Raw genomic sequence first — 57,671 nt, 5'->3', positions numbered from 1 at the left:
GACGAACATTAATTGTAGAACAGGTTTTGCTTTTCAAATTATTAAAATGTTGATGTAAAATCATAACTCAAACAATACAATTTTAAAGGTTTTAACTTTCTAAATAATATTACATTTGCAATATGAATACTGGCTTACAGCTTTACAATACGCTTACTCGTAAAAAAGAACTTTTTCAACCTTTAAATGCACCCAATGTTGGGATGTATGTTTGTGGTCCGACTGTTTACAGCGATGTGCATTTAGGGAATTGCCGCACATTTATGTCGTTCGATTTAATTTTCAGGTATTTAAAATACGCTGGATATAAAGTTCGTTATGTGCGAAACATTACAGATGCAGGCCACTTAGAAGGTGATAGAGACGAGGGCGATGATAAATTTGCAAAAAGAGCAAAGTTAGAGCAACTAGAGCCGATGGAAATTGTGCAGAAATACACTTTAGGTTTCCACGATGTAATGCGCATGTTTAATACTTTGCCACCTAGTATAGAGCCAACGGCTACAGGTCATATTATTGAGCAAATTGAGATGATAAAAGTAATCATCGAAAATGGCTATGCATACGAAATAGGTGGTAATGTTTATTTCGATGTAGAAAAATACAGCAAAGAATATAACTATACCATTTTAACCAATCGCAACCTTGAAGACATGCTGAATAACACCCGCGAATTGGGTGGTCAGGATGATAAAAAAGGACGTTTAGATTTTGCGCTGTGGATTAAGGCTAAACCCGAAACATTAATGCAATGGCAATCGCCCTGGGGAATGGGTTTTCCGGGTTGGCATATAGAATGTTCTGCAATGAGTGCAAAATATTTAGGTGCAGAATTCGATATTCATGGCGGAGGAATGGATTTAGCTGCAACGCACCATACTAACGAAATTGCACAGTCTGAAGCATGCAGTCACCACCAACCAGCCCGTTTTTGGATGCATACCAATATGTTAACCGTAAACGGAACACGGATGTCGAAATCGGCAGGTAATGGGTTTCTGCCTTTACAGTTATTTACAGGCGATCATCCTCTTTTGAAAAAAGGCTATAGCCCAATGACAGTTAAGTTTTTCATGATGCAAGCACATTATCGCAGCACTTTAGATTTTTCTAATGATGCGCTTGATGCATCTGAAAAAGGTTTCCGACGTTTAATGGCTGCAGTGAGTTTATTAGATAAATTATCGGTTTCTGAGCAAAATGAATTTGATATTGATGCTTTAAAACAAAATTGCATTAACGCAATGAACGATGATTTTAATAGTCCGGTTTTAATAGCAGAATTATTCGAAGCTGTAAGAATTATCAATACGGTTTACGATGGAAAAGGAAAAATTTCTGCTACCGAACTAGAAAAATTAAAGACATTAATTAAAGATTTCGTTTTTGATATTTTAGGTTTGAAGGATGAAGAATCGGATAATTTGGAGTTAAATAGCGTTTTAGACATGGTTATCGAATTGCGCAAAGAAGCCAAAGAAAATAAAGATTACGCTACATCTGATAAAATTAGAATCGGTTTACAAGAATTGGGAATTCAGCTTAAAGATGGTAAAGAAGGCACAACCTGGAGTAAGGCATAGTTAGGAATCGTTTTTTTTTGCTGCAACGTTAATTTTTTTCAGAGGTTTCTTTCCCCCTTTTGAAAGGGGGCAGGGGGATGATTTACAATGAACAACAACTACAATAAGAACCTAAAATCTTTTGCCAGAAGCAATCGAAAGGAAGGAACTAAAGCAGAAATTCGTTTGTGGTGCGAATTGCTTCGAAATAGGCAGATGCATGGATACCCTTTTTTGAGGCAAAGACCAATTGGTAATTATATTGCTGATTTTTTCTCGAAAGACTTAAAATTAATTATTGAAGTTGATGGATTGACACATAATTGGGAAGAACAACTTCAACGGGATAAAAAAAGAGAACTTGATTTAACTGAAATGGGTTTTAATGTTATTAGGTTTAATGATTGTGAAGTGATTGATGATATTGAAAATGTAAACAGAACGATTGAGAATTATATAATTGAATGGGAGAATAATCATCCCCCAACCCCCTTCAAAGGGGGAGCATAGAGCCTATTACATGAAGTAGATTCTATAATTTACAGGAAATAAACAACAATGAATAAAAAACTTTTAATACTGCCTTTAATCGCAATTATTGGATTTCAGTCATGTAAAAACGAAAAAAAATCAACAGAAGAAGCTAAAACTCAAGAAATAAAACTGGTTTCGCCAGAATTTAATGCCGATTCTGCTTTTGCTTATACCAAAGCTCAGGTAGATTTCGGGCCAAGGATTCCAGGTACTGCTGCTCATCAAAAATGTGCCGATTATTTGGTTGCTAAGTTGAAATCTTTTGGTGCAGATGTTAAAATTCAAGGTGCTAAAACAAGTACTTACGATGGTAAAAGTTTTCAGCTTAAAAATATATTAGCTTCTTTTAATCCGGAGAAAAAGAATAGAGTTTTAATTACAGCGCACTGGGATGCTCGTCCGTTTTCTGACCAGGATACAGATCCTGCAAACCATAAAAAAGCATTCGATGCCGCAAATGATGGTGGTAGTGGTGTTGCTGTAATTTTAGAAATGGCTCGTCAGATTCAACAAAAACAACCAAATGTAGGTGTAGATTTTGCATTATGGGATTTAGAAGATTATGGAAAAGCAAATGACGAAACCCCAGATGAAACAACCTGGTGTTTAGGTTCACAGTTTTGGGCTAAGAATGCAATAGCAACTGGCTATAAAGCAATGTATGGAATAAACTTAGACATGGTTGGTGGCGGAAGTGCCCAGTTTACTCAAGATGAGATTTCTCGACAGGCTGCGCCAGATGTTGTGAGCAAGGTTTGGAATATTGGTAGCGAAATTGGTTACTCATCATATTTTGTGAGTATTCAAAGTGGAAAACTTGTAGATGATCATTTCTGGATGAATAAAGCTGGTGTTCCATCCATAGATATTATTCACTATAACGATAACAGTGGGTTCTACATAAACTGGCACACCCAACTCGATAATTTGGCGAATATTGATAAAAACACATTAAAAGCCACAGGTCAAACTGTTCTGGAAACTATTTATCGCGAAAAGTAAAATGTTTAATTGTTAATTACTTTTAAAAGTTAACATTAAAGAAAACTTTATATTCGTCATACCTTATAAAACACAAATGAAACAACTATTCTCAACCACAATTGCTGTTGCTTTGACTTTGAGTGCTTTTGCACAGAAGAGCGATGGAACAACAAAATCTCTAGTAAATGCAGAAAATGAATTCGAAAAATCGATTGCTAAAATTGGAGATAAAGATTCTTATATTGAATATTCATCAGCAAATGCTTTAGTTTTCAGACCAAATCCTGTTAATTCAAAAACCTTTTATGCTGCGCAAGCTAAAGGGATGAATGAAGTAAGCTGGGAGCCAAATTTGGCTAAGGTCTCAAAAAGCGGCGATTGGGGCTTTACAACGGGAACCTACCAGGTAGGAAAAACTGACAAAAAATATGGTCAATATCTTTCTATTTGGAAAGTTGAAAACGGTAAATGGAGATTAGCTATCGATTTAGGAACAGAGAGTAATAAGCCATTAACAAAGGTTTCGAATAGATTTGTGGAGCCTAAAGAGCATATTGCGCCTAAAACATTTATAAACGAAAAAGATATAAAAGCAGGTAAAGATGTAATTCTAACTACTGAAAAAACGCTAAATACTTTCCTTAAAACACATGGTATTGGCGCATTTGGTGGATTTTTAACTAATGATGCCCGTTTGCTTTTTCCAGGCAACGAGGCTATTGATGGTAAAGGAAAAGTTCTTACTTTTCTTAATGGAATGGTTAGTAAAATCAATTTGAAAACAACAGGTGTTGATAAAGCCGCGGGTAGCGATTTCGCCTATACTTATGGTGTTGCAACTATTGATTATAAAGCAGATTTACGCGAAAGCTTTAACTATGTATTTATTTACGAAAAAGCTGCCGATGCAAGCTGGAACTTAATCGTTCAGGCATTTGTACCTGCAGAAAGATAATATTATAATGTGAATGTTGAAAAGGGCTCTCTGTAAAAAGAAAGCCCTTTTTTTATAAGTAAATCTCTAATTTTACGTTTATTGCTAAAACGAATTTCATGTATAAAAAAATACCCCTTTTCTTGCTCTTAACTTTATTATTTTTAAATGGCTTTGCACAAAAACAAAAGTTCGATGTACAGGGAAAAGCTGGCGCTAGAGGAATAATGCCTGAGAATACAATTAAAGGGATGCTAAAAGCCTTGGATTTGGGTGTGCATACTTTAGAAATGGATGCTGTGATTTCTAAGGACAAACAAGTGGTTTTATCTCAAGAACCTTATTTTAATAACGAAATTTCTTTGCAACCCAATGGAAAGGCAATTACACTTAAAGACCAGAAGAATTTCAATATTTATAAAATGAATTATGATGAGATAAAGAAGTTTGATGTTGGAAGTAAAGTACATACCCGTTTTCCTGGCCAAATGAAATATAAAGCGTCAAAACCTTTGCTTTCTGAAACAATAGATGCTGTTGAAGAATATGTTAAAGAGAATAAGCTTCAAAAACCAGTTTATAGCATAGAAACGAAAACCATTAAAAATGGCGATAATGTATTTCATCCCGAACCAGCAGAATTTGTTGATTTAATTATGGATGTTATCAATTCCAAAAAGCTTTCTAAAAGAGTAATTATCGAATCTTTTGATATGAGAACTTTACAATATTTGCATGAAAAATATCCTAAAATTCAAACCTCATTGCTTATTGACGAAAAAGAACCGTTTGAAGATTATATTGAAAAATTAGGTTTTAAGCCGACTATATATAGCCCTTATTCTGTTTTGGTAGGAAAGGGCTTGGTCGATCGTTGTCACGATATGGGTATCAAAATTATCCCTTGGACGGTAAATACGATAAAGGAAATAAAATATTTTATGGATTTAGGTGTAGATGGAGTTATTACTGATTATCCGAATTTAATCGACCGGATTAAATAAAACCTAATAACCGTATAAAAGAAATGCGACGATATCAATCGTCGCATTTCTTTTATACTATATTTTTGAAAATTCTTAATGATGGGGTTCTGCAGCCTCGGTTTTCTCATGATGAGTCGGTGCTTCAGTTTTTTCGTGTGAAGAATTAGCCTCTTCGTGGTTAAAAATTGGTCTGGTGAAAATAATTAGCAGTACTAAAGCCAAAATGCAAGCTGCTAATGGCAATGCCCAAATGCCTTTTGTTTCCTGAACTGGTGCGTGTGAATCGTGAGCTGACATATCGAATATTTTTGATTTAAAAAATTATGCTTTGTAATTGTGTGGTAAAGATAGTAACAAAATTAAAATTATAAAGATTTGGATTTTATTTATATAAACTAGCTAATCCATTAATACTAGTTCCATTTTGCAGGATTACAATAAATCGTTTATAATTTTCTCAATAGATAAACCTTCTGCTTCGGCACGATAATTACGCACAATGCGATGACGTAGAATTGGTTCTGCAACTGCCTGCACATCTTCAATATCGGGGGCGTATTTTCCTGAAATCGCTGCATGACACTTTGCACCTAAAACTAAAAACTGAGAGGCTCGAGGGCCAGCACCCCAACTAATGTATTTATTAACCGCTTCGGTTGCAAATTCGCTGTTCGGGCGGGTTTTTGCGGCAAGTTTTACCGCATATTCTAGAACATTGTCTGTTACCGGAATATCGCGAATTAATTTCTGAAAGTATTGAATGTCATCTGCATGGATGATTTTTTGTAGTTGAATAGCTTTATTGCTTGTTGTGTTTTTAACAATGGTTAATTCATCTGCAAAAGAAGGATAATTTAACTGAATGTTAAACATAAAACGGTCTAATTGCGCTTCTGGAAGGGGGTAAGTACCTTCCTGCTCAATCGGGTTTTGTGTTGCCAATACAAAAAATGGCTTAGGTAATGTATGCGTTTGACCTGCTGCCGTAACCGATTTCTCTTGCATGGCTTCTAATAAGGCAGCTTGAGTTTTTGGTGGGGTACGGTTAATTTCATCAGCCAGAATGATGTTTGAAAAAACAGGCCCTTTAATAAATTTAAAGTGCCTGTCTTCTCCCAATATCTCTGCGCCGATAATATCGCTCGGCATTAAATCGGGGGTAAATTGAATTCTGTTGAAATCAAGGTCTAAAACCGATGCAACAGTTTGTACAAGTAAAGTTTTAGCTAATCCGGGTACGCCAACTAACAAACAATGTCCGTTACTAAAAATAGCGATTAAAACAGATTTTATAATGTCATCCTGGCCAATTACAACTTTGCTTATTTCGGCTTTAATGTTGTTAAATGATTGATGAAGGGCATCTACAGCTTCTACTTCGTTCTTATACTGCATTGGTGTTATTTAGTTTCTGTATTTTTCTTAGTCCAGATTTTTAACTGGTCACAATCCTGAAATTCATCATCAATTTTAATGAAAGTACTTTCACGACGTTTTTCAAACCACTCGCTTAAGGTACGATTTGTTTTGTCGCTTTGTGCTGCTTCCTTAATTTTTGGGAAATCTTGTGCTAAATTGGCTTTGTGAGGCGGGATTTTTGATTTCAAATATAAAATACGGTATCCTTGTTTTCCATCAGCTCCAGTAAATAATTCTGGTTTAGAAACACCACCAACTTTCATTGTATCAACAACCAAAAATACTGCTGGCTCCAGTTTTTCAACAGGAATGAAAGTAGTTCTAGACTGTACATTTTCTGCATTAAGCATCATACCGCCGTTATATTTAGTTTCTTTATTATCTGAATATAAATTTGCAGCAGCAGCGAAACTTAATTTGTTAGCTATGATGTTATTGTAAATACTATCAGCATGAAGTTTTGTTCTATCCAAACTTGCCGGCGTACTTTTCGGCATAATTAAGATGTGGCGAGCATGAACCTGTTCTCCACGGCGTTCTATTACCTGTAAAATGTGATAGCCAAATTCTGTTTCAAATACCGGCGACATTTCACCTGCTTTAAGCTTAAATGCCCAGGCTGTAAATTCTTTGGCCATCATACTTCTATCGAAAAAACCTAAATCTCCACCATCACTAACCGAACCTGGGTCTTCTGAGTAGGCTTTTGCCAAAGCGCCAAAATCTTCGCCGCCTTTAATTCTTAAGCGTAATGCTTCAATTTTATCATGAAATCTTTCTTTCTCCGCTTTAGTTAGTTTAGGGTTTAAAACAACTTCACCAACTTCAATTTCGGTGTTAAATTCTGGAAGCGAATCACCTAACGATTTGAAATATTTTTCAACTTCCATAGGCGTAACATTAATATGCTCTGTAATTTTAGACTGCATTTTTTGTGCAATTAACTCATCTTTAATCGATGGTCTCATTTCATCTTTATACTGTAATAAAGATTTATTTAAGAATTGCTCCAAACGCTCTTGCCCACCGGCACGTTGCGTCATCGAACGCATTCTTCTGTTAACCTCATCATCAACCTGATTATCTTCAACCATAACCGAATCGATTTCGGCTTGTTGCTTAAGTAATTTTTGAGTTAATGTTTGTTGTAAAATCATACACTTAATATTTGGATTGGGTTGATTACCCTGATACAGATATTGTGTGTATTGTTGATTTAAATCAGATAATAAAACAATGTTATTACCTACCACAGCAGCAACTTTATCTATGTTATTTTTTTGCGCATAGCTGTTTAAAAACAAGCTAATTAAAGCAGTTACTACTAAAAAAACTTTCTTCATTCTATTTATTATATTTTGCAAATTTAATACTATTGATTAATTAATTTAAATGGAGTTCTATTTATAGCTTCGCTAGTTTTTTCAACTCATTTTCATTAATCTTTACTGGATACTTTTCTCGAAGATTTTTTAACCAATCCTCTTCCAGTTTTTGCTGATAATCGGCTATTACTTCACCTCTTATTTCGCTTAATTGTTTGTTATAATTTTGTTTGTTCTTTCTATAAAAATCGTCAACCGCTTGTTCATCTTCTTGTGCTTTCTCCCAAATTTTTTGTTCGGAAACATTAAACATTAAAACACCCTCTTTATATTCAGTTAGCAAATAATCGTAGTCTTTACCAGTATTGCTTATTTTTTTATGGGTTGCTAATGCGCTTTCATAAGTTTTAATTTCTTCCTGATAAGTTGTGTTTTTATCCAATCCCATTTCGCGGGCATCAAGTACTTTTAATTTAAAATTGATGTATAAATTTAAATAAGAAAGTAAATCATTATAATCTGATGGAGTATTTCCGTTGTGACTTTTTTTGTAAGCCCACATAAATTCCTTACTACTTAAAGGCTTACTGTTAATCACGGCTACGTTTTGAGCAAAAACTGAGCTACACAACAAACTGAAAACAAATAAGCAATAAGCTTTTCTCACACAGAAGGTTCTATAAATTTTAAAGGATAAAAGTAACAATAAGCGGGGCTATTATAAGATATTTAACTAATTTTAACAGAAATTATTATACTGCAAAAATACGAATGGAAAGTCAGGTTACCAACAATGAGAATGCTTTACGATTATTTTTTACTGATGATGTTTTTGTTGTTGAAGATAAATCTGTAAAAATCGAGCTTCCTGCTGTAGCTGAAGCAGTTTTGCCAATTATTTCTATTTCTAATATCGAACAAAATGCTCCTGGTATTGTAGTAGAAAATACTATAATTCCTGCTCAAAAACCATCAAATCAATCAGATAGTTATGCTCAAAAGGTGGAAATTCTGCCTATTGTTGAAGAACCTTTGCCACAAAAAACGTTTAAATTTTTGGGTGGAAATAAAAAATCGGTTTTAATTTTAGTGAACGATGAGACCTACGATGTGAGCAGCGAACAAGGTAGAGAACTGCTAAGGAAAATTGTAAAAGCAATTGATTTAAGTACTCCTGATTTTGCTCTGCTTAATTATGCCAATTATTCGGGAGCTACTTTTGCAGAATTAGAGCAGTTTTTTAAGCCACAGATTATGCTTTCTTTTGGTGTAGAGGCAACTCATTTGAAACTCAATTTAACCTGGGCCGGAGAAATCATTCTTTATGAAACGACCAGAATTATTTTTGCTCCAAATCTTCATCCTTTGGATAGTGATTTATCTTCAAAAAAATCTCTTTGGGGAAATCTTCAGAAGATTAAATAAAACCCTCTTCGTTATTAAAAACAACTTTAATTTTCCGCATGAAAAAACTTGTTTTCGCTACAAATAATCAACACAAAACGGAGGAAATTCGTTTAGCACTAAACGGCATTTACGAAGTACTTAATTTGGAAGATATTGGTTGTTTTACTGATATTCCAGAAACTGCTGATACTTTTGAAGGTAACGCGACATTAAAGAGTAGCTATGTTGTTGAACATTATAATTTAGATTGTTTTGCTGATGATAGCGGTTTAGAAGTTGAAGCTTTAAATAATGAACCTGGCATTTACTCTGCCAGATACGCTGGAAGTAGGGATAGTATGGATAACATTAATCTGGTTTTGCAAAAGTTAGCGGGTATAGAAAACCGGAATGCCAGGTTTAAAACTGTGATTTCTTTAATTCAAAACGGCGTAAATCATTTGTTCGAAGGCGTTATCAATGGAACAATAAGAACAGAACTTTCTGGCTCAAAAGGTTTTGGCTACGATCCGATTTTTCAACCAGATGGTTATGATATTACCTTTGCTGAGATGAGTATGGATGAGAAAAATAAAATCAGCCATAGAGCAATTGCTTTGCAAAAGATGATGGCTTTTTTGAAAAAACAAACTAATGCTTAATTGGAAGTTTTTCGGTTTTAACAGAATCTTTTTTCGGGAAAATAGGTTTAATCCCAAAATTAGGAAGTGAATCCGTTTTTGAAATAGCTTTTGGGGTAACGGACTTTTCAATAGGTGATTTTACAGGCTTTGCTGGGCCAGGTTTTGCAGCCGAATTAACAGACTTAACCGCTGGAACTTTAGCTTTAACTTTTGCCTTTCCTGATGCACCAATAGCCTCTTTCTTAGATCTTGGTCTTTCTTTCGGTTTCCACGAAAATCCTTTTAGTACATTATCCCTTTCAACTTTACTTTCAGGATTAAGTGCACCCTCAATATTGTTAACATAAACAATATCGTCAATATCGTTATTTTTAAAAATGAATTTAATACGGCTGCTCACCGTTTGGTTCATTTCTTTATAAACTTTTGTACTATCGTCCTGTGTAAAGTAAATGCTCTCTGCATTCCCATCAACATATAAAGTTTTTAACCTTCCTTCAGCGAAAAAGCCAGTCATGTAGCGGCCTTTAATTTGATTAAACCTTAACGAATCGGCAGGGGTATTAACTAAAAACGCATTTCTAAAAGCTTGTAAATTATTTAATTTGTTTTGCTTAAACTGAACATAAATGGTATCGCCTACCACTTGCGAGCCTTCCGACCATATGATTGGGTTTCCGAAGCATCGTAAAGTAGAATCTGCTGCTGTGTAAAATAAGCTGTCTGTTTTAGCCTGAATATTACTTTTAAAAATCCTCACATTGTGATAAGCTTTTATCAACCGAGTTTGAACCGTATCGGCAGGGTTGAAGACTGAATCGGTCTTTATTTTAAGTTTTAAATTAGCTGTTGCTTTATTTAAAGTATCTTTCGTTCCTTTTTTATCCAATTGTTTTAAGAGGGTATCAACACTCGCTTTCGGAATTTTCTTAAATGCTTCAGTAATTAATGGCTTCTTTTTTTGTAAGCTATCTTTAGCTTTTACAATAATCTTTGCAGTAGAGTCTGTATTTTTTTTATCTAAAATAATTTTCTGCAAACTATCTGTCTTTATCACGTTTTTTGCACTAGAATCTGCTTTTAGCTTTAAGCTGTCTGGAATATTAATGGGTAAATCGTCGGGTTTTTCGGACGATTTTTTATCGCCTTTTTTATTTTTCGGTTCTTTTCCGTTTTTAGATAAAGGTTGTTGTGGTTTATTTGAACTAGGCGCTACTTTGGCTTCTGTACTTGATTTGACTGGTTTCTCCGTTTCGTCTTCATCTTCACCAATTTGATTATCAGCCTTAACAGAAATTTTGGGAACAAGCTTTAATGTTTTCTGTAAAACCATTTGTGTTTCGAGCGTATCTGCACCTAAGCGTAACGTATCTGGTACCTTTTTATCTTTAATGGTTACTGAATCGCCTGAAATAAAATCTACAAAGGCATTTCGTGTTACAAGTGTACGCTGGTCTATTTTATAATAATAGCCCAAATCCCCGTACATTTTTGTGCCATCTTTTTTATCGGTAAATACAATGTTTTTAACCGCTTTACCGTAACCTACTTTACCATAATAATATAAGCTATCGCCTTTTAGCGATTTTGTACCCTGACTATACAAATTTTTCTTCCCAAAATAAGCATCCTCACTTAGCGTATTATATGCTCCGTTTTCGGTATACAGGTTATCATCTTTCCCCTTAATATTTGTTGGTCCGTAAAAGTAAGTCCATTTTGTGTCGAGGTTATAACGCATCGTATCCGATTTAATGGTACTCTGAGGCGTAACAACTAAAACATTATATCTGAAATAAGCATCGCTACTATTGCTGAAATAATAGCCGTTTTTACTGGTAAGGGTTACATCTTGGGTTACAATTTTGCCGCCAGTAGTATAGGTTCCTATTTTACTCGCGGTATTGTAATCTAAAACATTTGTTGTTAAGATCGATTTTGGATCAACCATTTTAACATTTCCAGTTAAATGAGCTTGCTTTTTGTTTCCATCATATTCCAATTCATCCGAATAAATATCAGTCGTTAGCTGCTGGATATGAACATTTTTATAGGCTTCAAAATAATTACGTTCGGTGTAAAGAACTGCACTATCGCAAGTTAACGTTGCATTATCCTGCTGGAAAACAGGGTTTTTTAGATAAGAAACTTTCTTTTTCGTATCTCCAGTAATTTGAGTAGAGCTAATGATTTTTATAATAGAACCCTTTTGCTGACCGAATAAAAATACGGGGCAAATCAGAAAAAAAAGAAAGACAAATATTTTTTGCACTCTACAAAGTTAGTTTTTTGTTCCGAACGTTGGAAACTGGTTAAAATTAAATATTTTTGGTGGATGTTACCCTTAAAACAATTTCAGGATTTTATTGAGCAAGAAGATCTGTTTAAAAAGGGAAACAGAATTCTATTGGCTGTTAGTGGAGGGAAAGATTCGGTGTTAATGTTGCATCTTTTTAAAGCGATTGGTATTGATGTTGGTGTAGCACATTGCAATTTTAATTTAAGGGCAGACGAAGCACAGCGTGATGAAAACTTTGTTAAAATGCTTGCCCATTCTTTAAGTCTACCTTTCTATGTAACGCATTTCGATACCAAAAAATATGCAGCTGAACATAAAATTTCTACACAGATGGCTGCAAGAGATTTGCGTTATAACTGGTTTGAAACAATAAGCATTAAAGAGGGCTACGATTTTATCGCTTTAGCCCAACATAGAAATGATGCTGTTGAAACCGTGCTGATTAATTTAGTTAGGGGAACTGGTATTAGCGGTTTACATGGAATTTTACCTAAACGAAATAAACTAATTAGACCACTATTGTTTTTAAACCGAGATGAAATTAACCAGATTATTGATGATAATCATATCAATTTTGTTGAAGATAGTTCCAATGCCAGCACAAATTACCTTCGTAATAAGCTACGTTTAGATGTAATTCCTCATTTAAAGCAGATGAATCCTAATCTTGAGCAAACTTTTGCTCAGAATATTGCTCGTTTCGCCGATATAGAAGCATTTTTGAGCCTTCATATTGAAGAATTAAAAGCTAATTTGATTGTAGAAAAACCTGATGGGGCTTATATTGCAATTGATGATATTAAATGTTTAAAGCCTCAAAAACTACTGCTTTATGAGCTATTGAAGCCTTTTGGGTTCATTGAGCAGGTTGTAGAAGAGATTATTGCAGGGCTTGATAAACAAAGCGGGGTAAAATTTTTAAGTCAAAATTGTCAAGCTATTATTGATCGTAATAATCTAATTGTCAGTAAAATAAAACCTAATGACAATCGGCATATACTAATTCATTCAAACGAAAATTCTTTCGAATTTAATGGTAATCTATTTGAATTCAGCTTTTCTGATAATTTAAGATTTGATAATAATAAACATAAAATTTTTACCGATGCCAATCTCTTGCTTTTTCCATTAATTGTAAGAAACTGGCAAAATGGGGATAAGTTTATTCCTTTCGGAATGCGTGGATTTAAGAAAATTAGTGACTTTTTTATTGATGAGAAAGTACCATTACATTTGAAAAGTAGTATCCCAATTTTAGTAAATGGAAATGGAGATATTATTTGGATTGCAGGTATGCGACAGGATAACCGTTACAAATTATCAAAGTCAACAAAAAAAGTTGCTATATTCGAACTCAAAATTAAATAAGTGGAAAGCAGATACGCATACATCGAAAAACAATACATTGGCAGAGATTATGTTCGCATTTTCATCAGGTTGATTATGGCTGCATTTTGTTTTGCAGCTTATGTTTACGAACGCGATAGAGATAATACACAAGATTTATTTTTAGTAGTGGGATTTGGTATAATTGGTGTTTCGATGTTACTGCTTTTTCTTATTCAATATAAAATTGTTGTAGATAACGGCAGTTTGATTCTGGATGGACTTTGGACAACTAAAAGGGTTAAAATTGATTTAAATAGTATTGTTGAAGTTAAAAAAGCTACTTATAGCCGGTATTATTTTAATAATCCGGTTTATAATTTACACACCAAAGGAACTATCCGTTTTTATTCTTCGGGCAAAGATGCCGTTGTTTTAACCGATCGTGATGGATTAGAATATTTTATAGGTACCCAAAGACCGAATGAATTGCTCCTTGTTATAAAAGATGAAATGAAAAAGCTGAAATAGCTACTTTTCTTGTGGGGAATTTTTTTCTCGAAATTCATCAAGAATTCCTTTCTTTTAACCGCTAATTCTGCTTTCTTAGCTTTTAAGCTGCTTTTTTATTAAGGCACACATATTGGATTATGTTATAAAACATAACAATATGAAAAAAATCTTATTTATTCTTTTTGCTCTTGGCGCCTCAACTTCGGTTATGGCTCAAAGCTATACTCCAAAGGTTTCAAAAGATTCAGTTGGTATATTAACTAACAGAATTGAAGTGCTAAAAAGTAGTATAAAAGTTTTAAAACTTAAAATTGAGGAAGCTAAAGAAGAAGAAGAAGTTGAAAAACTAAGGTTAAAATTACTCGAGGCAAATGGTATTGCAAAGGCATCTGCAGAGCAGTCTAATAATAATAGTGCAAAAACAACTTCAGGTACATCCGTAGATTTAAAAGCGATGGAAAAGTTTTCTAAGAAAGCAAAAAGCGATTCAGAAAACGCTATAAAAGCTTTAGAACGCTTTAATAAGCAGATTGCCAAAGTTGAAGACCTTCGTACGCAAATTCAAGGTGAGGAAAGAAAACTGAGCTATAAGAAGCCTCAAATAGCTTACAGTTATAAATAAATATTAGTTCATAGTTAAAGATTACGTGCTGTCATTTACGTAGTTTATTACTGTTTTACCTCTCTTTTTAATATGGTTAAAAACCATCGGGAAGAAGAATTTTTTCTCAAAAAGGAATGTCTTTCCCTAGTAGAAATAGCAGACCAAGTTCATAATAATTTAGGATATGGGAAGCATGATTCGGATTATAAAATTGCTTTTGAAGCGAAATTGAAATATAATGGCTTCGATTATAAAGCTCAGAAAGGATACCTTTTCAACTTTAACGGAATTATTTTACAGCATAAATTTTATGCAGATTTTGTAATTAATGAAAATGTAATTGTAGAGATAAAATCAGTTCCCTACCAGCTTAATGATTACGATTTGAAAGTTTTTGAACAATTAGTTACTGATAGACCAAAAGTTGGCCTCATTATTAATTTTCATCACGAAGTAATACATTTTTTAAAAATTGTTTTGCTAAACTAAATTACCAGATCACAATTTCATCAGCAGAATGAGACTACTCTCCTAGTCGTTTTGTAATGTATGAGCCAGAAGATAGAGTTGTAGATGCCAAGAATTTATAAACCCGGTTGCAGCAGAAAACCCGCAGTGAAGATTGGGGGAGCTAGGCACGAGGATTTGAAGCGGAAAACGGGACTTTCGTTACTAAACGCTTCTGTTTTTGCTTTTCAATAAGTGAAAAATATCTACTTAAAATCTATTCTTTTTTATTGCAATAAACCGACACGCATAATAGATTAAAATCGGCTACATTTGCGGTAACAACAATACATTTATAATGAAGATAGGAATTGTTTGCTACCCTACATTTGGTGGTAGTGGAGTAGTTGCAACCGAGCTTGGTAAAGCTCTTGCCAACGAAGGTCATCAAGTTCACTTTATCACCTACAGTCAGCCGGCAAGGCTCGATTTCTTTTCTGCAAACTTGTTTTATCACGAGGTTTCGGTTAGAGATTATCCTTTGTTTGATTATGCTCCGTACGAATCGGCTTTAGCAAGTAAACTAGTAGATGTTGTTCGTTTTGAGCAATTGGATGTTCTGCATGTTCATTACGCTATTCCACACGCTTCTGCCGCATTTATGGCAAAGCAAATTTTGGCCAGTTATGGCATTCACATTCCGGTTGTTACCACTCTACATGGAACTGATATTACGCTAGTTGGTAAAGACCCGACTTATAAACCCGTCGTTACTTTTTCCATAAATCAAAGCGATGGTGTTACAACCGTATCGCAGGATTTAAAAGATGATACTTACCGCCATTTTGAAATTACCAAAGAAATTAAGGTTATACCGAATTTTATAGATTTTAGTCGCTTTAGTTTACAGGCGAAAGACCACTTTAAAAAGGCAATTGCGCCAAATAACGAGCGTATTTTAATTCATACTTCTAACTTTCGCAAGGTTAAACGTACTGCTGATGTTATTCGGATTTTTGAAAAAGTACAAGCTGTAATTCCTTCTAAACTATTAATGGTTGGCGATGGGCCAGAGCGTGTTTATGATGAACAGCTTTGTAGAAGTTTGGGCATTTGTGATCATGTTCGCTTTTTAGGTAAGCAAGATGCTATAGAAGAAATTCTTTCCGTTTCTGATTTGTTCTTAATGCCATCAGAATCTGAAAGTTTCGGTTTAGCAGCTTTAGAGGCAATGGCATGTAAAGTGCCAGCAATTACAACTAACGCAGGTGGTTTACCAGAGTTGAATGTAGATGGTTTTTGCGGTTATATGAGCAATGTTGGAGATGTTGAAGATATGGCTGCCAATGCAATATTAATTTTAGAAAATGATGCAACTTTAAAGCAGTTTAAAGAGAATGCATTTTTAAGAGCTCAAGATTTCGATTTGAAAAAAATACTTCCATCGTACATAGATTTTTATAAAGAAGTCATCGAAAATTCATTGCAAAGCAAATATTAAAAATTTGTTTTTTCTAGCTTAATCGCTTATTTTAAAGGCTTGAGCGTATTTTTTAAACTGAAAATCTTCGTTTTTGAAGCGTAGAACGTAATCAAACGTTTGCTTTGATTACGAAGATTTTATTTAGAAAAAGATAAAAACAACTAGATTTTTTAAAATCTAATTGTAGATAGTGTTTTTTTTTAAAAAAATATGCTCGGAGAATAAAGTTTTTTATTCGAAAATCAGACCTTTAGAAACACTTAAACACAAATGAAAACCAAAATCTCTACTTTGTTTTTGCTGCTAAGCATTACCTTTAATTTAAGCGCACAAACAAAGACATCCACAAAACATACTTTTGCAATTGCTGATGGAAATTTTCTGTTAGATGGAAAACCTGTGCAAATACATAGTGGTGAAATGCATTATGCACGTATTCCTAAACCTTACTGGCGCCATCGGTTAAAGATGATGAAAGCTATGGGCTTAAATGCCGTGGCAACTTATGTTTTTTGGAATTACCATGAAACAGCACCAGGTGTTTGGGATTTTACATCCGGCAATCGCAATATTGCAGAATATATTAAAACTGCACAAGAGGAAGGACTATTTGTAATTCTTCGTCCGGGGCCATATGTATGTGCCGAATGGGAATTTGGTGGTTACCCTTGGTTTTTGCAAAAAGTACCAGGAATGGTTATTCGAGGCAATAATGAACAATATCTATCTACAACAAAGGCTTATTTTACAGCTCTATATGGTCAGGTTAAAAATCTCCTGGTTACTAATGGTGGGCCAATTGTAATGGTTCAGGGAGAAAATGAATTTGGCTCTTACGTAGCCCAACGTAAAGATATTGCTTTGGAAGAACACAAAAAGTATAGTGCTGCAGTTTTTCAGCAATTAAAGGATGTTGGTTTTAATGTGCCATTTTTCACTTCGGATGGAAGCTGGCTTTTTGAGGGAGGGGCATTACCTGGCGCTTTACCAACAGCAAATGGCGAAGACGATGTTGCAAAACTTAAAGAGGTTGTTAATAAGTATAATGGCGGTAAAGGGCCTTATATGGTTGCCGAGTTTTATCCTGGTTGGTTAGATCATTGGGCTGAACCTTTTCCAAAGGTATCTACAGCAGGTATAGTTAAGCAAACTCAGAAATATCTCGATGGTGGCGTTTCATTTAACTATTATATGGTACATGGCGGTACAAATTTTGGTTTTACCTCTGGAGCTAATTATGATAATAAACATGATATTCAACCAGATTTAACGAGTTATGACTATGATGCCCCGATTAGTGAAGCTGGCTGGGCAACCGAAAAATATAATGCGCTACGTGATTTATTAAAAACTCTGGAAACACCCGCAGTTCCGGCAAAGATTCCGGTTATTGCCATTCCTGATATCAACTTAACAAAAGCGGTTGATTTAGAAGATGTCAAAAATAAAATTAAACCTGTTAATGATGACAAGCCCTTAACTTTCGAAGCGCTTAACCAAGGGTATGGTTATGTTTGGTATAGCAAAAAATTTAAACAACCAATAAGTGGTAAATTAGAATTAAACGGGTTGAGAGATTATGCTATTGTTTATGTTAATGGAGCCAAGGTTGCAGAATTGAATAGCTATTACAAAAAGTATGATTGCGAAATTGATATTCCATTTAATGCCACTCTAGATATTGTTGTCGAAAATATGGGGCGAATAAACTATGGAGCTAAAATTATTGAGAGTTCGAAGGGAATTATTTCACCAGTGGTAATAAATGGTCAAACCATTACAGGTAATTGGGATATGTATAAACTGCCAATGGATGTTGTACCTAACTTATCCGCTGAAAAGAATACCGCAACGGCAGGTAAGCCGACTATTTATGAAGGTAGTTTTACGATTAATAAAATAGGAGATACTTTTTTAGATATGCGTGATTGGGGAAAAGGAATTGTTTTTATAAATAGTATAAATATAGGTCGTTATTGGAGTGTTGGTCCTCAACAAACTCTTTATGTTCCGGGCTGTTGGTTAAAAGCTGGTGCAAATAGTATTGTAATTTTTGAACAAAAAAACGATATAATGCATAAAACGGTTAAATCTGTGATTGATCCGATTTTAGAGGATTTAAAACCTGAAAATGGCTTGCCAAAGTAGTTTTAGCTAATTTTATATACAGCAAAAAAGTCATTCGAGGTTCATTTGACATTTGTACATGCAAGAAGATGGACTAAGTTAATAGCTAATGCAAAATCGCTGGTAAATAGCCAAGATTTAGATTAGAAATTTATTCAAATAGAAGCAGGAATTTTTGTTTGCTTAAGGGTTGGTGCCAAAGTCTTAGAAAAGAAATACTTACAAAAACAAAACTTTCTAAAAATCAAATCATTATAAATCGTACCTTTGCGGCAAATGAAAAAAATAGTTGATTACAGAAAGCTTTTAAACGTAGATAAAACGGCAGAGCTTGCAGTTCTTAAGTCGGTTTACCGCACAATGATGAAAGAATTCCACCCAGATAAATTTCAGGTAGAAGAAGAAAAATTAGCAGCAGAGGCAAGAAGTAAAGAAATTATCGAAGCTTACCATTTTCTAGTTAGTATTGCACCAGAAACATGCGAGCAGAATATAGAAACATATACACAAACAATCACAACATCTAATATTTTAGATTTTGAATACAAGCAGTCTGTTTTAAATATTCAGTTTTTTGATGGCAGTGCTTACGAATATTTCGATGTGCCAAAAGCAATTTATGTTAAATTGGTTAATGCAGATTCGCCGGGCCGTTTTGCTCGCCGTCATATTTGTAGTTCGTTTCCATATCGCAACGTAGTTAAGGTTGCAGAACCTGCTTAAAAATATAAAAGCTTCCAGATTTTTTTTGGAAGCTTTTTTTATACCTTAATTATTTAGCATTGGTTTAAACCGATTATCCTTATTCCTTAAATCTAAACCGCCTTCGTAAACGGATTTAAGATTAACTAAATAAAAGCTCCAGCCGCTGTGGCAGCCTAAGCGAATATTTCTTTTAGAGTTATCATCAGTCGGGATATTTTTCTGGGTAAGCTCCACGATTGTATATTCATGCTGCTGGGTGAGCTTAATGTTAACTAAACATGCTCCAGCAAAGGTAAATTCAAAAGAATCTGAACCATTAGCTTCTGTAATTTTTCCCCGTTCAACATCATCATACAAATACCAAATCCATTTGTAATTATCTCCTTTTAAAGCATTTTGGGCTTTGTTTAGTGCAGTGTTATTTTCGTCAGTAAATTCTGCATCACTTAAAAACCATTTTTCTATTTCGCTAGCTTTTGTCCAGGCATTGTAAATGGTTTTAGAATCACTTTTTATGGCGATTTTTATAGTGAAGCTTGTCCAATCGAAATTTTCCATCTGCAAGTATTATTTGGTAAATACGAGGCAAACCGGAGCGCCAACTTCGATTCTTTTTCCGCTATCTGTAAGTTTTCCGGTAATTGTATTACGCTTAAAAATTACTACATCGTTTGTATATTGATGCGCAACCAATAAAAATTTGCCGCTTGGATCTATAGAAAAATTTCGTGGCCCTTTTCCTAAAGTGCTTACCGTTTCAACAAATCTTAGTATGCCTGTAGATAAAATAGAAAATACTGAAATACTGTTGGCATCGCCACGATTGGTTTCGTACAAAAATTTTCCATCAGCAGAAACATGAATGTCGGCACCATCAATTTTACCAGCAAAATCTTTTGGCGTAGTGCCAATTTCCTGTATTTTGTTTAAAGTTCCATTGTTATAATAGAAGCCAGTAATACTGCCATTAAATTCGTGAGCTAAATAGGCGAATTTACCATTCGGACTGAAAGTAATGTGCCTTGGTCCAGTGCCAGCTTTTGTTTTTAGAACATTTTTTATCGTCAAAATCTTGTCTTTGCTTTTAGGGCTATAGGCATAAATGTAAGTTAGGTCTTCGCCTAAGTCGTTTACGATTAAGAATTTTTTATCTGGAGTAAATTTCACCATGTGAACGTGAGCGCTTTCTTGTCTGCCTTTCGGATCGATGCTTTTACCAGTATGTTTTATAACTAAAGCCGCACTATTTAAAGCGCCATTTGTTTTACGTTTGAAAACAGCAAGACTTCCTCCGCTGTAATTGGCTACAATAACATTATCATTATCTACGGTGATATAACAAGGGTCTGCGCCTTCACTATCAACTTTGTTCAAAAAGGTTAATGCTCCTGTTATTGCATTGAATTTAAAAGCGCTAACTGTGCTTGTATTTCCAGTTTCGTTAACTGAATAAGCAAATTTCTTATCGGGCGAAAGTGCTAAATAGCTTGGGTTTGCAACACCCTTCGTTATTTGCTTTAATTTGGTGTTACCATTTATAGTGTTGAAATTATAAGTGTAAATGCCTTCGCTTTTACCTGTATTGGTGTACGTGCCAATTAAAAGGTTGTAATTAGATTGAGCTAGCGCAATTACTGATAAAGACATAAACAACAACAGAAGATTGTACTTTTTCATGGATGTGATTTTGATTGATAACAAATATGGCAAAAAATGCGACTAACAAAAAAGGCAATCTTTCGATTGCCTTCAAATATTTATTTAATAAGATGTTTAATCTGAATTAATTCATGTTCTTCAAGATAACGCCATCTTCCACGAGGCAAATCTTTTTTGGTTAAATTACCATAAACAACACGGTCTAATTTTTCTACATTATAGCCTAAGTGTTCGAATATACGACGAACAATACGGTTTTTCCCGCTATGAATTTGAATGCCGATTTCTTTTTTGGTTCCACCAGCAACATAAGAAATGTTATCGGGTTTAATTAAACCATCTTCTAATTCTAAACCGAACTGAATTTTGTTTAAATCGCCTTGTGATAAAGATTTATCTAATTCTACGTTGTAAATTTTAGTGATGCCATTTTTTGGGTGAGATAACTTATCGGCTAAATCTCCATCATTTGTCATCAATAATAAGCCCGTTGTATTGCGATCTAAGCGACCAACTGGGTAAATACGCTCACGACTAGCTTTGTCTACCAATTGCATTACTGTACGGCGTTCCTGAGGGTCGTCGGTTGTAGTGATATAATCTTTAGGTTTATTAAGTAATACGTAAACTTTCTTTTCGCGTTTAAGTAATTCGCCATTATAACGAACCTGGTCTTTCGCCGGATCTACTTTATGACCTAATTCCGTCACCGCTTCACCATTTACCGTAATAATGCCGGCTGCAATTAACTCATCCGCTTTACGGCGAGAGCAAATACCTGCATTGGAAATATATCTGTTAAGGCGAATTAAGCCTTTGTCTTCATTTGTTTTACGTCCTTGTTTAATTACAGTTCTTTCCTCACGGTTAAATTCTGTATCTCTAGGCTGTGCTTCTTCACGTTTTCTAAAAGGTCTGCTATCAGCACCTTCTCTTGGTTTTACATCTCTAGAACTTCCTGCGCTAGGTTTAAAGTCGTCATTTCTTCCGCCTCTAGATTTGAAATCTTTATATCCGCCTTCTTTAGGTTTGAAGTCTCTGTCGCCAGTTCTCGGTTTAAAATTTCTCGAATCTCCATCCTTAGATTTGAAATCGCGTTCTCCTCTTGGTTTATAATCTCTTGCGCCACCTTCTTTTGATTTAAAATCTCTGTCTCCTGTTCTTGGTTTAAAGTCTCTCGAGTCTCCATCCTTAGATTTGAAATCTCTATCCCCTCTAGGTTTGAAATCTCTCGAACCGCCTTCTCTAGGTTTAAAATCACGGTCGCCTCTTGGCTTGTAATCTCTAGAGCCACCTTCTCTTGGCTTAAACTCGCGTTCGCTACCTCTTGAAGTTGAATCTTTAGATTTGAATTCGCGATCTCCGAATTTAAATCCTTTAGCTTCTCCATCTTTCGATTTGAAATCTCTGTCGCCTCTTGTTTTAAAATCTTTTTTATCTCCGAATGATTTTGATTTGAAATCTTTACCATCTGTGCTTCTAGGTCTGAAGCCGGTTTTAGAATCGGATGATTTTTTGAATTTACTGTCTTTGTCTTCTGATCTCTTTCTGTCAGAACCGCCTGCGCTACTTCTGCCTTCGGTTTTTCGGCTTCCCGAATTGGACTTGTCATCCCGACTGTTCCTGTTGTTTTTATTTATCATGATACACTTTTAGTCGCACCTGAAATGCGGGCTGCAAATTTATGTAAAATTGCTGAAATTAACAATCAGAAGAGTTGATAAAATTTTATCAAAAAATAGCCTCTAATGTAGGTAAAATGCTGCGAAAATCAAAATTTAAAATCCACGTTTAAAGGGCATTAGAGGTCGATTTTTGCACTTAATCCTGTAACTGCTTGGTAGTCTGGTTATTATTTTTTACCTTTGCAAACGTTTTTTATAAGTTCACCAAAAAAAGGAGGAAGATGATAAAGAAACACATCGTACCATTTTCGGTAGTGGCAGCACTATTTATTATGGCAAAAGTGTTCGCTTACCAAATGCCCTTAGCACAAAAAAGTCTTTTAAAAGAAGAAAAATTAAACACTACAATACCCCCAACTGAAAAGCCGGAAGAAGAGCCAAAATCTTTAATGGCGCAGTTAAATTTTGCCGAAGAAACCTTGCCATTAGGCGATAAAAAGGTTGAGCGCAAAATGAAAAAAATCCTTGCAGCTCATAGTTATGGCAATACGCAAACCCATCGTTTACAGCGCAAAGCTGCCGAATGGTTTCCGATTATTGAACCAATTTTAGCTGCTTATGGAATTCCTGATGATTTTAAGTATTTAGCTTTAGTAGAATCGGGTATGCAAGCCGGAGTTTCGCCAAAAGGCGCTGCAGGTGTTTGGCAATTTATGCCTGGTACAGCACGTTCTTATGGCTTAAGAGTTAACGGAGCAACAGATGAACGCTATAATTTGCGTAAATCTACCGTGGCTGCTTGCAAATACATTAAAGAAATGTATAAAGGTTTAGAGAGCTGGACATTAGTTGCTGCGGCATATAATGTTGGCGATGGCCGTTTACGCAAACAGATTAATAATCAAAATCAAGACAATTACTACAAAATGAGACTTAACCGTGAAACTGGTGGTTACGTTTATAAAGTAATTTCGATGAAACAGATTATTGAACACCCTGTTCGCTATGGTTATGCTAAACCGAAAGAGTTATTGGCATATAATGCCGAATAGTAAATAAAAAACAAGAGCATTTGGTAAGGCGTTCCGATTTATTCGGAACGTTTTTTTTGTTCCAAAATTTTTAGCTTCAGAATAACAGATTTTTAGCTTTAGTCTTTCCTCCCAAATCACTTTCTTTGCAACATGTTCAAACTTCGAATAGACAAAATTATAAATCAACTAGGTGATAATATAACGCTTCAATTAAAAACAGTTGATGCTGAATATCCAAAATATCTTGCCGGACAGTTTATTTCATTGGTTTTTCAAGGAAGACATAAAGAAATCCGGCGCTCTTATTCTTTTAACAGCTCTCCCGATGTTGATGAACCTTTAGCGATAACGGTAAAAAGAGTCGAGAATGGTGAGATTTCAAGATTATTGCACCATAAAACTTCAGAAGGCGACATACTTTTCGCTCAGGAACCTCAAGGTATGTTTAGTTATTTGCCTGAAGAGAATCTTGAACGTGATATTTTTCTTTTTGCAGCAGGAGTTGGGATAACACCTTTGTTTTCTATTATGAAAACAGCTTTGGTTACAGAGCAGAAATCAAAAATCACTTTGGTTTATAGTAATCGGTCTATCGACGATGCTTTATTTTATAATGAGATTATGCATTGGCAGCAACAATATCCTGATAGGCTTAAAGTAATATGGGTTTTTAGTAATAGCAAAAACTTAATGACAGCCAGGTTAAACAAATTTTATATCGAAAAACTTTTAAAAGAGCATTTAGTTTTCGATAGAAAGGATAGTTTATTTTACACCTGTGGCCCGATTATCTACATGGATTTATGTAGAATTACCTTATTGGGCATGGGTTTCGATATCAAGCAGATTAAAAGAGAGACCTTTGTTTTGCCCGAGGATGAGGTAGATGAAGATGATGGTTCTGCAGAAAAGTTTGTTGATAAAAATACTTATTCTGTTATCTTAAAATTTAAAGGTGAAACCTATAATCTTGATATTCCATGGCCAAAACGAATTTTAGATGTTGCGCTGGAAAATAAAATAAAATTGCCTTATAGTTGTCGCGGTGGTGTTTGCAGCACTTGTGTAGCAAATTGTACAAAAGGAGGTGTAAGAATGGATTACAATGAAGTACTAATGGATGATGAATTGGAAAGGGGTAGGGTTTTGGTTTGTACCGGGCATCCTACGGAAAATGGAACTACTATTGAATGGTAAACAAAACCAATCGGTTCTAGGTAGCCGCAGTTATAGATTTGTTATTTCCCCTTGCTTAGCGCCATAGATTATTGCTTCTTCAAGTATATGAATGTTTATATCCTCTAATTTTTTAAATTTAATGCAATAACCACTTATGGTTGCCTTCCCCAAGTTTTGTCCATAGGTTTGGAGTAAGTATTTCTTATCTTTAATACCAAGAATATAAACAGATATTCCGGTTTTGTTTGCGCTCATGCCAATTTGATAAAACTCTTTGGTCTTTCCTTCAGCATAATTTATTTTGTAAAAACCATATCCTACATTAGGGTTAGAAACGGTTTTATTTTCACTGTTTTTCCCATCTAAGAACCATAATTTGCACGAAGGCATTACTCGTAAAATTATGCTGTGTAGTGTTTGCATATCTTTACGTTTTGATTCAGACTGGCTGTTGATATATTCCAGAATTTGTTCTTTTACATTCATATGAGTTAAATAAAAGTTTTTTAATTATTCATTGCTTTTTAATTCAGCCAAATTTGCTTTATAATTCGTCGTTTAGCGAGTTAATGCCTTGTTCTCTAAGTTTAACTAATGCATCTTCCATAGCTTTTATTTGTTCCTGTGGGTGTGCCTGCCAAATTGTAACCTCTCCAACAACTCTAAAAGGATGCGTTGATCGATAAGACATGGTTGGATTGCCAGGGAATTTTTTGTCCGTTAAATCCGGATCGTTTTCAATTGGTCCGGTTGCTTCAACTAAATAAATTCTACCTGTCCCTTCTCCGGTAGCGAGTTCAGAACCCCAAATTGCTACATCTAGCGTAGCTGATAAAAAAATATATTTAGCATTTTTCCTTTGCCCAAAATTAGAGTTGAACCCAACTTTTATAAGGTCTCCAATTTTTAAGTCGGCCTTTGTTCCGTGAAAATAGGTTTGTGCAAACGGAGTAGCGCCTGATAGATTTCCTTTATTTTCGTCTTTTTTCATTTTTAATATATTGCTTACTCCAAAAATTTAATAAAATTTATTGTTTTTCCAATTATCACAATGGCAATTCTGAAACTTGTTATTGACAATTCTATTAAATCAATTTCTGTTACCATTCTTGTATAGCGCTATTAAGCTCTAAAAAAATATTGTCTGAATACAGAGAATCTATTATTGAACCATAATTCGCTGAATATTCTTTGTGCTTTGCAATAATTTCATCTAAACCAAATTCTAAAAAATGAATGATGTATTGTATTTGTTTATTATTAAACAGAGAAAATCTAATTTTATGATATTCATCAATTAAATTACGGCTTATTGGAAATATTACATCTGGCGAATAAATTTTTTGCTCCTCATAAATCTGCTGAGATGAGATATCAAAGATTAAAAATTTTGGCCGACAAAATCCCATTCCTTTTGCATCAAAAAAGGATAAAGAACTCGAACAAGTAAATAAATCTATGTAAGCCACCTCAAAACTTGGTACGAAGCACAAAGCTTCATTTAAACCACTGAACAGCCAATTTCTTTTAGATGCCGTTGCGCATTCATTATTCTCCTTATTAATTTTGGTTCTTCATTTTCAATGTTATATCACCAATATTGTAACTATAAATTGATGCAGGTAAAAATGAAAACAATAACCCATCTATTTGTTTTATTTCCGATTGGTCAGTAGATGTTTTCCTGAAATGTAAGCGGCGGCAGCATAAAATTGGTAAATCTTCCTGCCCCACTTTCTGTACTATGCCATTTTAGGGCTGCTGCTGCTGAACCTGATACAATAAATTTAGTTTCGGGATAAGAGTCAACAAGCACTTTAAGGTGACGTTCCCAATCTTTCAGGTATTGTATTTCGTCAAAAAAAACATAACATCCGTTGAGATTGTCTTGCTGTAGCAATTGTTTACATAGATTTAAAATATCCTCTAAACTTAAATGCACATAATTTGGATTGTCTATGCCTATGAAGAATATTTTTTGAGGATTTACTTTTTCAGTCAATAATTGCTGTATGCTGTGAAATAACATCACGGTTTTACCTACACGTCTTGACCCCATAAGTACCAAAGCTCTTCGTACGTTTTTTTCAATTACAAATGGATAGAACAAGCTAAAGTATAATCTTTTAGCCATTGTGCTGTATATTTCAGGTATTTGCTTGTTAAGCCACCAAGGATTTTCTTAACGTCAGCCTCGACTATTTTATTTGTTGGAATAAGATTTAGACTGCTCATAAAACTATTTATTTATCCCAAAATAGTAAATATAAGCAGATTGAAATCTTTCTAATTTAACTTATGTGTATTAAATAGATAGTTTTTTAATTTTTTTTACGTCTATTTTATCGATTTTAAGCTAATTTTCTCTTTGACGGTTTGCTTTACATTGACGCAGAGCCTTTGGGTATTGGCAGATTTTAGCACAAATTTGCTATATGCAGTTTTATTGGTGCTTACTTTGATATATACCATTTACAATGGCGTGTCGTTTTTTGCATTCTAATCTTTGTTGAATAGCTTATCATCAAAAGCAACTTAGAATTGTATTTTAAAAATACAAAATTAACTACTCCTTTTCCCCATTCTATAATTAGTTTTTCGCAAGTCATGGGAAATTGCGTAAAAATGCTGTTAACTAATATTAATCGTAATGATGTCTACATTTCAAAATTTGAATTTCATCATCCATAAACCTGTAAATTAATCGATGCTCATCATCAATTCTTCTCGACCAAAATCCAGCATATTTATGTTTCAATGGTTCAGGTTTTCCAATGCCTTCAAAAGGAGTTCTTGAAATATCTTTGAGTAAATCATTTATTTTTTTAATTTTCTTCTTGTCTATTTTTTGCCAATACAAATAATCTTCCCAGGATTCATCAACAAATACATATTTCATCTTATTCCTCTATTAAATCTTTAGAAAACGTATTTCCTTTCCTAAATTTATCAATTGCAGAATCTAACCTAATTTCATTGGCTCTATTTGATAATTCGTAATTTGTTGCAATCAATGAATTATATTCTTCAAGAGACATAACTACAATCCCCGAATCTTTTCCACGATTTATAATTAGAGTTTCAAAGTTCTTTGCTACTCTATCGAAATAAGATTTAATGTCTTTTCTAAAATCCGAAATATTTGCGACAACCATAATTATAATAATTTGTACAAATATATGTACAAGATTTTGATTTTACGCAATCTTCGTCAAATTATGCCCCACAACTTTTGCCAAACGCCTGTTACAAGCTGCCATGATTGTCGTCCGTGTCATTTCGTTTAATTATTATTGGTCTGGTTCAGTTCCCCAACCGTCAAATTCACAGTCAAATTTATAGCCGAGTTCACACATTTGTTTTGTCCACTGTTTTACAACTTCGTCTGTCATTTTCATTTTAGTTGCGATTAGTATTTTTTTCTTCGTTGTCATAATTTGGAACGGTCGTCATACGGTTGCTTGTAACTACCCGCTTTGCGCAACTTATCCATTTTTTAATGTTTATAAACGAATATAATTGTTTAACTTAATTTCCAATCTAACTTTATAAAACCAATTCTTAAAAATATAAAACCGTTAAGCAAAAACTAACGTTTATTGTTCAATGAAAATACATCTCCTCTCACTTATATTTTTTAATTTTTGCACTCTATATGTTTCAGCGCAAAATGTTGACAAAGATTCTTTATCAACAAAAAGAGAGTTTGCGAATAAAGCCTATATAGAACTGTACAAAGAAAATGCAGATTTGGCCTATACATCGCCAGGAGGAGAAATTGGTGCGCCAGCAAAATATGTAATTAACGGGCGCTTAACCACTACTTACATGCTATTGGGAAGCTATAAATCGCCAGTAGCCATTTCTATAATTCCCGATTTCACGGTTCGCGTTCGTAATGAGTTTTCAGCAGGTGTTCGTACACCAAGTTATCGTTTGGGTTTTGCAGGTTATGCCAGACTTAATGCTAGTCCAGAATACTACAAATACACGGAACTTGCTTTCGCACATCATTCTAACGGGCAAGATGTTTCTCCCAGGAATGAAGACGGAACTATCAACACCAGAACAGGAAATTTCAATGCAAACTACCTTACACTTTCTTATCGCTTCGGTAATTTTACAGCTATAAATCCTGATGCAAGTTATTATTCGGTAAATCATCGGGTTGGCTTGCTTTGGTATAAATGGTTTAGGTACGAACCAGTTTTGAATGATGGTTTTGGCTTTACCAGATTGCTTTATAATTTCTCGCTAAGAAGGTATGATGAAATAGAAAAGAAATCGAAGATTAAAGGAAATCGCAAAGAAGAAAAAGAGACCTGGCGATTAAATGCAGAAATCAGTTATGCCATAAATAAAATCCCAGAGAAAAATATATGGAATATTCAAAAACGTTTAAATGCCGAAATCAACTTCAATTATAGTTTTCCGTTTATGAATAATGTGTTTCTAATGGCTGCGGCAGGCTATTATGGAGAAGATAATTACAACATTTATTTTAAAGATAATTATGGCTATTTGCGTTTTGGCTTATCATCTGGATTTCTTCGAAACAGACATAGACATTATGACAATTAATCCTTAATACAGATTGATTTACACTTTCTTTTTGATAAAATTTTTAGCATTTTTGCGGATTGAAATTCAGTCTTTTTTGAGGCCTGGTTTCTTCCCAATTTTTCAATAAATATGAGCAATAAATCTATCGACCTCGGCGAGCAAAAAGATGTAGAAGTATATGGTGCGAGGGTACATAATTTAAAAAATATAGATGTAAGTTTTCCTCGTAACAAACTGGTTGTTATAACTGGTTTAAGCGGTAGCGGGAAATCTTCTTTAGCTTTCGATACCATTTATGCAGAAGGTCAGCGTCGGTACATGGAAACATTTAGCGCTTACAGCCGCCAGTTTATGGGCGGTATGGAGCGTCCTGATGTAGATAAAGTTTCGGGTTTGAGTCCGGTTATTGCCATAGAGCAAAAAACCACAAGTAAAAATCCCCGCTCAACCGTTGGCACAATTACCGAAATTTACGATTTTATGCGTTTGCTCTATGCTCGTGTTGCCGATGCTTATTCGTACAATACCGGCGAGAAGATGGAACGCATGAGCGAAGACCAGATTCTTCAAAATATTTATAAAAAGTTTGATGGCGTAGCGGTGAATATTCTTGCGCCAGTTGTTAAAGGCAGAAAAGGTCATTATCGCGAACTTTTCGAGCAAATCCGTAAACAAGGTTATGTTAAAGTTCGTGTAGATGGAGAGATAAAAGATATTTCGGCTAAAATGCAAGTGGATAGATATAAAATCCACGATATTGAAGTCGTTATAGATCGTTTGATTGTTGATGAAAAGGATAAAAAACGTCTTTTAGATTCTTTGCAAATGGCCATGAAAATGGGTAAGGGTGTGATTAAAATTAGTGATAAAGATAATCATGTAGCCCATTTCAGTAAGTTTTTAATGTGTCCAACAACGGGCATTTCTTACGATGAGCCTCAACCAAATAGCTTCTCGTTCAACTCGCCTTACGGTGCTTGCGAGCGTTGCGATGGTTTAGGTTATATTTTCGTGGTAGATAAAGAATCGGTTATGCCGAACCCCAAACTTAGCATATTAAATGGCGGTTTGGCACCACTCGGCGAATACCGTGATACCTGGATGTTTCAGGTTTTAAAATCCTTATCGAAAAAATATAATTTCTCTTTATCAACTCCAATAGAGAAATTAAGTGATGAGGTTATCGATATTATTTTAAATGGTTCGCCCGATTTAATAAAGGTTGAAGTTGAATACAACAAATGGAACGTTCAGAATTATAACATCACTTTCGATGGTATAATTAAAATGCTCGAAGAACAAAACGAGAAGCGAAGCGAATCTGCAGTTGATGATATGGATACTTTCCGCAAGCTAAAAACTTGTCCTGAATGTAATGGCGCAAGGTTGAAGAAAGAAAGTCTCAATTTTAAAGTTGATGGCATGAATATTTTCGAGCTTTCGTCAATGGATATCAACAATTTGCATAAATGGTTCGAAAAGGTTGATGAACGCTTAACTGACAGACAAAATATAATTGCAAAAGAAATTTTAAAGGAAATTAATGCAAGAATTGGTTTCTTAACCGATGTTGGTTTAACTTATTTAACGCTTGATAGAACGGCGAGGACACTTTCTGGGGGTGAGGCACAACGTATTCGTTTGGCTACTCAAATTGGCTCTCAACTAATGAATGTGATGTACATTCTGGATGAGCCAAGCATTGGTTTGCACCAGAGAGATAATGAGCGTTTAATTAATGCTTTAAAAAACCTGCGTGATTTAGGTAATACGGTTTTGGTTGTAGAGCATGATAAAGACATGATTTTAGAGGCAGATTGGGTAATCGATGTTGGCCCAGGTGCTGGTATTCATGGCGGACAAATTGTTGCTGAAGGTACGGCAAAGCAAATTTTGAAATCGAATACACTTACAGCAGCTTATCTTAACGGTAAAAAAAGTATCGAAACGCCAAAGGAAAGGCGCAAAGGTAATGGTCATAAATTATCTATAATTAAAGCCAGTGGTCATAATTTAAAAAATGTTTCTGTAGATTTTCCTTTGGGTAAATTTATAGCAGTAACAGGGGTTTCGGGTAGTGGTAAATCCAGCTTAATTACTGAAACTTTGTATCCAATTTTGAATCATCATTTTTTTAGAGCAAAGAAAACACCGCTTCCTTACGAAAAAATTGCGGGTTTAAAGGAAATAGATAAGGTAATTGAAATCGACCAGGCACCGATTGGAAGAACGCCTCGTTCAAATCCATCTACATATACTGGTGTTTTTTCTGATATCAGAAACCTGTTTGTTCAATTGCCCGAAGCTAAAATTCGCGGTTATAAACCCGGTCGTTTTTCGTTTAATGTAAAAGGTGGTCGTTGCGAAACTTGTCAAGGCGGTGGAATGAAGGTTATTGAGATGAATTTCTTGCCAGATGTTCAGGTGCCTTGCGAAGAGTGTGGCGGTAGAAGATACAACCGCGAAACGCTGGAAGTTCGCTACCGTGGAAAATCAATCAGCGATGTTTTGGATATGAGTATCGAAGATGCTTGTGTATATTTCGAACACATTCCGATTATTTACCGTAAAATAAAAACACTTAAAGATGTTGGTTTGGGCTACATCACTTTGGGTCAATCATCAGTTACATTATCTGGTGGCGAAGCGCAAAGGGTTAAACTGGCAACCGAGCTTTCGAAAAAAGATACAGGTAAAACTTTCTATATTTTAGATGAACCAACAACCGGATTACACTTCGAAGATATTAACGTTCTTTTAGGTGTTTTACAAGAATTGGTTGATAAAGGCAATACCATTTTAGTTATCGAACATAATTTAGATGTAGTTAAAGTGGCCGATTGGGTTATCGATTTAGGAGAAGAAGGTGGAGCTGGTGGAGGTAGGATTTTATTCGAAGGTACTCCTGAAGGTTTAATTCAAAATCCTATTAGTTTAACTGGTAAGTTTTTGAAAAAGGAAATGGGGTTGTAGTTTAGTTTTTAATTCTGATCTACAATCCTAAATTGGGAAGTTCAGATTATTATGTAAACACTCAAATTTGTCGTTATTGCGAGGTGCGGAGCAATCTTAATGAGAAAAATCCGCAACTTTTAGGGCTGCGGATTTTGTGTTTTAATGAATTATTAAGCTTGTGCCTCTAAATACTGAGCGTAGCAATATCCTTCTTCACCATCTTTAGTACGAACCAACCACCATAAATCGTTGCTGCGATTTACAAGTGTAATGATTTCATCGTGAGCAGCTTTACCAACAATTGGCTGGTCAGTTCCCGGGCCTTTACGAATGTTTAAGTTGCTGCTTTGTGTTATCACTTTGGCATGGGTAACTGCTGCATCTACTGCAACATTTACATTTAAAACTAAATCTGCTGAAGTAAAATTCGGGTCGATTTGATTGTAAACTTCCCAAAGGTTGTCTTTTGTAGCACCATTTGCTGTAGTTCCATCAATGTATAAATGCCATCTTGTTCGCGTACAGCCAAATCTGATATGCCAGCAGCAATTGCCGCATCGGTTAATGCTTTATATTTTTCTTGCAATGCCATCGCTCTGCTTATTTTACAGTTAATTTATTGTCGATTTTTTTAGGTTTTAATGCGCTTAGGTGTTGCATTAGCGTAATTAAAGAAGCTTTTTTGATTTCACCCGTAAGTGTAAGTACGCCATCTTTAACATCAGCCTTTACCGTCGGAAAATCTTTGGTCGCATCAGTAACATTTTTAATTAATGTTGGGTCTTCCGAAATAACAACAGGTATTGCTGCGGGTTTAATTGTTAAGCTGTTTATAACAGATTTAACACCTTTTTCGGCTTTTGCGATTTTCTCTGCTTCGGCTTTTGCAGCATCATCTGCCACTTCACCTGTTAAGGTTACATCGCCTTGGGCAACTGCTACAGAAATTCCTGCAGCTTCTTTAGCCTGAACTGCAGCTTGAATATCTGCATCTTTTGGTTTACAGCCTACAAAAAACCGTTTAAGAAATGCTTTGCCATGGAGCGGCTTAGATTTTCCTAGATGGTTTAAAACATCAGTTTATATAACCTCAATATTAGCATGAAGCTACCGCCGAATTTAATTCTGCTAGAATTTATTATGATATGGCCTGATAGTTATAATTATTCCCAATCCTTAAAGGGGTGCTTTGTTAAATTGGAGTTGTAATATTTCTTTTCGTGGGTAACTTCTTCAGCAATCCATTTCGGTAATTCAAATGCTTCATCTTCGGCTTCAAGTTCAATTTCAGCGACAATTAATCCTTCATTATCGCCTAAAAATACATCAACTTCCCACAAATTACCATTATGTGTAATTTCATGCCTAATTTTTTCCAGTTCGTTTTCTGAAAAGTTATCCAATAACTCTTCAGCCTCTGCTAATGGGATTTCGTATTCATATTCTAACCTAGATGCACCAACTGATAAGCCTTTTATGGTTAACCACGCTGCGGTATCTGTTTTTCGAACACGAATTGTTTTTTCAGGGTTGGTTAAAATATAGCCTTGTCTAAAATGTTTTCCTTCTGGTTTATCAAATTTTTCCCATTCAGGTAAATTGATTAGAAACTTTCGCTCTATTTCCTTACCCATTATCTTGCTCTTTTCTGTAAATCGGTAATTGGCAAGCTAATTAATCTGCCTATAGGTTGCTTGCCTTTATATGTAATTATGCGCAGCATACTGGCATCCTTTGGCGGTACCAAAGCGCTTGTGTATTTTGGGTAAAAACGGTCTGGAGTTGAGTTATCGAAGCTGTAATAAATTTCCAACCCATCAATTTCTGGCGTTAGTTCAATCATCAATTGTTTATCCGGAGAACGTTTTACACTGATAATCGGGTCGTAAATAGCAGGAGAATATTTCACTTCGGCTAAATCTAAACGTTTAAATTGTTCTTCTGTGCGCTCCACAAAATTAGTCCAGTTTTTCTTTTCTATCGGACTCCAAACAGATTCTGATATAGCAAAAGCACGTGGCCAAACCATATATTGTACCTGGCGGAAGTTAAATATTTGTTCTGTCCAAAGGTTTGCTTGTCCGCCGATAATGTATTTGGCATTAGCACTTGCAGGAATAGGATTAAACTGGTAAGCTTTATTTAAACGTAGTGAGGCATAAACTTTTGGCTCGGTAATAACATCGGCTTGCATATAATCTAAATAAGCAAAATCGGTAGGGCTCATAACCACGTTATGTTTATCGTTAGCAGCTTGGATGCCATATTTCATACCTCTCCAACTCATTACTGCTGCAGTTGGTGAAACGCCGCCTTCGAGTATTTCATCCCAACCCATAAACTTTTTACCTTTTGAAATTACAATCTGTTCAACACGTTTCTCGAAATATGCCTGAACTTGTGGCATAGTTTTTAAGCCTTCGCGTTGCATTAGCGCTTTTATTTGTTCATTCTTTTCCCAGAAATTATGAGGTGCTTCATCTCCACCCATGTGTATATATTCGAAGGGGAATAGCTTGGCAACTTGAGTTAATACAGAATCGAGGAAAACGTAGACTTTCTCGTTAGCTGGGCAAAGTGTGTTATCAACTAAGGCTAAGGGTGGGGCACCTCTGCTCCAATCCATAATTTTTTCGCCCGAACGCACTTTATAATTTACGGCATCTGGCGTACAAGATAATTCTGGGTATGAAGCAATAATTGCCAAACTATGTCCAGGAACATCAATCTCTGGTAAAATATTTACAAAGCGTTCTTTCGCATACTGAACCAATTCTTTAATATCTTCTTGAGTATAAAAACCACCGTAAGTGCGGGGCTCATCGGCAGTTGGCGGAATAAAATCGCCGAAAGTACCTACTTTTTTAACGCTCCATGCACCAAGCTCGGTTAGTTTTGGTAAGCCTTTAATTTCAATTCTCCAACCTTCATCATCAGCTAAGTGCAGGTGTAATAAATTGAATTTATAGCGAACCATGTCATCAATAAATTGCTTTACTTCTTGCTTGGTAAAAAAGTGTCGGGCAACATCGAACATTAAACCTCTCCAGCCAAGCTTTGGGTAATCGATAACATCAACACATGGTGCTTTCCATTTCACATTTGCAACTAATTCTTTGCTTTCTATTTCGGCTGGAAAAAGTTGAATTAATGATTGAACACCCCAAAATATACCCGCAGGTTTATTTGCAGTGATAACAATTTGAGTAGGATTTACATTTAGTTTGTAGCCTTCTAAACCAAGTTGCGCATCTTCATGCGTATTTAGGATTAGCTTTATAGTAGGATGGGTTACACTTACCGGAGTACTTACAGATTTACCGGTTGCAGTTGTAATTCGTTGAGATAAAAACTCGATGGATTGCTTTAAATCTGCACTTTTGCTCGCCTGAATGCTTACATTTTCTGGCAAGGTAAAGGTTCCTGCCTTTTTCATTAACGATACCGGTTCGGGTATAATGGCAATTAGCTTTGGTGAAACAGCACTTTCAGATTCTCCAATTTCTGTTTCTGAAACAATTGATTGAGCGTATGTGTTAGCTGTAAAAATGCAGCAGGATAGAAATAAGAATAGTTTATTCATTAAATATTTAACTGTGGTTTAACTGAAAAAGTATTAATTCGCAATTTATTCAAAAAGATTAAGAAACTGTTCAAAATGACTTATAGATTTTATAAAGATGAGTGGGGACACGCATCTTGGCTATTGCCATAGAACGTGTCTCCACGCTCTATAACGTAATTGGAGTTGAAATTTAAACAGTTTCTAAGATTAGGTCAGTTTTTATTGAGGGTTAACTATCGAATTTATAAATGCATGATGTAAATTTTTACTAAAAGGACTTTTTTGATCTTTTAAACGCTCAGGATGCCATTGTACAAATAACAGAAAAGCTTTTCCTTCGGGATTTGAACGTTCTATTGCCTCGGCGATTCCATCAGGTGAGATTGCACTTACAACTAAACCCTTGCCAACTTTATCGGTACTTTGGTGGTGGTTGCTATTAACCAAACCTTTATCCGTATTTACAATTCCATTTAACCAAGACGATGGATTTACCATAATTTCATGATATCTATCACTTTTATCTGGCATTTTAGAATGATCAAATTTACCCCAACTTGCAATATCAGGAATTAATGTGCCGCCGAAAAACACATTACCTACCTGTATTCCACGGCAAATACCTAAAACAGGTATGTCATTTTCCTCTGTATATGCTAAAACTTTAAATTCAAATTCATCACGTTGCACATCAATATCATCTTCATAACAGTAATTATAATATTCTGGTTTATTGTAAAAACCAGGATGAACATCTTCGCCACCTGTAAGCACAATTCCATGGCAATTTTTTATTTCTTCAAAATTATTAAGTTTATAACCTAACTGAATTACCTCAACTCTTTCATCATAAGATAAAACCCAATCGCGATAAATTTCGAATTTACTACAATCGGTAACGCCGATTCTTATTTTGCTATCCATTATTTAAAATTACAGATTTTTCAATTATCTATAAATTAAAATAGGCAGTATCAAAATTGATGTTGAAATACTGTTAGCAGAATAGTATTTTGAGCGGTCGTTCCCAGGAAAACGGGAATCTTAAAAAAAGCTAAGCATGACGATATCGCCAAATTAAATTCTATTACGATAGCTGAATTTTTTATTGTGATAGGAGCCTATTTAATAATTCGTTCAAAGAATAAACAGGGTAATTTAAATCCTGATTATTTATCTCGTTTTCCTCTTCGTGATTGATATTAATGAAATTTATTTACGCGATAAAATATAAATTGATAGTATGGATTTTGAAAAGCTTATCAAACAAATGATATCAGTTTTTTATTATAGCTAAAACCTTATATTAGTTAAATGCTAACACTGCTTACTTCTGCTCAAACGCGGCTTGCTGATGAATTTACTATTGTAAACAAGCCAATCGCCTCTATCGATTTGATGGAAAAGGCCGCAAGGGCATTTGTTAAAAGTTTTCTCAAAGATGAATTTGATGCCAGTAAGCATGTAGCAGTTTTCTGTGGAAAGGGCAATAATGGTGGTGATGGTTTAGCTATTGCTCACCTTTTACTTAATAATGGTTACGAAAATGTTAAAGTATATGTTATCAACCTAAGCGAGAAGCAAAGCCCGGATTTTGCGATTAACCTGCAACGATTAAATGAATCGAGATGTAAAAAAGTCGTAATTGATAAAGTTTCAGATTTAAAAAATGTCAAGGCAGATTTAATTATCGATGCTATTTTAGGTTCGGGTTTAAACAAGTCTTTGGAGGGAGATTATGCTGCGTTGGTAAAACAAATTAATAAACTCAATAAAAAAGTTTATTCGGTAGATGTGCCAACAGGTTTTTTTGCCGAGGGTAGGTTACCTGAAACATATAATGGCATTAAAGCTTATAAAACCATTTGCTTTCAGCGACCAAAAATTAACTTTTTCTTACCCGAATCAATTTTAGCTACTGAAAAGTATGAAGTTGTTGATATTGGTTTGAACGAAGATTTTATTCAAAAACAAGAATCAGATTTTTATCTCATTGAGCAAGGCGATATTCAAGAAATACTAAAACCGAGAAAATTATTTAGTCATAAAGGAACTTATGGTCATGCCCTAATTATAGCCGGAAATACAAATACAATGGGTGCTGCCTTGCTTTCATCAATGGCTTGCTTACATGCCGGTGCAGGTTTAACAACTGCCTGTATTCCACAAAGCGGCTTAATCGCGTTAAATACATCTTTGCCAGAAGTGATGGCTTTGCCCAGAGATGAATGTACCAGAATCGAAAATCCTTCCAAATACCAGGCAATTGCAATTGGCCCAGGATTAGGTATTTCTTTTGAAAACGAACAATTACTGGAGAGTTTAATTACTAATAACGAACCTTTAGTTATTGATGCTGATGCATTGAATATTTTAGCTGAAAGACAAGACTTAATTGAAAAACTACCTGAAAATTCAATTTTAACGCCTCACATGAAAGAGTTCGATCGATTATTTGGTGAACATGCTACTTGGTGGGAAAGACTTCAAACAGCGAAAGAAAAAGCGAAAGAATTAAAAATAGTTATCGTGCTTAAAAATCAGTATACATTCGTTTGCAGTTCTGAGGGGAAGATTTACATCAATCCAACTGGTAATCCCGCTATGGCGCAAGGTGGAATGGGCGATGTTTTAACTGGAATAATTGTAGCTTTTCTTGCTCAAAAGTACTCAACACTAAACGCTGCAATTTTAGGCTGCTTTATCCATGGAAAAGCTGGTGATGATTTAGCGAAAGATAAATTCGTAGTTACAGCATCGCAAGTTGCAGTAAAAAGTGCTGAGGCGATAAGAGAACTAATTTAAATCACTTTAAATATTTATGTGAGTAAATAAAAGATATTTTGATATGCTTTGGCTTTAGAATTGATAACCTAAACCAGGAAATCTAAATAAAACTTTTATGGAAAATAATAAAGAATACACGCTTGCAGAGCTTATTCAAGAATCTGCTGAAAACCCAAACGAAAACGATTTTTTTGAACTGGAGAAACCTGCAATGTTGGAGGTTAATATGAAAAACCAAAAGATATTAGCTAAAGCAGGCTCAATGGTGGCTTATATTGGCAATATCGATTTTAAAAGAGAAGGATTATTAAGTAAAGGATTAGGTGGGTTACTAAAAAAAGCAATATCAGGTGAAGGCACTTCATTAATGCATGCTGCCGGAACTGGAAAATTATACCTGGCTGATGAAGGCAAAAAAGTTAAAATCATTAAGCTTCAAAATGAATCTGTATTTGTAAATGGCAATGATGTTTTAGCTTTGGAAGAAAGCATCAAAAACGAAATAAAAATGCTTAAAAGCGTTGCCGGAATGATGAGTGGCGGCTTGTTTCAGGTTAAGCTTTCTGGAAGTGGTTATATTGCAATCACAACTCATGGGGAGCCGATTTTACTAAGAGTTTCTGCTAATCAGCCTGTTTACACCGACCCAAATGCAACCGTAGCCTGGTCTGAAAATTTATCGCCAAACATTAAAACTAATTTAACTTTCGGTTCATTTATTGGAAGAGGAAGCGGTGAATCTTTTCAACTTGAATTTTTTGGAGAAGGGTGGGTTTTAGTACAGCCTTACGAAGAAGTCAAATATGCACAGAAATCATAATTACTAACTCCGATTATCTTGTTGAGCTTGTAGAAGTACAATTAATTATAAAACCCATTTTTTTTACTCGTCATTTCCAATTTAATTGGAAATCTTAAAACGATAAAGTAAGAAGTATTAAGATCCCTTCCTGCACGGGGATGATGGCATCCTATAATTACTTCCAACAAAAAATCCCGATAGGTTTAAAACTTATCGGGATTTATATTTTCAATGCTTTTATATCTTAAACGCCACCCATTACGGTTAGTTTTTCCATTGTAGGATTTACGCTTCCACCCATTGGCTCTAATGTTACGGCAAAAGCTTGAGCTTCTTGTATGGTTTGCATTTTTAGCAAGGCTTCTTTTGAGGTAGAATCTGCCTTACCAAAAACACCTAAGCTAACAGGTTTGCCGTTTACTAAAGCCCAAAGTTGGTATTCATGTTGGGCATCTGCTTTAGGTAGATCCATAGCAACGTAATTAATCAAAACACTTTTATCTTTCTTGTTCCAATAAACATTCATTTTAGATTTAGGGCTAATTGCTTGCCCTTGCATTTTAATTGTAGCCCATTCTTTACTATCGGCCATTTCTACTATATTACTTAAACCTTGGTTATCATATTCTAATTTACTAACTACGCCAGCAAACTTTTGTTTATCAAAATTTAAGCTTGCAATTTGAGAATGTGCATCATTTAATTTGTTATAAGTAACAAATAAAGCTGCTACACTCATTACTAATAAAGCTACACATGCAACCAAAGCATAACTTAAGGTTCTCACCTTGCCATCGCTTCCATCTAAACTGATAATTTTAGGCTCTTCATCATAAGTGGGTTGATTAGAAATCACTTCATCCTCTTCATTTAATCCCAACTTCTCAAACAACCTTATCTCTACATCTGCAGATGGTTCTACAGCATTTTGCATAGCATATTGCTCCATAGCCTCTTCAATTGAAGCTATCTCAGCTTTTACCTCAGGGTAACGAGCAGCGATTTCTTCAACCTGCAGTCTTTCTTCAGGTGATAAATCACCTAAAACGTACAGTTCGAGTACTCCGGATTCGATATATGCTTTTAAATTTTCCACGCTTAATTAAAATTCCTTCTCAATTCTATAATAGCCAATCTTATTCGGGTTTTAACCGTTCCTAAAGGCAAATCTAATTTTTCTGCGGCTTCTACATGTGTAAAACCTTTGTAATAAACTAAATCTAGAACCGACTGTAAGTCTGGTTTAAGGTTTTCTACAAGTTGTTTAACACCAAGAACATCGGGGTTAAAAGTTACCTTGTTTTGTTCATCAACGAAACTTACGTTATTTTCTATATCTTGGTTTTTGAGTGAGTTTTTAAAATCTTTGGAACGAAGCTTATCTATAGAAAGATTGCGGGCAATATTCATCATCCAGGTAAACAAACGACCTTTGGTATTATCGTAGTTAGCTGCTGATTGCCAAATTTTAACAAAGGTTTCCTGCAAAACATCTTCCGCTAACTCTGTGTGTGTAATAATTCGTGATATAACGCCATACAGTGCAGATGAATACATACTATATATCGTTTTTAATACCGCAGGATCTTTCGATTGCAATGCTAAAACGAGTTCTGGCTCAGATAGGGTAGATTTTTTTAAAGCAGTCACTTATGGTTACTAAGATACAACACTCAACAACAAAAGCAAAAAAATGTTTTGAAACTTCATTCTTAATTGGAATTCTATTTATGATTAAATAAAATTCATTGAATTTTTCCTGTTAAAGTTATGCTATCCCTTCAATTGGAAAAAGATGTTTTTCTGCATGGTAAGATGAACGAACCAATGGACCACTTTCAACATATTTTAATCCTTTAGCCAAACCAACTTCTTTATACATAGCGAAAGTATCTGGGTGAATCCAATCTACAACCGGATGGTGGTTGCGTGTTGGCTGCAAATACTGCCCTAAGGTTAAAATATGAACACCGTTAGCCACCAAATCATCCATGGCTTCGAAAATATCTTCCTCAGTTTCGCCTAAACCAAGCATAATGCCGGTTTTTGTTCTTAAACCAAATTCCGAAATTCTTTTTAAAGCTTCTAAACTTCTATCGTATTTAGCCTGAATGCGCACTTGTCTGGTTAAGCGTTTAACCGTTTCCATGTTATGCGAAACAACTTCTGGGCGCTCATCTAAAACACGGTATAAATTGTCCCACTGACCTTTAAAATCAGGTATTAAAGTTTCTAAAGTTGTAATCGGGCTTTCTCTGCGGATCGCTTGTAAAGTTTCGGCCCAAATAATCGAACCACCATCTTTCAAATCATCTCTATCTACCGAAGTAATTACGCAATGTTTAACACCCATTAATCTTACCGAATCGGCAATACGATTGGGCTCGTCAACATCAACAGCCAACGGGCGACCAGTTGCAACTGCACAAAAAGAGCAGCTACGTGTACAAATGTTACCCAAAATCATGAAAGTTGCCGTACCTGCACCCCAGCATTCGCCCATATTCGGGCAATTACCACTTTCGCAAATGGTATGAAGTTTATGTGTATCAACCAAACTGCGAACTTGCGCATATTCTTTTCCAACAGGCAATTTCACACGTAACCAATCTGGTTTACGCTTAACTTCAGTTACAGCAGGTACTACCGGTAAATCAATCATGCAACAAAGTTAAACAATCCCATTCAAAAGTTAGAACCTTAAAATGTTTGAAAGTTGTAATGTTTTATCAGCTTTGCTAAAAATTATTTGATAAGTACATTTTTTTGATATTTACAAGTGATTTGCTTATTGTTATTGATTTTTTGTGTAAATGGTCAATAATTTGTTTAAATAAGGTTAAAAACGATTATTATTTTGCAGCGAATGGGTTAAATGTTTAATCCTTTTAAAAGATGTGTTTGAAACAACTTTTTTTAATTTGACGTTTGATTGCTGATTTAAAAAAAGACAAAATAATTCTAATTTTTTAGCAATTTTTTACCATAATTAAGCAAAAAAATTCGTGACATGTTTAAAATGATTCTAAATTTGTAACTCCTTTAATATAAGATGACAAAAAAGAAAAAGACAGTTGGTAAAACTGACGCAGATGTAATTTTAATTGGTGCCGGGATAATGAGTGCAACCCTCGGCGTTTTGCTTAAAGAATTAGAACCTAACTTAAGTATAGAGATTTACGAACGCCTCGATATTGCTGCAGCAGAAAGTTCTGATGCATGGAATAATGCAGGTACTGGTCACTCTGCTTTTTGCGAGTTAAATTACACACCCGAAAAAAAGGATGGAAATGTAGAAACCGTTAAAGCGGTCCAAATTGCCGAACATTTCGAGGTTTCTAAACAATTTTGGGCTTACTTAATTGAAAAAGGTCTTATATCGAATCCTGAAAACTTCATTAAAAAAATTCCTCACATGAGTTTTGTTTGGGGGAAAAAGAATTCAGATTATCTTAAAAAACGTTACGAAGCACTAACTAAATACGATTTATTTAGCGATATGCAGTATACCGAAGATGCTGAAACAATTAACACCTGGGCACCCTTAATTATGGAAGGGCGTAAAAAAGGCGAAAAAGTTGCTGCGACCAAAATGGATTTAGGAACGGATGTGAACTTTGGTTCGCTAACCCGCGACATGTTTAATTATTTAAAAAACCAAAGTAATGTAACTCTTCATTTTAACCACGAAATTCGTGACTTAAAGAAAAATAAAGACGGCAACTGGATTATAAAAGTTAAAGATTTAGATACTGGTGATAAAAGTAAACGCGTCGCTAAATTTGTATTTATTGGTGCTGGTGGCGGTTCTTTGCCTTTGTTAGAAAAATCTGATATTCCGGAAGGAAAAGGTTTTGGTGGTTTTCCGGTAAGCGGGCAATGGCTGAAATGTACTAACGAAGAAATTATTGCCAAACACCATGCAAAAGTTTATGGTAAAGCATCAGTTGGAGCACCACCAATGTCGGTTCCGCATTTAGATACCAGAATGATTAATGGTAAGCAAGCTTTATTGTTCGGTCCTTATGCTGGTTTTTCTACTAAATTTTTGAAAAACGGCTCATTCTTAGATTTACCAAAATCTATTAAGTTTAATAATATCCGTCCGATGATTTCGGCTGGTTTGCATAATCTTGATTTAACTAAATACCTGATTGAACAAGTTAGACAATCGCCAGAAGATAGATTGGAAGCGTTAAAAGAATATTTACCTACTGCACAATTAAAAGATTGGGAACTGGAATATGCTGGTCAGCGAGTGCAGGTAATTAAAAAAGACGAGAAAAAAGGTGGTGTTTTAGAATTTGGAACAGAAGTGGTAAGTGCTGCTGATGGCTCAATAGCAGCTTTGTTAGGTGCTTCACCAGGTGCTTCTACAGCAGTTTCCATTATGTTCGATTTGCTAGGGCGTTGTTTTAAAGAAGATTTGGCAACACCAGAATGGCAATCTAAAATTAAAGAAATGATTCCAACTTATGGGCAGGAGTTAGCTGCTGATGCCGAACTTTGTAAAGCAACTAGAAGCAGAACTTCGAAAATATTAAAAATAGAAAAGGCTTAAAACCGCTTTTGAGATATTATAGAAAAGGTCATGATGAAAATCATGACCTTTTTTAGTTAAAGCAATTTTAAATTTTGAGTTATTACGCTGCAATAACTTCTGCAACCTCTTCAGCAGAAATATCACTATGTGATGATTCTAAAACACATTCACCATTTTTAATTAGTAGAATTTGTGGTGATTGGTGCGCAACCTGAAAAATTTCGGCAACTTGATTTGAAATATCGCGATAGCTAATTAAATCTAAAAAGTACAACTTTGTTTCAGAAGGGATTACATCCCAATCAAATTCAAAATTCTTTTTCGCCATCATACTGATTGAACAACGCGTACTGTGCTTAAAAATAAGACTAAAACCATTTGCGTTTTTTATCTCATCAAGCTGTTCTATTGAAGTTAAGTTAACCCAAGCCATGATTATATAGAAATTGTTTATTAAGTAACACGCACAAAAACATAAAGTTCTGTAAATGACTTAAAAATGAAAAATTTTAAGTTAAAGATTTTAGTTTCTTCTACGTTTGCCTTCGGGATAAGAGCTATAGGCCGGGCAAAGTTTAGAAGAGCAAGACTCTAAAATTGTAATGGTGCAAAACACCGCCAATAACAAGATGGCTACTTTTTTCATTCAGATTATAGTTTTAAAGTCCTAATGTACAAATAATTATTAAATCGTAATACTAAATATTGGCAGAGAAATCGGCCATTTTAATTGCTGTTATAGCAGCTTCATCGCCTTTATTACCGTGTTTACCACCAGCACGGTCTTGCGCTTGCTCTAAATTATTAGTGGTTAAAACGCCAAAAATAACTGGCTTGTTGTATTTAATACTAACATTTGTTACGCCTTGAGCCACGGCATCGCATATAAAATCGAAATGTTTTGTATCGCCTTGAATTACGCAACCTAAGCAGATTACGGCATCAATATCGCGTCTTTTGCTTAATAAAATTTCTGCCCCACTGGTTAATTCAAAACTTCCTGGTACAGGTAAAGAGATAATGTTTTCTTCTTTTACACCGTTTTCTAAAAGTGTTTTTAAAGCACCATTGTACAATGCGCCTGTAATTTCTGCGTTCCATTCGGCAACAATAATTCCAAACTTATAGTTTGCACCACTCGGAACTGTTGTATGAGAAAAATCTGATAGATTTTTTAATTGACTTGACATGCCGCAAAGATACTGCTATGTAAGGAATGTTAAAAGAGCTTAATGTTTAAATGTTGTAAGTTTATTAAAGATGGATTTACCTATTTTGCAGTTAATTAATCAGATAATTAAAGTTTAATATTTATGGAATTCGAATAGATCTTCCATCTAAAATATAAAGGCTCATCTTTATGAAAAACGCTTTACTTAAAACACTCCTAATTTTATTTTTTTTCGGTTATACTTTTAACTCCAATGCACAACAAAACCAATATTTTTTAAAAGAATTTAAACGTGTAGATTCTCTTGCCAGCAAAGCAGAACCAAAAGCGGCATTAAGCCTAATTAATATGCTTAATAACAAAGCTCGGTTGCAGAATAACAGCGAAATGCTGGTTAAATCGGTTGTTTATCGAATGCTTTTTCAAAGCTATTTGGAAGAAAATCAGTTTGTAAAAATTATAAAAGATTTACAACAAGATGTAAGCTTAGCCAAACAACCCGCTAAAAGTATTTTACAATCTTTGCTGGCAGAAAGCTATTGGAAATATTATCAGAAAAATCGTTATCAATTTGCACAAAGAACCAAAGTATTGGGCTATAAAAGCACAGACATTTCGACATGGTCTTTACCTAAAATTACAGAGGAAACTATAAAAAACTACATAGCTTCCTTAGCTGAAACAAATCTTTTGCAAAATATTGAATCGGGTAAAATGAAGGATATTCTTATCGGCGATTCTTCAACCCGATATTTAAGGCCTACGCTTTACGATATTTTGGCACATCGGGCAATTGATGTTTTTGTGAATACGCAAATAGAAATCGCCAATAATGATAACTCAATCGATTTTTCTAAAAATGAATTGTTCCTTGATTTTAAGAATTTTCACAAGCTTAATTTTTCATCTTTAGATAGTACTTCTTTTACAGTACAGGCTTTCAAAGTTTTTCAAACCTTAAATAAATGTCATAATGATAATGGAAATAATGCAGCATTAGCCGATGTAGAACTGAAACGATTGAAATTTATTTATCAACGTACTGGAAGCGATAAACATGAAATTTTCTTTAATGCACTTGAAAATTTAGCGGTATTTTCTGAATCTACAGAAATATATGCTGATGTACTTTGCGAGCAGGTAATGCTTATTCAACGACAAAGCCTAACAAATTTTAAACCCGAAAACAATCTTATAAAAGCAGTAGAGCTTGCCGAACGAGCAATTAAGGCATATCCAAAAAGTATAGGGGCAGCGAATGCAAAAAATCTAATTGATCAGATTAAAACAAAAAATCTGAAAATCGAGATTAAGGGTTATAACCTTCCTGATAGTCCTTTTCAAATAAAATTTTCTCACAAAAATACCGATACTGCATTTCTTAAGCTTTATAAACTAAGAGCAGTAGATGCAGATTTTAATTTCGATAATGTGAAGCAATATGATAAGTTCTTAAATCAGCAAAAGCCAATTAAAGAATGGCAAGTAAGTTTGCCTAAAAAAGTAGATTATATCGAGCATAATTTTATCGATAAAGTAGAAGCTTTACCAATTGGTAACTATGTTTTGTTCGCCGGAAATTCGCGAGATAAAAGTTTTAACGATTTAATCTCTTACGCTAATTTTAAAATTACAAAACTTGCAATTACCAGCAGAGTTTCGGGTTTGGTTAACCATCAATACTTTATTGCAGATAGTAAAACTGGCGAACCATTGCAAAATGTAACTATAAATGAGCGCTCGAGAGAATATGCAGGTGGAAAATATAGTATTGTAGATAGAGGAAAAATTACATCAGATAAAAATGGTTTTGCAGAAGGTGGGTCTTTTTTAAGTGTAAATAATGTTGTTTTCAATTATGGTAAAGACTCTGTAAATATAAATATTAACGGAAGTAATTTCAATTACAGGGAAGAAAGTAAAAAGGTTATTCTCTTTGCAGATAGGCCAATTTACAGACCAGGCCAAATTGTTTATTTCAAAGGAATTTACCTGCAAAATGAAGATTACAAGAGTTCGATTTTAGCTAAAGAAAATATAGACGTTGTGTTTAAGGACGTGAATTGGGCCGATATTCAAAAGCTTTCTCTTACAACAAATGATTATGGAACTTTTCAAGGTTCGTTTACAATTCCACAAGGAAGATTAAATGGCCGAATGCAAATTAATACCCGCTATGGTAGTATTTCAATCCAGGTAGAAGAGTATAAACGACCAACGTTTGAAATTGTCTTCGATAAATTTAATAATATGTATAAGTTAAACGACAGTGTTTTGGTAAAAGGAAAAGCGGTTACTTTTTCTGGTTATCCAGTTGGAGGCGCAAAGCTAAAATATACAATATCAAGAATTTCATTGCCAGATATGACCAGTAGATATGAAGGTAATTTGGTTAAACAAATTGTTGTAGGTAAGGCAGATTTAAAGGCCGATGGTAATTTTAGTTTTAATTTCTTAGCCATGGCCGGAAATGATTCGAAAAAGAATTACATGTATAAAATAACTGTTGATGTTACAGATGTAAATGGCGAAACCAGAACATCAGGCACTGAGATTAAAGTTGGAGAAAAAGACATTAGATTAACCTTTAATTTACCCGATAAAATCTTTTTAACATCAAAACAAGATAGTTTTTCTTTTGATGTTTTAAATCTAAACAATCAACCGATAAATGCTAAAGTGGAAACCGAATGGTTAAAATTACAAGAGCCACAAATATTGACAATTAAGAATCCATTTTCTGTAAAACCCGAAGCTTATTCTTTAAATAGAATTGATTTTAAATATAATTTTCCAAATGCCGAGTATAATGATGAATCGAACCCCGCGAACTGGCCACTCTCAAAAATCAGTTTTAATAAAAATATAGAGATAGAAAATGGTTTCGGTGAATTGCCACTCAATGATAAATCTTTGCCAGCTGGTTATTATAAGGTTAAAATTACGGCTATAAATAGTGTTAATGATTCTGTATCAACGGATAAAATTGTAAAGGTTTTTAATCAGAAACCTGAAGTTATTACAACAATAAGCGATTGGCTTATCGCCGAAAATAGTATAATTCCAAAAGCGGGGACGGCAATTTTTAGAATTGCAGGTGCTTTGAATAATGCGAATGCGTATTATGAAGTTTATTATAAGGATAAAATTATCGATAAGGTTTGGTTAAAGGTTTCGCCCAAGCAAAGTATTGTGAAAATAAAAGCGCAACCCGATTTCGAAGATTCGTTTAATGTTCAGTTTTCTATGGTTCATAATGGTGTAATTTATCAATCTATGCAATCAGTTTTGATAAAAGATACCTCAAAAGAACTCGATGTTAAATTTTTATCATTTAGAGATAAATTGCAGCCAGGCGAAAAGGAAAGCTGGAAATTGCGTATCACCAATAAAAATGGAGAAAAACAAATGGCCGAAATGGTTGCCACTTTATACGATGCATCTTTAGATAATTTGAGTGCTATGAATTGGAATTCCATTTCGAAGCAACAGTATAGCTACCATGCTTACAATTGGCAATCGGAGTTTAATAGTTTAAGAACGGGGCAAGAACTCTGGTTTCTTAGAAATTACTATCGTTTCTATCAGCAACAGAATCGTAATTACGAAAATTTTAATCTTTTAGGTTATAGTTACTATGGCGGTTATAACGATGGTTACCATAATTATTTAAGAAAAATCGAATTAGCTAAAAAGAAAGATTTGCTTGATGCCTTTGCAAAAAAACTAGAGCAATTGGATAAAGGAAAAGGTTTTTATGGTGTGATTAACGATGTAAATGGATTTGCTGTACCTGGTGCATTAGTTAAAAATGGCAAAATCGCAGCTTATACCGATCAGTTTGGTATCTATCAAATTAGTGCAAAAGTTGGCGATAAGCTTTCTATAGTTTGTATTGGGTTTTTGCCAGTATCACTTACATTAAATTATTTAGGCAGAAACGATGTTATAATGAAAGAAGATAGCCGTGAGCTTAATGAAGTTGTTGTAACTGGTTATGGTGCTCAGTTAAAAAGCGCTGTTGCCGGAAGTTCTGTTATGCTAAGAGATGAAGTGGAAACTAATAAAATTGTTTTAAAGGAAATAAATACCAAGACAGGTGAAAAATTTAATAAAAGTGATTTAATAAGAACGGTAAGGGCTTTAGACGAAGTGGCAATAACTGTTGATGACAGCAAGACATACGATTTTGTATCGATTGAAAAAGCTTATGACCCAAAAACTGGTTTTGCTATTGTAAATGGTAAACCTGTTTTCGGTACAAAAGAGGTTGCTACTCGTACTTATTTTAACGAAACAGCATTTTTTTACCCGCAACTGCAAACTAACGAAGCCGGAGAAATTAATATAGATTTCACTATTCCGCAATCGTTAACGCGGTTTAAAATGATGGGTTTTGCACATACAAAAGATTTAAAAACAGGAACAATTACCAAAGCGTTAATCACACAAAAGCAATTAGCCATTTCGGCAAATGCACCACGTTTTTTCCGAGAAGGCGATACCATTCAATTTAGTGCAAGGTTAAATAATTTATCAGGTAAAAATTTAAGCGGAGAAGCAATCTTGGAAATCAGAGATGCCTTAACCAACAAATTGATTTCAATATTTGATAAACCCAACGTTGCGGTTCAGCAGTTTGAACTTGGTAGTGGTGGAAATAAAGCTTTAAACTGGGTTTTAGTAATTCCTTCGGGATTAAATGCAATTAGTTATAAGCTTTTGGCACAATCAGAAAAATTTTCTGATGGAGAAGAAATGACAATTCCGGTTTTGCCAAATTCGATGTTAGTAACCGAAATTATGCCATTAAATGTTCGTGGCGAAACGAGTAAAACTTTTGTTTTAGATAAATTATTTACATCGGGGAAATCGCAAACTTTAAAAAATAAATCGCTAACATTCGAATTTACGTCAAATCCGGTTTGGTATGCAGTTCAAGCCTTACCGTATTTAATGGAATATCCATTCGAATGTACTGAGCAAACTTTTAGCCGTTTTTATTCAAACAGCTTTGCAACAGGAATAATCAATTCTTCTCCTAAAATTAAACAAGTTTTCGAATCGTGGAAACAAGTAAATAATGGTGAAGCCTTGCTTTCTAATTTAGAGAAAAATGCAAATCTAAAGTCAATTTTGCTCGAAGAAACACCTTGGGTACGAGATGCAGAAAATGATGCAGAACGTAAGAAAAGATTAGCCGTTTTGTTCGATTTAAACCGAATGACTTACGAACTTAAATCGAATTTAGAGAAGTTAGAAAGTATGCAAAATGCGAATGGTTCTTTCCCTTGGTTTAGTGGTATGGCCGAAGATAGATACATTACTCAACACATTGTTTTAGGAATGGGCCAGTTAAAACAATCGAAATTGGTTGATGAAAAAGCTTTTCCAAATTTTAATAAGGTTTTAAATAAAGCAATTAGTTATTTGGATGAGCAGCTACAAAACGACTATAAAAAAGAAACTCAAGATAAAAAGATAGCTTACTTACCCTTACATTATTTATACGCCAGAAGTTACAGTCCGATAAAAAATGAGGAGCCTAACTTTAATAAAGCTTTAGCCTTTTACCTAAAAAAAATAAATGAAAATTGGCTAACGATGGAGCCGTACCAACAAGGGCAAGCAGCTTTAATTTTAATTAGAAATGGTAATAAAGTTGAGGCGCAAAAGGTAATAAATCTTTTAAAACAGCGGGCTCAGCAAAGTGAAGAATTAGGTATGTATTGGACAAATAACCGTTATGGGTTGTGGTGGTACGAAAATCCGGTAGAAACACAATCTTTGCTTATCGAAGCATTCGATGAAATTGCGGCAGATTCGAAATCTGTTGAAGAGATGAAAATTTGGTTGCTTAAAAATAAGCAAACTAACGATTGGAAAACAACAAAAGCTACCGTTGCCGCTTGTTATGCCTTGCTAAAAAGAGGCTATAATTTATTAGATGAAACTGCTGAACCAGAAATTTTAATCGGAGGCAAAACCTATAAAGATTTTTCAGAAAATGCCAAAGAAACAGGAACTGGTTACGAAAAAATAACTGTTACTGCAGAAAATATTAAACCCGAAATGGCTAAAATATCTGTTAAAAATACCAATAAAACAGTAGCTTGGGGTGCTTTGTATTGGCAGTATTTCGAACAGTTAGATAAAATTACGCCTGCAGAAACCGGTGTTAAAATTAATAAGCAATTATTTCTGCAAACCGCATCAGCTAAAGAAAATGTGTTAACTAAAATTGATTCGAAAAGCCCCTTAAAACTGGGAGATAAAATTAAAGTAAGAATCGAAATTCGTAGCGATAGAGATATGGAATATATTCATCTAAAAGATATGCGTTCGGCGGGTTTTGAACCTGCAAATGTAATTTCTAAATATAAATATCAAGATGGTTTAAGCTATTATGAAAGTACAAAAGATGCATCGACAAACTTTTTTATTAGCGATTTACGTAAAGGTACCTATGTTTTTGAGTACGAATTAAGGGTTACACATGCAGGTAATTTCTCGAATGGGATAACAACTTTGCAAAGTATGTATGCACCAGAATTTACAACACATTCAGAAGGTGTTAGGGTAACTGTAAAACCTCAGCCTTAAACCAGCTGGATATTGCCGTAAGTTGCACCAATTGGTATAACTTTTTCATCAATCCAAATTTGGCTACGATCAAATTTGGATATTTTGTTTTTTGCAACAATAAAGGCTCTGTGGCAGCGAATAAAATCGGTTTTGGATAGTAATTCGGCTAAATCGTTAATCGTAATTCTAGAGCTTAGAAGTTTGTTGGTAGTTTGAATTTGAGTGTAATTTCCCGAAGCTTCAACATATAAAATATCATTCAGTTCAACTTTAACCTGTTCGTAACCATCTTTAATAAAAATATATTCAGGTTTAGTTTCTTGTTTATTATTTCGGAAGTTGTATAACTCATTTGCCTTATTACATGCTTTTAAAAAGCGGGAAAGCGAAAAAGGTTTTAACAAATAATCAACCGCATCGAGTTCAAAACTTTGTACAGCATGTTCGGTGTAAGCGGTTGTAAATATCACCATCGGCGGATTGCTCAGGCTTTTCAAAAAGTCGATTCCGCTTATATCGGGCATTTTAATATCGAGAAAAATTAAATCGACCTTGTTTTGTTGCAGATAAGTAATGGCCTCAAAAGCATTCGTAAAAGCAGCGTTTAATTCAATAAAAGGTACTTTCGAAGCGTGCGATCGAATAATATCTAGTGCTATCGGTTCATCATCTACGGCAATTGCAATCATAATTTTGTTATAGTTTATCTAGCTCAGTCTTGTTGTCAGGCTGAGCGGAGTCGAAGCCATTAATCTCTAGAATTACAATAATAAAAAAATAATTACGGAACTAAAATTTGGATAGTTGCACTTCGACTAAGCTCAGTGTTGACAATGTTAGTTTAATCTAATTGCAGTGTTAAATGCACGAAAAACTCTTTTGCGCTTTCGCGGATGATTAATTCGTGCTTGCCATGATAAAGGTGAAATAATCGTTGTTTTACATTTTCTAGTCCAATACCGCTTTTTAACTTTTCCGGGTCGTTATCGGCCTTTAAATGGATGCTATTGTGTACGTCGAAATAAAGCGTGTTTTCTTTAGTTTGCAGCGTAATTTTAATGTGCGATGGTTGTTGCAGGCTGATGCCGTGCTTAAAAGCATTTTCTATAAACGGAATAAGCAACATTGGCGTTATTTGCAGGTTATTTAACTGCTCATCTATTTGTGTTTCAATTTTTATATCAGCAGAGCGAGAAGTACGGAGTTTCTGTAAATCGATGTAATTGTTTAGGTACTCAACTTCGCGGGTTAACGAAATCTTATCCTGCATGTTTTCGTGTAGCATAAAGCGCATCATATCGCCAAGTTTTTGGATGCCTTCACCAGTTCTTTCTGCGTTTTCCTGTAATGCGGTTCCAAACAAAGTATTTAATGCATTAAATAAAAAGTGTGGATTTATTTGCGATTGTAGGAAACTTAGGCTCGCATCTGATTTACCTAATTTGGTTTTTAGGTTAGTAATTTCAGTACGGTTGGCAAGTCGTCGTTTGTAAATATACCACGATAACGGTACGCTAATTATTAGTTGTGTTGGCATGTAGAACAAGAAAACTACAAAAAACATCTCCGCACGCCATATAAATAAGGTAGAGATTAAACCTAATGGAACGGCCAATAAAATCGAAATAAAAAACACTTGCCAGAAATAAACTTTAAATGGTTTTCCATCTTCATAGTTTTCGGGTAAAAGTTTATAAATGGAGTAGATAACAATTCCTATGGTGGAAAAAATAACTAATGTCCAGCAAATGCTGACTTCAATTCCAGATCTGGTCGATATCCATAAAAGTAAACCTACAAACCAGAAAGCCAGCCCAAAACCAACATCGAGTTTAATTTGTGTATTCCGATCGGTGCTTTTGTCTTTGTTTTCGTTTAAGTAGGCAACAAATGCTTTTATTATGCCATAAGCAGAAATAATAACAATAGACCAAATGCTGTAAATAAAGCCATTAAAGAATAGTCTGTTATAACCATCCTGCAATTCATCATACTGTACTAAAATATAAGCCTCACTGTAGGTTTTGCCGATGCTAAAAACCAAACCGCCAAATAAGAATAAACCTAAAAGCAGAAAGCTGTTGGTCACAACGTTTTGCTTTTTAATAAATGCAGGAATTATGCAAAAATTTATAGCTAAAAAGCTGAGGTACAGAATAGAGAAACGAAAAATTTCGGGGACTAAATAATTTGTGACATAAGAGAATTTTAGTTGTTGAGCTTGGAATCGATACTGGTTCGAATTGTGCTCGCCATTATCTGCACCCGAAATAAGTAGTATGATAATTAATATGTAAAGGCAGGTTGAAATCCAAAATTCTATTCGTTGTAAATCTTTACTGTTCATAAATTGTTTTTTTTGATGATGCAATTTTAATCACCCACATTGAAATTATTTTTAAAATGTGATGGATGGCTAAATAAATGTGATGAATCATTTTTATATATACAGGAATTTAAGATTTCGACTCATCATTAATTCATTCAATATTAAAAACGGCTGCTTACATTTGGAGATTAAATAATAATTAAAAATGATAGTATACGGAATCCCAAATTGCAATACGGTTAAGAAGTCGCTCGATTGGTTAAAAGCTCATAAAATTGTTTTCGAATTTCACGATTTTAAGAAAAAAGGAATTACGGCCGATAAATTAAATGATTGGTGCAACATTTTTGGCTGGGAAACTGTTTTAAATCGTAAGGGCTTAACATGGAAAAAATTATCTAAAGATGAGCAATCAGCTATCAACAATCAAGAAAAAGCAATTGCTTATTTAATTGAAAATACAAGTGCTATTAAGCGTCCTGTTATAGAGAAGAATAGTCAGGCTATTTTAATTTCTTTTGATGAAAACCGCTATATTGAAACACTTGGCTAACTCAGTTGTTTTATGTTAAATTTTGTTAAATGGTACTGTTAGCATTTAAACTAATCTATTTTTGAATATGTATAAGCTAATCATAATTTTATTACTTGCCTTTCCTTTCTGTACACTGGCTCAAACAGTAACTACAGGTGCGATTTACGATTTTTCGAAAAAAACAATATCTCTTCCTGGGGTAACTGTAAGAAATTTAAATACCAAAAAGATAACAAGTGCAAATGCTGCCGGGAAATTTACAATTACAGCTAATACTGGCGATTTATTGGAATTCTCTTTAGTTGGATACCGAACAGATACACTTTATTTAACTAGTTTACTGCCAAAAACCATATATATGGTTGATAAAATTAATGCGTTAAATGATGTTGATATTAAAGGCGTAAAAATTAATAAATCTATTCTTTCTCCCGATCCTCTGGCAGAAAAATATACCTTATTGGGTACTGGCGGTAATTTGGAAAGAAAAAAAATGACAGATAAAGTTGGTGGATTGAACTTAAATCTTGGTTACGGTAAATATAAAAGGCAACAACGAAAGGAAGCAGAGTTGGAAGAACGTGATAAATACTTAGCTGAAATAGATGATAATTTTAACGAACGAACAATTAATAATCTATTAAAGTTAGAGGGCGAAGACTTGAAGAATTTTATGATTATTTATCGTCCATCTGTTTTGAAAATACAAGAAGAAAGACCATTTAGGTATTCTTACTATATTGTTCAGTCTTACCATGCCTGGTTAAAGCTTTCTCCTAAAGAGAGAAAATTGCAAGATTTACCTGTTTTAAAGAAGGTAAATTGATAGAATTTATCTTCTTTGTTAAACTGTTAACGCTGTATAAAGTAACATTATAAGCACAAATAAGTCTGCTCGGGCTTATTTTTTATATTTGCCGCCGTATAAAAATTTCAATATGAATATCAGAATAAACAAACTAATCGCATTGTGTTTAGTTGGTTGTGCATTAGTTTTTAATGCTTCAGCACAGCAAGCTAGCACAGGAGCTGCACCTGCAACCAATTATAATTCATCAGAAGCATTCGGGCCACTATTTTACACACAAAACGGTAACGAATTTCGTTCTGCTAATGGCGCTCCGGGCGCTAAATACTGGCAAAACAGGGTAGATTATAACATTACCGCGAGTTTAGATGAAACTAAAAATATGGTGAGTGGAACAGTAACCATCACCTATAAAAATAATAGCCCTGATAAGTTACCTTATTTATGGTTGCAATTAGATCAGAATACGTTTAAAGAAAATTCTCGTGGCGCTCAAATTACGCCGAGCCGTAGCCGTTATGGCGCACAAGGCGAAAAATTTGATGGTGGTTATAAAATCAATAACGTTAGTGTTTCTCAAAAAACGGCAGCAGTAAAGTTTACATCTATTATAGAAGACACCAGGATGCAAATTCGTTTAGACCAGCCAATGGCTGCTAATGGCGATATAGTTACGGTGAAAATGGATTATTCTTACATTGTACCTAAAGAAGGTTCGGATAGAACAGGTCATTTAACAACTCAAAACGGCGAAATTTTCGCAATTGCACAATGGTTTCCACGTATGTGTGTTTATGATGATGTTTTAGGATGGAATACATTGCCTTACTGGGGTGGTGGTGAGTTCTATTGCGAATATGGAGATATCACTTATGCAATTACTGCACCTGCAACACATATTGTTATGGGATCTGGAGAATTGTTAAATCCTCAGGAAGTTTTTACTGCTGAGCAATTGAAAAGATGGAATGCAGCAAAATTAAGCGATGCAACGGTTCATATTCGTTCAGCGGAAGAGGTTACAGACCCGAAATCTCGCCCGGCTAAAGATAAATTAACTTGGAAATTTAAAATTATTAATGCAAGAGATGCCGCATGGGCTTCATCAAAAGCATTTGTTTTAGATGCAGCAAGAATAAACTTCCCAAGCGGAAGAAAAGGTTTAGCTGTTTCCGCTCAACCAATTGAAAGCAATGGTGCAGATGGATATGGTCGTGGTGTTGAGTATGTTAAATCGAGCATAGAACACTACTCTACAAAATGGTTCGAATATCCTTATCCAATGGCTGTTAATGTGGCTACCAATATTGGTGGTATGGAGTATCCTGGTATTGTTTTCTGTGGATGGAAAGCAAAAAAAGGTGCTGCATGGGGTGTAATCGATCATGAATTTGGTCATTCATGGTTTCCAATGATTGTTGGTTCTAACGAGCGTAAATACGGTTGGATGGATGAAGGTTTTAATACCTTTATTAATGGTATTTCTGCCCAAAATTTCAATAATGGAGAATATAAACCACGAGTAACAGATATGAATCGTGTTGGTAAAGGAGCGATTGGGAATTTGGCTTTAGATAACATCATGTTAATGCCAGATGGTATGCAAGAGCGTAATATTGGCATTAACTTATACAGCAAGCCGGGATGGGGCTTAAATATTTTAAGAGACCAGATTTTAGGAGAAGACAGATTTGATTATGCTTTTCGTCAATACATTAAAAACTGGGCATTTAAACACCCAACACCATTCGATTTTTTCCGTTCGATGGAAAATGGTGCGGGAGAAGATTTAGCTTGGTTTTGGAGAAGCTGGTTCTTAAATAACTGGAAAATGGATCAAGGAATTGCAAGTGTCGCGGCCGTTAAAAAAGATGATAAATTAACAGGATACAACATTACAGTGGTTAATCTAGAAAAAATGCCCATGCCAATTATTCTTCAGGTTAAAACCAAAAGTGGCAAAACTGATATGATAAAAATACCTGTTGATGTTTGGATGAAAAATTCGACTTGGACAGTAAGCTACCCAACAACTGATGAAGTGGTTTCTGTAACTTTAGATCCGAATAAAGTATTACCAGATTCTAATCCTGATAATAATACCTGGACAGCGTCTGCTAATTAATAAAAACAAAAGATTCTTTAAACGGGGCTGTATCATAAATAAAATGATCAGCCCTTTTATTTTGCTTAAATTTTTTATATTTTTTTATGTTATTTTTTGGTTTAAAGTGTTGATTTTCATATATTTAT

The 57,671-nt window shown here is 34.6% G+C and carries 53 protein-coding genes; 25 read left to right on the top strand and 28 right to left on the bottom strand.

The genetic code is table 11. The annotated features are described in order from the left end of the window. Positions 1-122: 122 nt before the first annotated feature. The 5 genes from cysS to ACFOUY_RS16235 all read left to right on the top strand — a co-directional run bounded on the left by cysS (position 123) and on the right by ACFOUY_RS16235 (position 5,018). A complete protein-coding gene (cysS, locus tag ACFOUY_RS16255; protein ID WP_378962197.1) occupies positions 123-1,583 on the top strand; it encodes a cysteine--tRNA ligase in 1,461 nt (486 codons plus the stop codon). Between the two features lie 87 nt (positions 1,584-1,670). Further along, positions 1,671-2,072 (top strand): endonuclease domain-containing protein, encoded by a 402-nt coding sequence (locus ACFOUY_RS16250; RefSeq protein WP_378962196.1) that lies wholly within the window; start codon positions 1,671-1,673, stop codon positions 2,070-2,072. Positions 2,073-2,120: 48 nt separating this feature from the next. Next, on the top strand, positions 2,121-3,098 hold the full coding sequence (locus tag ACFOUY_RS16245; RefSeq protein ID WP_378962194.1) for a M28 family peptidase: 978 nt from the start codon (positions 2,121-2,123) through the stop codon (positions 3,096-3,098). A gap of 76 nt (positions 3,099-3,174) precedes the next feature. Beyond that, the gene (locus ACFOUY_RS16240; RefSeq protein ID WP_378962192.1) at positions 3,175-4,035 is read left to right on the top strand and encodes a nuclear transport factor 2 family protein; all 861 of its coding nucleotides are present in this window, start codon (positions 3,175-3,177) and stop codon (positions 4,033-4,035) included. 98 nt (positions 4,036-4,133) lie between these two features. After that, entirely contained in the window at positions 4,134-5,018 is an 885-nt protein-coding gene (locus tag ACFOUY_RS16235) for a glycerophosphodiester phosphodiesterase family protein (RefSeq protein ID WP_378962191.1), read from the top strand. 75 nt (positions 5,019-5,093) lie between these two features. On the opposite strand, the gene ACFOUY_RS16230 is transcribed toward ACFOUY_RS16235, so the two are convergent. The 4 genes from ACFOUY_RS16230 to ACFOUY_RS16215 all read right to left on the bottom strand — a co-directional run bounded on the left by ACFOUY_RS16230 (position 5,094) and on the right by ACFOUY_RS16215 (position 8,342). Then, positions 5,094-5,297 carry a hypothetical protein gene (locus ACFOUY_RS16230; protein WP_378962188.1) on the bottom strand — a complete coding sequence of 68 codons (204 nt, stop codon included), beginning with the start codon at positions 5,295-5,297 and terminating at the stop codon, positions 5,094-5,096. 135 nt (positions 5,298-5,432) lie between these two features. Next, entirely contained in the window at positions 5,433-6,395 is a 963-nt protein-coding gene (locus ACFOUY_RS16225; RefSeq protein WP_378962186.1) for an AAA family ATPase, read from the bottom strand. Between the two features lie 5 nt (positions 6,396-6,400). Then, positions 6,401-7,762: a peptidylprolyl isomerase gene (locus ACFOUY_RS16220; RefSeq protein ID WP_378962184.1), complete on the bottom strand. Its 1,362-nt coding sequence runs from the start codon at positions 7,760-7,762 to the stop codon at positions 6,401-6,403. Between the two features lie 61 nt (positions 7,763-7,823). Then, complete coding sequence (locus tag ACFOUY_RS16215) at positions 7,824-8,342, bottom strand: hypothetical protein (protein ID WP_378962182.1); 519 nt, start codon at positions 8,340-8,342, stop codon at positions 7,824-7,826. A 173-nt stretch (positions 8,343-8,515) separates the two neighbouring features. Between ACFOUY_RS16215 and ACFOUY_RS16210 the strand changes: the two genes are divergently transcribed. Then, entirely contained in the window at positions 8,516-9,169 is a 654-nt protein-coding gene (locus ACFOUY_RS16210) for a hypothetical protein (protein WP_378962180.1), read from the top strand. A gap of 38 nt (positions 9,170-9,207) precedes the next feature. Further along, positions 9,208-9,792, top strand: a complete 585-nt coding sequence (locus tag ACFOUY_RS16205; protein WP_378962178.1) for a non-canonical purine NTP diphosphatase — start codon at positions 9,208-9,210, stop codon at positions 9,790-9,792. Here the strand turns inward: ACFOUY_RS16205 and ACFOUY_RS16200 are convergent. Further along, positions 9,782-12,046: an OstA-like protein gene (locus ACFOUY_RS16200; protein ID WP_378962175.1), complete on the bottom strand. Its 2,265-nt coding sequence runs from the start codon at positions 12,044-12,046 to the stop codon at positions 9,782-9,784. The genes ACFOUY_RS16205 and ACFOUY_RS16200 overlap by 11 nt on opposite strands. Before the next feature lie 63 nt (positions 12,047-12,109). Here ACFOUY_RS16200 and tilS point away from each other — a divergent pair, with 63 nt between their 5' ends. From tilS to ACFOUY_RS16165, 7 genes are all read left to right on the top strand, one after another. Beyond that, positions 12,110-13,441, top strand: a complete 1,332-nt coding sequence (gene tilS / locus ACFOUY_RS16195) for a tRNA lysidine(34) synthetase TilS (RefSeq protein WP_378962173.1) — start codon at positions 12,110-12,112, stop codon at positions 13,439-13,441. Further along, the gene (locus tag ACFOUY_RS16190; RefSeq protein ID WP_378962170.1) at positions 13,442-13,930 is read left to right on the top strand and encodes a hypothetical protein; all 489 of its coding nucleotides are present in this window, start codon (positions 13,442-13,444) and stop codon (positions 13,928-13,930) included. A gap of 139 nt (positions 13,931-14,069) precedes the next feature. Then, positions 14,070-14,534 (top strand): hypothetical protein, encoded by a 465-nt coding sequence (locus tag ACFOUY_RS16185; protein WP_378962168.1) that lies wholly within the window; start codon positions 14,070-14,072, stop codon positions 14,532-14,534. 72 nt (positions 14,535-14,606) lie between these two features. Continuing rightward, a complete protein-coding gene (locus tag ACFOUY_RS16180; protein ID WP_378962167.1) occupies positions 14,607-15,005 on the top strand; it encodes a GxxExxY protein in 399 nt (132 codons plus the stop codon). A gap of 316 nt (positions 15,006-15,321) precedes the next feature. Beyond that, a complete protein-coding gene (bshA, locus tag ACFOUY_RS16175; RefSeq protein WP_378962165.1) occupies positions 15,322-16,464 on the top strand; it encodes an N-acetyl-alpha-D-glucosaminyl L-malate synthase BshA in 1,143 nt (380 codons plus the stop codon). Positions 16,465-16,716: 252 nt separating this feature from the next. Continuing rightward, entirely contained in the window at positions 16,717-18,594 is a 1,878-nt protein-coding gene (locus ACFOUY_RS16170; protein WP_378962162.1) for a glycoside hydrolase family 35 protein, read from the top strand. Between the two features lie 255 nt (positions 18,595-18,849). After that, positions 18,850-19,296 (top strand): KTSC domain-containing protein, encoded by a 447-nt coding sequence (locus tag ACFOUY_RS16165; protein WP_378962160.1) that lies wholly within the window; start codon positions 18,850-18,852, stop codon positions 19,294-19,296. Positions 19,297-19,341: 45 nt separating this feature from the next. Here the strand turns inward: ACFOUY_RS16165 and ACFOUY_RS16160 are convergent, their stop codons facing one another. The 3 genes from ACFOUY_RS16160 to ACFOUY_RS16150 form a co-directional block, all read right to left on the bottom strand. Further along, positions 19,342-19,836, bottom strand: a complete 495-nt coding sequence (locus ACFOUY_RS16160; protein WP_378962158.1) for an SRPBCC family protein — start codon at positions 19,834-19,836, stop codon at positions 19,342-19,344. A gap of 9 nt (positions 19,837-19,845) precedes the next feature. Further along, the gene (locus ACFOUY_RS16155; RefSeq protein ID WP_378962156.1) at positions 19,846-20,955 is read right to left on the bottom strand and encodes a lactonase family protein; all 1,110 of its coding nucleotides are present in this window, start codon (positions 20,953-20,955) and stop codon (positions 19,846-19,848) included. 80 nt (positions 20,956-21,035) lie between these two features. After that, positions 21,036-22,580 (bottom strand): pseudouridine synthase, encoded by a 1,545-nt coding sequence (locus ACFOUY_RS16150; protein WP_378962153.1) that lies wholly within the window; start codon positions 22,578-22,580, stop codon positions 21,036-21,038. Between the two features lie 263 nt (positions 22,581-22,843). On the opposite strand from ACFOUY_RS16150, the gene ACFOUY_RS16145 reads away from it, so the two are divergent. After that, the gene (locus tag ACFOUY_RS16145; protein ID WP_378962151.1) at positions 22,844-23,614 is read left to right on the top strand and encodes a lytic transglycosylase domain-containing protein; all 771 of its coding nucleotides are present in this window, start codon (positions 22,844-22,846) and stop codon (positions 23,612-23,614) included. 132 nt (positions 23,615-23,746) lie between these two features. Then, positions 23,747-24,793 carry a 2Fe-2S iron-sulfur cluster-binding protein gene (locus tag ACFOUY_RS16140; protein ID WP_378962149.1) on the top strand — a complete coding sequence of 349 codons (1,047 nt, stop codon included), beginning with the start codon at positions 23,747-23,749 and terminating at the stop codon, positions 24,791-24,793. A 30-nt stretch (positions 24,794-24,823) separates the two neighbouring features. On the opposite strand, the gene ACFOUY_RS16135 is transcribed toward ACFOUY_RS16140, so the two are convergent. The 7 genes from ACFOUY_RS16135 to ACFOUY_RS16105 all read right to left on the bottom strand — a co-directional run bounded on the left by ACFOUY_RS16135 (position 24,824) and on the right by ACFOUY_RS16105 (position 28,209). Then, positions 24,824-25,261 (bottom strand): hypothetical protein, encoded by a 438-nt coding sequence (locus ACFOUY_RS16135; protein ID WP_378962146.1) that lies wholly within the window; start codon positions 25,259-25,261, stop codon positions 24,824-24,826. A gap of 58 nt (positions 25,262-25,319) precedes the next feature. After that, the gene (gene arr, locus ACFOUY_RS16130) at positions 25,320-25,766 is read right to left on the bottom strand and encodes an NAD(+)--rifampin ADP-ribosyltransferase (RefSeq protein ID WP_378962144.1); all 447 of its coding nucleotides are present in this window, start codon (positions 25,764-25,766) and stop codon (positions 25,320-25,322) included. 109 nt (positions 25,767-25,875) lie between these two features. Then, on the bottom strand, positions 25,876-26,244 hold the full coding sequence (locus ACFOUY_RS16125; protein ID WP_378962142.1) for a DUF6714 family protein: 369 nt from the start codon (positions 26,242-26,244) through the stop codon (positions 25,876-25,878). A gap of 200 nt (positions 26,245-26,444) precedes the next feature. After that, positions 26,445-26,909 (bottom strand): ATP-binding protein, encoded by a 465-nt coding sequence (locus ACFOUY_RS16120; RefSeq protein WP_378962139.1) that lies wholly within the window; start codon positions 26,907-26,909, stop codon positions 26,445-26,447. Between the two features lie 507 nt (positions 26,910-27,416). Further along, a complete protein-coding gene (locus ACFOUY_RS16115) occupies positions 27,417-27,674 on the bottom strand; it encodes a Txe/YoeB family addiction module toxin (protein ID WP_378962137.1) in 258 nt (85 codons plus the stop codon). Position 27,675: 1 nt separating this feature from the next. Next, complete coding sequence (locus ACFOUY_RS16110; protein WP_378962134.1) at positions 27,676-27,930, bottom strand: type II toxin-antitoxin system Phd/YefM family antitoxin; 255 nt, start codon at positions 27,928-27,930, stop codon at positions 27,676-27,678. A gap of 135 nt (positions 27,931-28,065) precedes the next feature. Then, complete coding sequence (locus tag ACFOUY_RS16105) at positions 28,066-28,209, bottom strand: ribonuclease E inhibitor RraB (protein ID WP_378962132.1); 144 nt, start codon at positions 28,207-28,209, stop codon at positions 28,066-28,068. 172 nt (positions 28,210-28,381) lie between these two features. Here ACFOUY_RS16105 and ACFOUY_RS16100 point away from each other — a divergent pair, with 172 nt between their 5' ends. Then, positions 28,382-29,356 (top strand): hypothetical protein, encoded by a 975-nt coding sequence (locus ACFOUY_RS16100; protein ID WP_378962130.1) that lies wholly within the window; start codon positions 28,382-28,384, stop codon positions 29,354-29,356. 111 nt (positions 29,357-29,467) lie between these two features. Then, positions 29,468-32,311, top strand: coding sequence for an excinuclease ABC subunit UvrA (uvrA, locus tag ACFOUY_RS16095; RefSeq protein WP_378962128.1), 2,844 nt, complete (start codon positions 29,468-29,470; stop codon positions 32,309-32,311). A 152-nt stretch (positions 32,312-32,463) separates the two neighbouring features. On the opposite strand, the gene ACFOUY_RS16090 is transcribed toward uvrA, so the two are convergent. From ACFOUY_RS16090 to ACFOUY_RS16065, 6 genes are all read right to left on the bottom strand, one after another. Further along, positions 32,464-32,652 (bottom strand): SH3 domain-containing protein, encoded by a 189-nt coding sequence (locus ACFOUY_RS16090; RefSeq protein ID WP_378962125.1) that lies wholly within the window; start codon positions 32,650-32,652, stop codon positions 32,464-32,466. Positions 32,653-32,699: 47 nt separating this feature from the next. Next, positions 32,700-32,885 carry a hypothetical protein gene (locus ACFOUY_RS16085; RefSeq protein WP_378962123.1) on the bottom strand — a complete coding sequence of 62 codons (186 nt, stop codon included), beginning with the start codon at positions 32,883-32,885 and terminating at the stop codon, positions 32,700-32,702. Between the two features lie 8 nt (positions 32,886-32,893). Beyond that, positions 32,894-33,277, bottom strand: a complete 384-nt coding sequence (locus ACFOUY_RS16080; protein WP_378962214.1) for a BON domain-containing protein — start codon at positions 33,275-33,277, stop codon at positions 32,894-32,896. A 179-nt stretch (positions 33,278-33,456) separates the two neighbouring features. Continuing rightward, the gene (locus tag ACFOUY_RS16075; RefSeq protein WP_378962121.1) at positions 33,457-33,927 is read right to left on the bottom strand and encodes a CYTH domain-containing protein; all 471 of its coding nucleotides are present in this window, start codon (positions 33,925-33,927) and stop codon (positions 33,457-33,459) included. After that, positions 33,927-35,876 (bottom strand): beta-N-acetylhexosaminidase, encoded by a 1,950-nt coding sequence (locus ACFOUY_RS16070; protein WP_378962118.1) that lies wholly within the window; start codon positions 35,874-35,876, stop codon positions 33,927-33,929. Before ACFOUY_RS16070 ends, ACFOUY_RS16075 begins: the two co-directional genes overlap by 1 nt. A gap of 201 nt (positions 35,877-36,077) precedes the next feature. Next, positions 36,078-36,782, bottom strand: a complete 705-nt coding sequence (locus tag ACFOUY_RS16065; protein WP_378962116.1) for a gamma-glutamyl-gamma-aminobutyrate hydrolase family protein — start codon at positions 36,780-36,782, stop codon at positions 36,078-36,080. Between the two features lie 390 nt (positions 36,783-37,172). Between ACFOUY_RS16065 and ACFOUY_RS16060 the strand changes: the two genes are divergently transcribed. Then, positions 37,173-38,663 (top strand): NAD(P)H-hydrate dehydratase, encoded by a 1,491-nt coding sequence (locus ACFOUY_RS16060; RefSeq protein ID WP_378962115.1) that lies wholly within the window; start codon positions 37,173-37,175, stop codon positions 38,661-38,663. A gap of 97 nt (positions 38,664-38,760) precedes the next feature. Then, positions 38,761-39,465 (top strand): AIM24 family protein, encoded by a 705-nt coding sequence (locus ACFOUY_RS16055; RefSeq protein ID WP_378962113.1) that lies wholly within the window; start codon positions 38,761-38,763, stop codon positions 39,463-39,465. A gap of 226 nt (positions 39,466-39,691) precedes the next feature. Here the strand turns inward: ACFOUY_RS16055 and ACFOUY_RS16050 are convergent, their stop codons facing one another. From ACFOUY_RS16050 to lipA, 3 genes are all read right to left on the bottom strand, one after another. Then, complete coding sequence (locus tag ACFOUY_RS16050) at positions 39,692-40,543, bottom strand: anti-sigma factor (RefSeq protein WP_378962111.1); 852 nt, start codon at positions 40,541-40,543, stop codon at positions 39,692-39,694. 2 nt (positions 40,544-40,545) lie between these two features. After that, positions 40,546-41,097, bottom strand: a complete 552-nt coding sequence (locus ACFOUY_RS16045; RefSeq protein ID WP_378962109.1) for an RNA polymerase sigma factor — start codon at positions 41,095-41,097, stop codon at positions 40,546-40,548. Between the two features lie 118 nt (positions 41,098-41,215). Further along, the gene (gene lipA, locus ACFOUY_RS16040; RefSeq protein WP_344765358.1) at positions 41,216-42,109 is read right to left on the bottom strand and encodes a lipoyl synthase; all 894 of its coding nucleotides are present in this window, start codon (positions 42,107-42,109) and stop codon (positions 41,216-41,218) included. 390 nt (positions 42,110-42,499) lie between these two features. Between lipA and ACFOUY_RS16035 the strand changes: the two genes are divergently transcribed. Continuing rightward, the gene (locus tag ACFOUY_RS16035; protein WP_378962105.1) at positions 42,500-44,008 is read left to right on the top strand and encodes a malate:quinone oxidoreductase; all 1,509 of its coding nucleotides are present in this window, start codon (positions 42,500-42,502) and stop codon (positions 44,006-44,008) included. Between the two features lie 82 nt (positions 44,009-44,090). Here ACFOUY_RS16035 and ytxJ read toward each other — a convergent pair whose 3' ends face one another. Next, positions 44,091-44,423 carry a bacillithiol system redox-active protein YtxJ gene (ytxJ, locus tag ACFOUY_RS16030; RefSeq protein WP_378962104.1) on the bottom strand — a complete coding sequence of 111 codons (333 nt, stop codon included), beginning with the start codon at positions 44,421-44,423 and terminating at the stop codon, positions 44,091-44,093. 265 nt (positions 44,424-44,688) lie between these two features. Further along, complete coding sequence (gene ribH / locus ACFOUY_RS16025) at positions 44,689-45,180, bottom strand: 6,7-dimethyl-8-ribityllumazine synthase (protein ID WP_378962103.1); 492 nt, start codon at positions 45,178-45,180, stop codon at positions 44,689-44,691. 170 nt (positions 45,181-45,350) lie between these two features. Between ribH and ACFOUY_RS16020 the strand changes: the two genes are divergently transcribed. Continuing rightward, positions 45,351-51,764 (top strand): alpha-2-macroglobulin family protein, encoded by a 6,414-nt coding sequence (locus ACFOUY_RS16020; RefSeq protein ID WP_378962100.1) that lies wholly within the window; start codon positions 45,351-45,353, stop codon positions 51,762-51,764. On the opposite strand, the gene ACFOUY_RS16015 is transcribed toward ACFOUY_RS16020, so the two are convergent. Both ACFOUY_RS16015 and ACFOUY_RS16010 read right to left on the bottom strand, forming a co-directional pair. Beyond that, positions 51,761-52,435, bottom strand: coding sequence for a LytR/AlgR family response regulator transcription factor (locus ACFOUY_RS16015; RefSeq protein WP_378962098.1), 675 nt, complete (start codon positions 52,433-52,435; stop codon positions 51,761-51,763). The two genes, ACFOUY_RS16020 and ACFOUY_RS16015, sit on opposite strands and share 4 nt — an antisense overlap. Before the next feature lie 152 nt (positions 52,436-52,587). Next, a complete protein-coding gene (locus ACFOUY_RS16010; protein WP_378962097.1) occupies positions 52,588-54,093 on the bottom strand; it encodes a sensor histidine kinase in 1,506 nt (501 codons plus the stop codon). 187 nt (positions 54,094-54,280) lie between these two features. On the opposite strand from ACFOUY_RS16010, the gene ACFOUY_RS16005 reads away from it, so the two are divergent. From ACFOUY_RS16005 to ACFOUY_RS15995, 3 genes are all read left to right on the top strand, one after another. Continuing rightward, a complete protein-coding gene (locus ACFOUY_RS16005; RefSeq protein WP_378962096.1) occupies positions 54,281-54,628 on the top strand; it encodes a Spx/MgsR family RNA polymerase-binding regulatory protein in 348 nt (115 codons plus the stop codon). A gap of 67 nt (positions 54,629-54,695) precedes the next feature. Next, positions 54,696-55,436, top strand: a complete 741-nt coding sequence (locus tag ACFOUY_RS16000) for a hypothetical protein (protein ID WP_378962094.1) — start codon at positions 54,696-54,698, stop codon at positions 55,434-55,436. Between the two features lie 112 nt (positions 55,437-55,548). Beyond that, positions 55,549-57,543 (top strand): M1 family metallopeptidase, encoded by a 1,995-nt coding sequence (locus tag ACFOUY_RS15995; RefSeq protein WP_378962093.1) that lies wholly within the window; start codon positions 55,549-55,551, stop codon positions 57,541-57,543. Positions 57,544-57,671: the final 128 nt, after the last annotated feature.

This window comes from Pedobacter jamesrossensis, from assembly GCF_042650905.1.
GTDB lineage: Bacteria > Bacteroidota > Bacteroidia > Sphingobacteriales > Sphingobacteriaceae > Pedobacter > Pedobacter jamesrossensis.
The sequence above is the reverse complement of the archived record's forward strand: the minus strand, read 5'-3'. Positions and strand labels throughout refer to the sequence as shown.

Bases quoted from the DNA above. Each gene is read 5' to 3' on its own strand.
- cysS (WP_378962197.1), top strand. From the start codon at position 123: ATGAATACTGGCTTACAGCTTTACAATACGCTTACTCGTAAAAAAGAA.
- ACFOUY_RS16250 (WP_378962196.1), top strand. From the start codon at position 1,671: ATGAACAACAACTACAATAAGAACCTAAAATCTTTTGCCAGAAGCAAT.
- ACFOUY_RS16245 (WP_378962194.1), top strand. From the start codon at position 2,121: ATGAATAAAAAACTTTTAATACTGCCTTTAATCGCAATTATTGGATTT.
- ACFOUY_RS16240 (WP_378962192.1), top strand. From the start codon at position 3,175: ATGAAACAACTATTCTCAACCACAATTGCTGTTGCTTTGACTTTGAGT.
- ACFOUY_RS16235 (WP_378962191.1), top strand. From the start codon at position 4,134: ATGTATAAAAAAATACCCCTTTTCTTGCTCTTAACTTTATTATTTTTA.
- ACFOUY_RS16230 (WP_378962188.1), bottom strand. From the start codon at position 5,297: ATGTCAGCTCACGATTCACACGCACCAGTTCAGGAAACAAAAGGCATT.
- ACFOUY_RS16225 (WP_378962186.1), bottom strand. From the start codon at position 6,395: ATGCAGTATAAGAACGAAGTAGAAGCTGTAGATGCCCTTCATCAATCA.
- ACFOUY_RS16220 (WP_378962184.1), bottom strand. From the start codon at position 7,762: ATGAAGAAAGTTTTTTTAGTAGTAACTGCTTTAATTAGCTTGTTTTTA.
- ACFOUY_RS16210 (WP_378962180.1), top strand. From the start codon at position 8,516: ATGGAAAGTCAGGTTACCAACAATGAGAATGCTTTACGATTATTTTTT.
- ACFOUY_RS16205 (WP_378962178.1), top strand. From the start codon at position 9,208: ATGAAAAAACTTGTTTTCGCTACAAATAATCAACACAAAACGGAGGAA.
- tilS (WP_378962173.1), top strand. From the start codon at position 12,110: ATGTTACCCTTAAAACAATTTCAGGATTTTATTGAGCAAGAAGATCTG.
- ACFOUY_RS16185 (WP_378962168.1), top strand. From the start codon at position 14,070: ATGAAAAAAATCTTATTTATTCTTTTTGCTCTTGGCGCCTCAACTTCG.
- ACFOUY_RS16180 (WP_378962167.1), top strand. From the start codon at position 14,607: ATGGTTAAAAACCATCGGGAAGAAGAATTTTTTCTCAAAAAGGAATGT.
- bshA (WP_378962165.1), top strand. From the start codon at position 15,322: ATGAAGATAGGAATTGTTTGCTACCCTACATTTGGTGGTAGTGGAGTA.
- ACFOUY_RS16170 (WP_378962162.1), top strand. From the start codon at position 16,717: ATGAAAACCAAAATCTCTACTTTGTTTTTGCTGCTAAGCATTACCTTT.
- ACFOUY_RS16165 (WP_378962160.1), top strand. From the start codon at position 18,850: ATGAAAAAAATAGTTGATTACAGAAAGCTTTTAAACGTAGATAAAACG.
- ACFOUY_RS16160 (WP_378962158.1), bottom strand. From the start codon at position 19,836: ATGGAAAATTTCGATTGGACAAGCTTCACTATAAAAATCGCCATAAAA.
- ACFOUY_RS16155 (WP_378962156.1), bottom strand. From the start codon at position 20,955: ATGAAAAAGTACAATCTTCTGTTGTTGTTTATGTCTTTATCAGTAATT.
- ACFOUY_RS16150 (WP_378962153.1), bottom strand. From the start codon at position 22,580: ATGATAAATAAAAACAACAGGAACAGTCGGGATGACAAGTCCAATTCG.
- ACFOUY_RS16145 (WP_378962151.1), top strand. From the start codon at position 22,844: ATGATAAAGAAACACATCGTACCATTTTCGGTAGTGGCAGCACTATTT.
- ACFOUY_RS16140 (WP_378962149.1), top strand. From the start codon at position 23,747: ATGTTCAAACTTCGAATAGACAAAATTATAAATCAACTAGGTGATAAT.
- ACFOUY_RS16135 (WP_378962146.1), bottom strand. From the start codon at position 25,261: ATGAATGTAAAAGAACAAATTCTGGAATATATCAACAGCCAGTCTGAA.
- arr (WP_378962144.1), bottom strand. From the start codon at position 25,766: ATGAAAAAAGACGAAAATAAAGGAAATCTATCAGGCGCTACTCCGTTT.
- ACFOUY_RS16120 (WP_378962139.1), bottom strand. From the start codon at position 26,909: ATGGCTAAAAGATTATACTTTAGCTTGTTCTATCCATTTGTAATTGAA.
- ACFOUY_RS16115 (WP_378962137.1), bottom strand. From the start codon at position 27,674: ATGAAATATGTATTTGTTGATGAATCCTGGGAAGATTATTTGTATTGG.
- ACFOUY_RS16110 (WP_378962134.1), bottom strand. From the start codon at position 27,930: ATGGTTGTCGCAAATATTTCGGATTTTAGAAAAGACATTAAATCTTAT.
- ACFOUY_RS16105 (WP_378962132.1), bottom strand. From the start codon at position 28,209: ATGACAACGAAGAAAAAAATACTAATCGCAACTAAAATGAAAATGACA.
- ACFOUY_RS16100 (WP_378962130.1), top strand. From the start codon at position 28,382: ATGAAAATACATCTCCTCTCACTTATATTTTTTAATTTTTGCACTCTA.
- uvrA (WP_378962128.1), top strand. From the start codon at position 29,468: ATGAGCAATAAATCTATCGACCTCGGCGAGCAAAAAGATGTAGAAGTA.
- ACFOUY_RS16085 (WP_378962123.1), bottom strand. From the start codon at position 32,885: ATGGCATTGCAAGAAAAATATAAAGCATTAACCGATGCGGCAATTGCT.
- ACFOUY_RS16075 (WP_378962121.1), bottom strand. From the start codon at position 33,927: ATGGGTAAGGAAATAGAGCGAAAGTTTCTAATCAATTTACCTGAATGG.
- ACFOUY_RS16070 (WP_378962118.1), bottom strand. From the start codon at position 35,876: ATGAATAAACTATTCTTATTTCTATCCTGCTGCATTTTTACAGCTAAC.
- ACFOUY_RS16065 (WP_378962116.1), bottom strand. From the start codon at position 36,782: ATGGATAGCAAAATAAGAATCGGCGTTACCGATTGTAGTAAATTCGAA.
- ACFOUY_RS16060 (WP_378962115.1), top strand. From the start codon at position 37,173: ATGCTAACACTGCTTACTTCTGCTCAAACGCGGCTTGCTGATGAATTT.
- ACFOUY_RS16055 (WP_378962113.1), top strand. From the start codon at position 38,761: ATGGAAAATAATAAAGAATACACGCTTGCAGAGCTTATTCAAGAATCT.
- lipA (WP_344765358.1), bottom strand. From the start codon at position 42,109: ATGATTGATTTACCGGTAGTACCTGCTGTAACTGAAGTTAAGCGTAAA.
- ACFOUY_RS16035 (WP_378962105.1), top strand. From the start codon at position 42,500: ATGACAAAAAAGAAAAAGACAGTTGGTAAAACTGACGCAGATGTAATT.
- ytxJ (WP_378962104.1), bottom strand. From the start codon at position 44,423: ATGGCTTGGGTTAACTTAACTTCAATAGAACAGCTTGATGAGATAAAA.
- ribH (WP_378962103.1), bottom strand. From the start codon at position 45,180: ATGTCAAGTCAATTAAAAAATCTATCAGATTTTTCTCATACAACAGTT.
- ACFOUY_RS16020 (WP_378962100.1), top strand. From the start codon at position 45,351: ATGAAAAACGCTTTACTTAAAACACTCCTAATTTTATTTTTTTTCGGT.
- ACFOUY_RS16015 (WP_378962098.1), bottom strand. From the start codon at position 52,435: ATGATTGCAATTGCCGTAGATGATGAACCGATAGCACTAGATATTATT.
- ACFOUY_RS16010 (WP_378962097.1), bottom strand. From the start codon at position 54,093: ATGAACAGTAAAGATTTACAACGAATAGAATTTTGGATTTCAACCTGC.
- ACFOUY_RS16005 (WP_378962096.1), top strand. From the start codon at position 54,281: ATGATAGTATACGGAATCCCAAATTGCAATACGGTTAAGAAGTCGCTC.
- ACFOUY_RS16000 (WP_378962094.1), top strand. From the start codon at position 54,696: ATGTATAAGCTAATCATAATTTTATTACTTGCCTTTCCTTTCTGTACA.
- ACFOUY_RS15995 (WP_378962093.1), top strand. From the start codon at position 55,549: ATGAATATCAGAATAAACAAACTAATCGCATTGTGTTTAGTTGGTTGT.